This window comes from Ruegeria sp. YKSD179 (genome assembly GCF_059612885.1).
In genome coordinates, this window is record NZ_JBXWRL010000014.1 from 1 (window position 1) to 51,531 (window position 51,531).

Annotated in this window: 52 protein-coding genes; 24 read left to right on the plus strand and 28 right to left on the minus strand. The window is 53.8% G+C overall.

Annotated features, from left to right (window positions below; translation table 11 throughout):
• Window positions 1-213 precede the first annotated feature (213 nt).
• From AC2FNE_RS09830 to AC2FNE_RS09845, 4 genes are all read left to right on the plus strand, one after another.
• Window positions 214-558 carry a YbaB/EbfC family nucleoid-associated protein gene (locus tag AC2FNE_RS09830; RefSeq protein ID WP_170479128.1) on the plus strand — a complete coding sequence of 115 codons (345 nt, stop codon included), beginning with the start codon at window positions 214-216 and terminating at the stop codon, window positions 556-558.
• A gap of 55 nt (window positions 559-613) precedes the next feature.
• Window positions 614-1,207, plus strand: coding sequence for a recombination mediator RecR (recR, locus tag AC2FNE_RS09835; protein ID WP_170479130.1), 594 nt, complete (start codon window positions 614-616; stop codon window positions 1,205-1,207).
• Window positions 1,208-1,441: 234 nt separating this feature from the next.
• Window positions 1,442-1,837 carry a DUF805 domain-containing protein gene (locus AC2FNE_RS09840; protein WP_170479672.1) on the plus strand — a complete coding sequence of 132 codons (396 nt, stop codon included), beginning with the start codon at window positions 1,442-1,444 and terminating at the stop codon, window positions 1,835-1,837.
• 60 nt (window positions 1,838-1,897) lie between these two features.
• Window positions 1,898-2,386, plus strand: coding sequence for a hypothetical protein (locus AC2FNE_RS09845; RefSeq protein WP_496805293.1), 489 nt, complete (start codon window positions 1,898-1,900; stop codon window positions 2,384-2,386).
• Here AC2FNE_RS09845 and AC2FNE_RS09850 read toward each other — a convergent pair.
• Entirely contained in the window at window positions 2,383-3,012 is a 630-nt protein-coding gene (locus AC2FNE_RS09850) for a ribonuclease T2 family protein (protein WP_496805294.1), read from the minus strand. The genes AC2FNE_RS09845 and AC2FNE_RS09850 overlap by 4 nt on opposite strands.
• Before the next feature lie 130 nt (window positions 3,013-3,142).
• Here AC2FNE_RS09850 and AC2FNE_RS09855 point away from each other — a divergent pair, with 130 nt between their 5' ends.
• A complete protein-coding gene (locus tag AC2FNE_RS09855; RefSeq protein WP_170603315.1) occupies window positions 3,143-3,904 on the plus strand; it encodes a DUF1013 domain-containing protein in 762 nt (253 codons plus the stop codon).
• A 52-nt stretch (window positions 3,905-3,956) separates the two neighbouring features.
• Window positions 3,957-4,346 carry a hypothetical protein gene (locus tag AC2FNE_RS09860; RefSeq protein WP_170479138.1) on the plus strand — a complete coding sequence of 130 codons (390 nt, stop codon included), beginning with the start codon at window positions 3,957-3,959 and terminating at the stop codon, window positions 4,344-4,346.
• Between the two features lie 38 nt (window positions 4,347-4,384).
• Here the strand turns inward: AC2FNE_RS09860 and AC2FNE_RS09865 are convergent, their stop codons facing one another.
• Complete coding sequence (locus AC2FNE_RS09865) at window positions 4,385-5,416, minus strand: permease (RefSeq protein WP_496805295.1); 1,032 nt, start codon at window positions 5,414-5,416, stop codon at window positions 4,385-4,387.
• Entirely contained in the window at window positions 5,409-5,717 is a 309-nt protein-coding gene (locus AC2FNE_RS09870; RefSeq protein ID WP_170479142.1) for an ArsR/SmtB family transcription factor, read from the minus strand. The genes AC2FNE_RS09865 and AC2FNE_RS09870 overlap by 8 nt, the downstream gene beginning before the upstream one ends.
• Before the next feature lie 137 nt (window positions 5,718-5,854).
• On the opposite strand from AC2FNE_RS09870, the gene pdxR reads away from it, so the two are divergent.
• From pdxR to AC2FNE_RS09900, 6 genes are all read left to right on the plus strand, one after another.
• Window positions 5,855-7,315 (plus strand): MocR-like pyridoxine biosynthesis transcription factor PdxR, encoded by a 1,461-nt coding sequence (gene pdxR / locus AC2FNE_RS09875; protein WP_496805296.1) that lies wholly within the window; start codon window positions 5,855-5,857, stop codon window positions 7,313-7,315.
• 123 nt (window positions 7,316-7,438) lie between these two features.
• Window positions 7,439-9,214 carry a sulfoacetaldehyde acetyltransferase gene (xsc, locus tag AC2FNE_RS09880; protein ID WP_170603311.1) on the plus strand — a complete coding sequence of 592 codons (1,776 nt, stop codon included), beginning with the start codon at window positions 7,439-7,441 and terminating at the stop codon, window positions 9,212-9,214.
• Window positions 9,215-9,238: 24 nt separating this feature from the next.
• The gene (pta, locus tag AC2FNE_RS09885; RefSeq protein WP_496805297.1) at window positions 9,239-10,249 is read left to right on the plus strand and encodes a phosphate acetyltransferase; all 1,011 of its coding nucleotides are present in this window, start codon (window positions 9,239-9,241) and stop codon (window positions 10,247-10,249) included.
• Between the two features lie 87 nt (window positions 10,250-10,336).
• Entirely contained in the window at window positions 10,337-13,156 is a 2,820-nt protein-coding gene (locus AC2FNE_RS09890) for a molybdopterin oxidoreductase family protein (RefSeq protein WP_496805298.1), read from the plus strand.
• Window positions 13,153-13,902, plus strand: coding sequence for a 4Fe-4S dicluster domain-containing protein (locus tag AC2FNE_RS09895; RefSeq protein WP_170603305.1), 750 nt, complete (start codon window positions 13,153-13,155; stop codon window positions 13,900-13,902). The genes AC2FNE_RS09890 and AC2FNE_RS09895 overlap by 4 nt, the downstream gene beginning before the upstream one ends.
• The gene (locus AC2FNE_RS09900) at window positions 13,902-14,789 is read left to right on the plus strand and encodes a dimethyl sulfoxide reductase anchor subunit family protein (RefSeq protein ID WP_170603303.1); all 888 of its coding nucleotides are present in this window, start codon (window positions 13,902-13,904) and stop codon (window positions 14,787-14,789) included. Before AC2FNE_RS09895 ends, AC2FNE_RS09900 begins: the two co-directional genes overlap by 1 nt.
• Before the next feature lie 115 nt (window positions 14,790-14,904).
• Here AC2FNE_RS09900 and dapA read toward each other — a convergent pair whose 3' ends face one another.
• A complete protein-coding gene (gene dapA, locus AC2FNE_RS09905; protein WP_170479155.1) occupies window positions 14,905-15,777 on the minus strand; it encodes a 4-hydroxy-tetrahydrodipicolinate synthase in 873 nt (290 codons plus the stop codon).
• A 134-nt stretch (window positions 15,778-15,911) separates the two neighbouring features.
• Here dapA and AC2FNE_RS09910 point away from each other — a divergent pair, with 134 nt between their 5' ends.
• A complete protein-coding gene (locus AC2FNE_RS09910) occupies window positions 15,912-17,885 on the plus strand; it encodes a lytic transglycosylase domain-containing protein (RefSeq protein ID WP_170603301.1) in 1,974 nt (657 codons plus the stop codon).
• On the opposite strand, the gene AC2FNE_RS09915 is transcribed toward AC2FNE_RS09910, so the two are convergent.
• Window positions 17,850-18,728, minus strand: coding sequence for a DMT family transporter (locus AC2FNE_RS09915; protein WP_170603299.1), 879 nt, complete (start codon window positions 18,726-18,728; stop codon window positions 17,850-17,852). The two genes, AC2FNE_RS09910 and AC2FNE_RS09915, sit on opposite strands and share 36 nt — an antisense overlap.
• Window positions 18,725-19,390: a tRNA (5-methylaminomethyl-2-thiouridine)(34)-methyltransferase MnmC2 gene (gene mnmC2 / locus AC2FNE_RS09920; RefSeq protein WP_170603297.1), complete on the minus strand. Its 666-nt coding sequence runs from the start codon at window positions 19,388-19,390 to the stop codon at window positions 18,725-18,727. The genes AC2FNE_RS09915 and mnmC2 overlap by 4 nt, the downstream gene beginning before the upstream one ends.
• Before the next feature lie 55 nt (window positions 19,391-19,445).
• On the opposite strand from mnmC2, the gene AC2FNE_RS09925 reads away from it, so the two are divergent.
• A complete protein-coding gene (locus AC2FNE_RS09925; protein WP_496805299.1) occupies window positions 19,446-20,480 on the plus strand; it encodes an NAD(P)/FAD-dependent oxidoreductase in 1,035 nt (344 codons plus the stop codon).
• On the opposite strand, the gene AC2FNE_RS09930 is transcribed toward AC2FNE_RS09925, so the two are convergent.
• The 5 genes from AC2FNE_RS09930 to AC2FNE_RS09950 all read right to left on the minus strand — a co-directional run bounded on the left by AC2FNE_RS09930 (window position 20,472) and on the right by AC2FNE_RS09950 (window position 24,423).
• On the minus strand, window positions 20,472-21,284 hold the full coding sequence (locus AC2FNE_RS09930; protein WP_170603293.1) for an HTD2 family dehydratase: 813 nt from the start codon (window positions 21,282-21,284) through the stop codon (window positions 20,472-20,474). The genes AC2FNE_RS09925 and AC2FNE_RS09930 overlap by 9 nt on opposite strands.
• Before the next feature lie 43 nt (window positions 21,285-21,327).
• Window positions 21,328-21,870, minus strand: coding sequence for an NADPH-dependent FMN reductase (locus AC2FNE_RS09935; RefSeq protein ID WP_170603291.1), 543 nt, complete (start codon window positions 21,868-21,870; stop codon window positions 21,328-21,330).
• Window positions 21,871-21,992: 122 nt separating this feature from the next.
• Window positions 21,993-22,664: a YiaD family glycine zipper/OmpA-like lipoprotein gene (locus AC2FNE_RS09940; protein ID WP_170479168.1), complete on the minus strand. Its 672-nt coding sequence runs from the start codon at window positions 22,662-22,664 to the stop codon at window positions 21,993-21,995.
• A 118-nt stretch (window positions 22,665-22,782) separates the two neighbouring features.
• Entirely contained in the window at window positions 22,783-23,475 is a 693-nt protein-coding gene (locus AC2FNE_RS09945; RefSeq protein WP_170603290.1) for a helix-turn-helix transcriptional regulator, read from the minus strand.
• 300 nt (window positions 23,476-23,775) lie between these two features.
• Window positions 23,776-24,423, minus strand: coding sequence for an RluA family pseudouridine synthase (locus AC2FNE_RS09950; protein WP_170603288.1), 648 nt, complete (start codon window positions 24,421-24,423; stop codon window positions 23,776-23,778).
• A 97-nt stretch (window positions 24,424-24,520) separates the two neighbouring features.
• Here AC2FNE_RS09950 and AC2FNE_RS09955 point away from each other — a divergent pair, with 97 nt between their 5' ends.
• Both AC2FNE_RS09955 and AC2FNE_RS09960 read left to right on the plus strand, forming a co-directional pair.
• Entirely contained in the window at window positions 24,521-24,931 is a 411-nt protein-coding gene (locus AC2FNE_RS09955; RefSeq protein ID WP_170603286.1) for a nuclear transport factor 2 family protein, read from the plus strand.
• The gene (locus tag AC2FNE_RS09960) at window positions 24,928-25,644 is read left to right on the plus strand and encodes an SGNH/GDSL hydrolase family protein (RefSeq protein WP_254442512.1); all 717 of its coding nucleotides are present in this window, start codon (window positions 24,928-24,930) and stop codon (window positions 25,642-25,644) included. The genes AC2FNE_RS09955 and AC2FNE_RS09960 overlap by 4 nt, the downstream gene beginning before the upstream one ends.
• Here the strand turns inward: AC2FNE_RS09960 and rarD are convergent.
• From rarD to AC2FNE_RS10010, 10 genes are all read right to left on the minus strand, one after another.
• Window positions 25,635-26,540, minus strand: coding sequence for an EamA family transporter RarD (rarD, locus tag AC2FNE_RS09965; RefSeq protein ID WP_170479175.1), 906 nt, complete (start codon window positions 26,538-26,540; stop codon window positions 25,635-25,637). The genes AC2FNE_RS09960 and rarD overlap by 10 nt on opposite strands.
• Window positions 26,541-26,682: 142 nt before the next feature.
• Window positions 26,683-29,136 carry a GcvT family protein gene (locus AC2FNE_RS09970; protein ID WP_496805300.1) on the minus strand — a complete coding sequence of 818 codons (2,454 nt, stop codon included), beginning with the start codon at window positions 29,134-29,136 and terminating at the stop codon, window positions 26,683-26,685.
• A gap of 90 nt (window positions 29,137-29,226) precedes the next feature.
• Window positions 29,227-30,210: a GlxA family transcriptional regulator gene (locus AC2FNE_RS09975; RefSeq protein ID WP_170603280.1), complete on the minus strand. Its 984-nt coding sequence runs from the start codon at window positions 30,208-30,210 to the stop codon at window positions 29,227-29,229.
• Between the two features lie 10 nt (window positions 30,211-30,220).
• A complete protein-coding gene (locus AC2FNE_RS09980) occupies window positions 30,221-31,114 on the minus strand; it encodes a homocysteine S-methyltransferase family protein (protein ID WP_170603278.1) in 894 nt (297 codons plus the stop codon).
• Between the two features lie 12 nt (window positions 31,115-31,126).
• On the minus strand, window positions 31,127-32,179 hold the full coding sequence (locus AC2FNE_RS09985; RefSeq protein WP_217371819.1) for a zinc-binding dehydrogenase: 1,053 nt from the start codon (window positions 32,177-32,179) through the stop codon (window positions 31,127-31,129).
• Between the two features lie 10 nt (window positions 32,180-32,189).
• A complete protein-coding gene (locus AC2FNE_RS09990) occupies window positions 32,190-32,666 on the minus strand; it encodes a cupin domain-containing protein (RefSeq protein ID WP_170603276.1) in 477 nt (158 codons plus the stop codon).
• 18 nt (window positions 32,667-32,684) lie between these two features.
• The gene (locus AC2FNE_RS09995) at window positions 32,685-35,132 is read right to left on the minus strand and encodes a GcvT family protein (protein ID WP_496805301.1); all 2,448 of its coding nucleotides are present in this window, start codon (window positions 35,130-35,132) and stop codon (window positions 32,685-32,687) included.
• 15 nt (window positions 35,133-35,147) lie between these two features.
• A complete protein-coding gene (locus tag AC2FNE_RS10000) occupies window positions 35,148-35,528 on the minus strand; it encodes a GFA family protein (protein WP_170603272.1) in 381 nt (126 codons plus the stop codon).
• A gap of 4 nt (window positions 35,529-35,532) precedes the next feature.
• Window positions 35,533-36,156: a LysE family translocator gene (locus AC2FNE_RS10005; RefSeq protein ID WP_170479189.1), complete on the minus strand. Its 624-nt coding sequence runs from the start codon at window positions 36,154-36,156 to the stop codon at window positions 35,533-35,535.
• Window positions 36,156-36,743 carry a helix-turn-helix domain-containing protein gene (locus tag AC2FNE_RS10010; RefSeq protein WP_496805302.1) on the minus strand — a complete coding sequence of 196 codons (588 nt, stop codon included), beginning with the start codon at window positions 36,741-36,743 and terminating at the stop codon, window positions 36,156-36,158. The genes AC2FNE_RS10005 and AC2FNE_RS10010 overlap by 1 nt, the downstream gene beginning before the upstream one ends.
• Window positions 36,744-36,849: 106 nt before the next feature.
• Here AC2FNE_RS10010 and AC2FNE_RS10015 point away from each other — a divergent pair, with 106 nt between their 5' ends.
• Together AC2FNE_RS10015 and AC2FNE_RS10020 are read left to right on the plus strand one after the other, a co-directional pair.
• Window positions 36,850-37,122: a DUF1294 domain-containing protein gene (locus tag AC2FNE_RS10015; RefSeq protein WP_496805303.1), complete on the plus strand. Its 273-nt coding sequence runs from the start codon at window positions 36,850-36,852 to the stop codon at window positions 37,120-37,122.
• Window positions 37,123-37,219: 97 nt separating this feature from the next.
• On the plus strand, window positions 37,220-37,606 hold the full coding sequence (locus AC2FNE_RS10020; protein WP_170603264.1) for an SHOCT domain-containing protein: 387 nt from the start codon (window positions 37,220-37,222) through the stop codon (window positions 37,604-37,606).
• Window positions 37,607-37,644: 38 nt separating this feature from the next.
• On the opposite strand, the gene AC2FNE_RS10025 is transcribed toward AC2FNE_RS10020, so the two are convergent.
• Both AC2FNE_RS10025 and AC2FNE_RS10030 read right to left on the minus strand, forming a co-directional pair.
• Window positions 37,645-38,097: a GAF domain-containing protein gene (locus AC2FNE_RS10025; RefSeq protein ID WP_170603262.1), complete on the minus strand. Its 453-nt coding sequence runs from the start codon at window positions 38,095-38,097 to the stop codon at window positions 37,645-37,647.
• An 86-nt stretch (window positions 38,098-38,183) separates the two neighbouring features.
• On the minus strand, window positions 38,184-39,356 hold the full coding sequence (locus tag AC2FNE_RS10030; protein WP_496773285.1) for an acetyl-CoA C-acyltransferase: 1,173 nt from the start codon (window positions 39,354-39,356) through the stop codon (window positions 38,184-38,186).
• Window positions 39,357-39,456: 100 nt separating this feature from the next.
• Here AC2FNE_RS10030 and AC2FNE_RS10035 point away from each other — a divergent pair, with 100 nt between their 5' ends.
• From AC2FNE_RS10035 to AC2FNE_RS10045, 3 genes are all read left to right on the plus strand, one after another.
• Window positions 39,457-39,795: an STAS domain-containing protein gene (locus AC2FNE_RS10035; RefSeq protein ID WP_170479198.1), complete on the plus strand. Its 339-nt coding sequence runs from the start codon at window positions 39,457-39,459 to the stop codon at window positions 39,793-39,795.
• Between the two features lie 22 nt (window positions 39,796-39,817).
• A complete protein-coding gene (locus tag AC2FNE_RS10040) occupies window positions 39,818-40,267 on the plus strand; it encodes an ATP-binding protein (protein ID WP_367648126.1) in 450 nt (149 codons plus the stop codon).
• A 213-nt stretch (window positions 40,268-40,480) separates the two neighbouring features.
• Entirely contained in the window at window positions 40,481-42,058 is a 1,578-nt protein-coding gene (locus tag AC2FNE_RS10045) for a gamma-glutamyltransferase family protein (protein ID WP_170603256.1), read from the plus strand.
• A gap of 34 nt (window positions 42,059-42,092) precedes the next feature.
• On the opposite strand, the gene hspQ is transcribed toward AC2FNE_RS10045, so the two are convergent.
• Window positions 42,093-42,419, minus strand: coding sequence for a heat shock protein HspQ (gene hspQ, locus AC2FNE_RS10050; protein ID WP_170479681.1), 327 nt, complete (start codon window positions 42,417-42,419; stop codon window positions 42,093-42,095).
• 80 nt (window positions 42,420-42,499) lie between these two features.
• On the opposite strand from hspQ, the gene AC2FNE_RS10055 reads away from it, so the two are divergent.
• Together AC2FNE_RS10055 and AC2FNE_RS10060 are read left to right on the plus strand one after the other, a co-directional pair.
• Window positions 42,500-43,381, plus strand: a complete 882-nt coding sequence (locus tag AC2FNE_RS10055) for an AEC family transporter (protein WP_170603254.1) — start codon at window positions 42,500-42,502, stop codon at window positions 43,379-43,381.
• 60 nt (window positions 43,382-43,441) lie between these two features.
• On the plus strand, window positions 43,442-44,023 hold the full coding sequence (locus AC2FNE_RS10060) for a transglycosylase SLT domain-containing protein (protein ID WP_170479204.1): 582 nt from the start codon (window positions 43,442-43,444) through the stop codon (window positions 44,021-44,023).
• An 11-nt stretch (window positions 44,024-44,034) separates the two neighbouring features.
• On the opposite strand, the gene AC2FNE_RS10065 is transcribed toward AC2FNE_RS10060, so the two are convergent.
• The 4 genes from AC2FNE_RS10065 to AC2FNE_RS10080 all read right to left on the minus strand — a co-directional run bounded on the left by AC2FNE_RS10065 (window position 44,035) and on the right by AC2FNE_RS10080 (window position 50,193).
• Window positions 44,035-44,631, minus strand: coding sequence for a LolA family protein (locus AC2FNE_RS10065; protein ID WP_170603251.1), 597 nt, complete (start codon window positions 44,629-44,631; stop codon window positions 44,035-44,037).
• A gap of 40 nt (window positions 44,632-44,671) precedes the next feature.
• Complete coding sequence (locus AC2FNE_RS10070) at window positions 44,672-47,560, minus strand: DNA translocase FtsK (RefSeq protein ID WP_496773291.1); 2,889 nt, start codon at window positions 47,558-47,560, stop codon at window positions 44,672-44,674.
• Window positions 47,561-47,574: 14 nt separating this feature from the next.
• A complete protein-coding gene (locus AC2FNE_RS10075) occupies window positions 47,575-48,756 on the minus strand; it encodes an aminotransferase class I/II-fold pyridoxal phosphate-dependent enzyme (RefSeq protein WP_170603244.1) in 1,182 nt (393 codons plus the stop codon).
• 108 nt (window positions 48,757-48,864) lie between these two features.
• On the minus strand, window positions 48,865-50,193 hold the full coding sequence (locus AC2FNE_RS10080) for an amidase (RefSeq protein ID WP_170603242.1): 1,329 nt from the start codon (window positions 50,191-50,193) through the stop codon (window positions 48,865-48,867).
• A gap of 52 nt (window positions 50,194-50,245) precedes the next feature.
• Here AC2FNE_RS10080 and AC2FNE_RS10085 point away from each other — a divergent pair, with 52 nt between their 5' ends.
• A complete protein-coding gene (locus AC2FNE_RS10085; RefSeq protein WP_254442513.1) occupies window positions 50,246-51,508 on the plus strand; it encodes an FAD-dependent oxidoreductase in 1,263 nt (420 codons plus the stop codon).
• Window positions 51,509-51,531: the final 23 nt, after the last annotated feature.

Genomic DNA, 51,531 nt, shown 5'->3' on the forward strand with positions numbered 1-51,531 from the left:
TATTGCGCGCCTTTGAACGAGATCATGAGCTAGCTTTCGACTTGATATGACCAGTGGTCATTCACGCGCTAACTCTACCAACGTCAATGGTCAAAACTTTGCAACAGATCCCTTGACAATGATAGTGGCGCCCATCGCGTGTAACTGTCCCCCCTTGTACCACGCGTGCACCGCTCGTATTTAGGCGGGAAACCAATTTTCTGGAGAAGTGCAATGCTCAAAGGACTCGGCGGCTTGGGCGATATGGCCAAGATGATGAAATCCGCACAGGACCTGCAAACCAAAATGACTGAAATGCAGGACGAGTTGAATAACATAATTGTCGTAGGTGAGTCAGGTGCGGGACTTGTTAAAGCAACCGCATCAGCCAAGGGAGAGCTGAAAAGCCTGGATATCGATCCGTCGATCTTCAATGGCGACGACAAAGAAGTGGTCGAGGACCTGATCCTTGCCGCAATCAAGGACGCCCAATCAAAAGCTGCCCAGCGATCACAGGAAGAAATGGGCAAGTTAACAGAAAGCATGGGCCTTCCGAAAGACATCAAACTGCCCTTTTAATAACCGAACCCATCTACCCAACGAGGCGCATTTCTAAAGAAGTGCAGGACAGGCCGTGAGCTCAAATAGCGATATCGATAACTTGATCGACCTGATGGCTAAGCTTCCTGGTCTTGGCCCTCGCTCGGCCCGACGCGCCGTTCTGCACCTGATCCGCAAACGCGCCCTTTTACTGACGCCACTTTCGGATGCCATGCAACAGGTGGCCGCTACAGCGCGCGAATGTTTAAACTGCGGCAATGTCGGCACGACGGACGTCTGTGAAATTTGCGACAGTGAGGCCCGAGCAACCGGAGAACTTTGCGTGGTCGAGGATGTGGCCGACCTTTGGGCGATGGAACGCGCCGGAGTTTTTAAGGGCCGTTACCACGTTCTAGGCGGCACCTTGTCTGCATTGGACGGTGTCGGCCCAGACGAGCTGCGGATTCCGCGCCTTAAGGATCGCGTCATCGCGGAAGGGATTCGCGAGGTCATCCTGGCGCTTAATGCAACTGTCGATGGGCAAACAACTGCCCACTACATTGCCGATCAGTTGGAAGGCCAGGTACGCCTGACGTCATTGGCGCAAGGTGTGCCAATTGGCGGTGAACTTGATTATCTGGATGATGGCACGATTACCGCCGCTCTGCGGGCGCGAAAAGAAATTTGAAAAACTTAATCCCTTTAGGATTGTGGCCAGCAATTTTGATGGTCTCTATTGCCACGATCGAACAAGATTCTTTTTGATATTTGAATAAAAGACCTTAACCCAGATTCTGTGATATAGGGGATCACACCTGTAACTGGATACGAATGAAAGCTAATTTGAGTTCGGCCATTCAGACGGGCAGCTGCATTAGTTGCCGTCCGGAAACAAATTTAGGGAGATTAGGCAGTGGAAAATATGGTGTCGGCGGTCCAGAAGGTTTTTTCCAACTACGCGACATTTTCCGGACGCGCATCTAGGTCGGAATATTGGTGGTGGTTCCTTGCACTACTTATTTTCATGCTGATCCTGGGCGTACTGGACGCATTCGTCATAGCCCCTCTTTTAGGCTTTCAGGCGGGCGACGAAAACGCCGGGCAGCCGCTCTCACTTTTAGCGAGCCTTGCGGTACTGCTACCAAATTTGGCAGTCGGCGCACGTCGATTACATGATACGGATCGTTCAGGCTGGTGGTTGCTTATTGGCCTGATTCCTTTGATTGGGTTTCTCATCCTCATCTACTTTTTTGTTCAACCCAGCGACGCTGAGGCAAACAGGTTTGGAGAAGCGCCCTCGTGGCCGCCGTCGATATAATCATGAACAAAAGGTCAACTTAAACCGGTAAGTTTCGCCAGAACCGACCCAGGAGTTCCAATGAACCGCATTCTAGCCCTCACTTTCGCCGCCTTCACGGCAACCGCGGCCTTTTCACAAGAATTGATAGACAAAGGTTTTGTCCAAGGCTGGAACATCATGATGGATCCAGCCTTGGGCAATGGATGTCTGATCCAGACCGTATATCAGGATCTATCGGTCGTTCGTTTGGGTTATGATGCTCTGGGCAATCGTGGGTATTTCACCGTTTACAATAAGGCGTGGGGCGAAATCGAACCCGGTAAAAGCTATCCGATCCGGTTCGAGCTGGATGGCGAAAGTTTTGACGCCACTGCAATAGGTTTTAGGCAAGACCGCGTACCGGGTGCGACTGTGTTCTTCACTGACCGGAATTTTGTCAACGCTATCGCGCAAAACAAAACCATGACCGTCTATAACCCTTTAGGTGAGGTGGTGATGGCCATCGATCTGAACGGAACAGCCAAAGCGCTGGAATACGCGCGGGACTGCCAGAACCGTAAACTTTAGCGAATCGGATCAAACAAAGCGTCTTCCGCTGAGCAATCTCTGATCACATCGCGTCCGCAAGGCACTGGTTCAAGCGCGCGCGAAAGACACAGGCGAACTTCTTCGATGTAACCCTGCTTGCAAGTGATTGTGATCATGTCCTGCGACAGATCTGGGTTTGCTTCAACGAACGCGTCTTCAACAACCGAGGCGGGCAATCTGACAGACTTGTCAAGTTTTCGAAACACCTCGGGACGTTTCACGCTGTCGTAGGCCCGTCTTGAAAGAGCAAAGTAATCAGGCGCACTAAGGCCCGAGCACGTGCCATGTTTTTTCCATTGATGCCACGCCAGCCCGGAACTTCCCTGTATATCAGACATCGCACGGGTCATTCGGCGCGAAGGTTGTGCTTCGGTGGTACGGCAGAAAGAAGGCCAACCTTGATTATACTGCGGCCAGAGGCCGTGCAGAATCCACCCATAATCGTGCCGGACATCACATTGGTCTGATCCCCGCGCATCGCCTTCGCGTGCGCACCAATTCGGCAACCAGCTGAGTGATAGTACGTAGTAGTCAAACTCACCCGCTGTTTCACTATCGGCATACGCGGTCATTGCGCTGAACACCCAAAGAACCAACCAACGCATTCGCCTCTTCCCTTCTTGCCTTGCGGCGACTATATACAGCCCAAGTTCCCCGACAACGGAAACCTGCCCCAAGACCACGGGGCCGCCGAATTCCGGCGACGGGATAGATGTATGTATAGGAGATGGGCTGATGGCAAAACCCCTGATGGCCAAGGCAACAGCAGTATGGCTGGTGGATAATACCACGATCAGCTTCAAGCAGATCGCGGATTTCGTGGGCATGCACGAGTTAGAGGTGCAGGGTATCGCCGATGGTGACGTTGCAGCAGGTGTTAAAGGTTTCGATCCGATCGCCAACAACCAGCTCACACAGGATGAGATCGAAGCGGCGCAGAGTGATCCTTTGCATAAACTGAAACTCAAGTTTAATCCGGCCGCAACTGGCGAAGAAAAACGGCGCGGACCCCGCTATACGCCATTGTCCAAGCGGCAGGATCGTCCGAACTCGATTCTTTGGTTGGTCAAGTTTCACCCCGAACTTAGCGACGGACAAATCGCCAAGCTCGTGGGAACCACGAAACCGACGATCCAATCGATCCGCGAGCGGACGCACTGGAACATAACGAATATGCAGCCAATTGATCCCGTTGCACTGGGGCTATGTAAGCAGTCCGAGCTGGACGCAATCGTTCAAAAGGCCGCCGCCAAGAAGGCAGCCGAAGGCGGTGTAATGAGCGACGATGAGCGGCGCAAACTGGTTTCAACTGAACAGTCGCTCGAAATGGAAAATGCGCCCAAGATACCAACCGCGATCGAAGGTTTGGAGACCTTTTCGCTGTCTGAAGAGCCAGAAAGCAAGGAAGAAGAGGAACCCATTGTGGACGCGGACAGCTTCTTCAACCTTCCAAAAGGAAGTGGCGAAGAAGAAAATGAAGACGACTTGCGCCAATGATCTTAGTAGCCCCGACGCAGCATAGTCGGGGCGCTTGTTCCCGGGAAACACCATGCTGAATGCACTGTCCGCTATTTTTGGACCACACCGCGCAGTATCAATCTACGTATTTCTCAAGACAAAGGGTCTGGCCATTCTGGGCGGTTTGATCATGATCGCGCTGGTCACCAGTCTGTTTGTACTCGGTGACGATGGCGAACACGAGCACGACTCATTCCTGACGGTCGCGGTTCTGTCCGCAACCCCTATCAATGGCGATTTGAAAAACGGGGTAATCGCATCGGTTCGTTTGCCAGACGGTTCCGCGACTTCGATCACATCAACAGACGGGCTTATCTCGCAATCTGTCGGGACCAGTGCTTGTGTGGAAAAACGTGTCTTCGTGAAAAGTGGCGAGGCCCGCTATCGTTTGAAATTGCCACAGCTTTGCGAGGCAAGCTAACGGCAAACCGCCCGCTAATGTCAGCGGGCGGTTTTCTTTTACAACGTTTGGAACAAAATACCTGTTACGATCGCACCGGAAACGCCTAAGCCGAGATAGGTTGCGAATACCCGTGGTCTGACGAGCGACCAAACAGCCGCCATTGCTGGTATCGAGCTAACGGCACCAGCGACCATGAAGGACATCGCCGCGCCTGCGCTCATGCCTTGTTCCATCAGCCCGGCCAGTAGCGGCGGTGCGACGTACGAGTTCAGATATGCAGGCATTCCAACCAGTGCTGCGATCACGATGGGCACGACGCCTTCTCCACCTACAACACGCGCGATTAGGTCTGCTGGCACATAGCTGACAAGCAACGCCTCGAGTACATAGGCCAATGCCAACCATTTCAGCAAAAATACGCCATTGTGCACGAACTCGGAACGGAATCGGGCGCGGCGCTCGGGCTGCTGCCAGAAACGCCAAACCGGCCTATCATCCTGCTTGGGTCCGCAACCGCAGCAACCTGCTGGTTTGTATTCACGCAGTGGTTGGGCAAATGCGCCATTGCGCATCAGGAACCGAACGGTAAAGCCGCCGAACAAGCCAAGTGCCACCGCTGCAATTGCCTTTCCGATTGCGAAAGGCCAACCCAATGCACCAGCCGTGATTAATAATGTCGGCGGATCTATCAGCGGAGAGCTGAGCCAAAATGCCATCACGGCCGAGAGCGGTGCCCCAAGCGCTAGAAGGCCGGCGATGAAGGGGATTACTTCGCAAGAACAAAACGGAGCCAACCCACCGAACAATGCAGCCAGCAGGATCATCCGGGTTTCGCGCCCATCAAAAGCGCGCTCAACCATAACCTCGGCCCCGGTGGCCTTTAGGTAAGACAAGAGCAAAACGGCAAACAAAATGTATTGGCCCGTATGGGCCAGCGCCTTGGCGGCAAACGTGACCACGTCGACCCAGTTATCTGGGTCAAGTAGGGCGACTGCCATCAAAAGCGCAACGATCAACGCCCAAGGCGTTTTTATCATCTCAAGGATGGCTTTTGGTGCCATCTTTGGATTTTGAGTCAATTCAGCCATCGTTTGCAGCCTTCCCGATTTCGTCCGCACAACATTCGCTCAGGATAAATTGTGCCAGTTTTCTAAGTTCGTCGAAATTGGCGCGATTTATAGTACTCCGCCCTATTTTTTCTTGCTCGACAACACCGCCCGCGGACAGAAACCGCAGGTGATGTGCAAGGGTCGAAGGCGCAATATCAGTCCGGTTTTGGATTTCACCGACTGTCAACCCTGATTCCCCGGCACGAACCAGCGTTTTCAGAACCTTTAGCCGGGCTTCTGAACCCATTGCAGAAAACCCAGCTGCTGCCGCTTCCCACATATATTATCTCCATAAAACTAATTTACTAGTTATATGAACTTTTCAGAAGCATAGGTCAACCAAAAAATTAATAGACAAAGCTCGCGCTAACTTATGTCCAGATTGCCCCCTGGTTAAGTCCAGCTTATAACTTGGTAATGGCCATCTCAGTCGACACATTTTTTCTAGAACCGAACGGGCAGGGCACGTTGCAAGCCCGAATTCAACAAATGATTGCCGAAGGCATTCTGTCAGGTCGATTCCATGTGGGCGAAAAACTACCCTCATCGCGAAATCTGGCGTCTCATCTGGGTGTCAGTCGGATCACAGTGACATTGGCCTACACAGAATTACTGGCCAATGATTATCTGACAGCAAAAGACCGCTCGGGGTACTACGTGTCACAGAATGCGCCTGTACCTCCGCAATACACGCCTGTTCAACGCGGCGCTGAAACTGTTAACTGGAACGCCGCCCTTGCACGTCGATTTTCAGAGGGGGATTTCCTTCAGAAACCCAGTAACTGGCAGGAATATCTTTATCCATTCATCTACGGTCAAGCCGACAGAACTCTGTTCGATCACGCCAATTGGCGATTGTGCGCCGTACGTGCACTAGGGCACAAGGACTTTGACTCACTCACCGGAGATTATGTCGACCGGGACGACCCACTGCTGGTCGAATTTATTGCCCGGCACACATTGCCACGACGCGGGATTTCGGCACGACCAGAGGAAATTTTAATCACACTTGGCGCGCAGAATGCGTTGTGGCTCGCTTCACGCGTTCTTTTGAACCGCAATAGCAAAGCAGCTATCGAGGATCCATGTTATTACGCCCTTCGCGATCTCTTGAACCATGCCGAATGTGAATTGGCGCCGATAAGTGTGGATCAGCGAGGTTTGCCGCCCGATGCGATCCCCGAGGATACCGACGTCATCTTCACCACACCAAGCCATCAGTGCCCAACCACCGCGACTATGCCAATCGACAGACGCAACGCTTTGCTGGCACGGGCGCGCGAATTGGATGCCGTCATAGTAGAAGATGATTACGAGTTTGAAATGGCATTTTTGGGCGCGCCGTCTCCGGCATTGAAATCTATCGACCGGGAAGGGCGTGTGATATACGTAGGCAGCTTTTCGAAGTCCCTGTTTCCTGGATTGAGACTTGGATACATGGTCGGTTCCGAAGCTTTCATTCGTGAAGCACGGGCTCTGCGATCGTTAGTCCTAAGACATCCACCGGGGCATATTCAGCGAACCGCCGCGTATTTTCTGTCGCTGGGTCACTACGATGCCCAGATACGGAGGATGTCCAAAGCGTTACAGCAACGCCGTGAAGCGATTGAAGAGGCTATCGCCGAACATGGATTGAACGTCGCAGGGCGTGGTGTGTTCGGCGGATCCTCCATTTGGATGCATGCCCCCGAGGGCATAGATACCACGCAATTGGCCAAAACCCTTCAGGAAAAATCTGTCCACATCGAACCTGGAGAGTTGTTCTTTTCCGGCCCTAATCGACCGACCAACTACTATCGGCTTGGGTACTCGTCGATAGCACCTGAACGAATACGTGCCGGAATCCACCAGATCGCCGACACCATTCGCCAGTATTGAACAAAACTGGACCTACCCTGGCTTGTGTTTTGGCCCTAACGCGACAGACACCCATACGCCAAAACCAGATGGAAACGTCGGGGTGGAATACCCCGCTACTTCCTATCAGCCCGGAGAACTCACATGAAGATGACGACAGAAGAGGCGTTCGTTAAGACGCTACAGATGCATGGTATCAAGCATGCCTTTGGCATTATCGGTTCAGCAATGATGCCGATTTCGGATATCTTTCCAGCGGCTGGAATAACCTTCTGGGATTGTGCGCACGAGTGCTCTGGCGGGATGATGGCCGATGGCTACACCCGTGCTACGGGCGAGATGTCAATCATGATCGCCCAGAATGGTCCTGGTATCACTAACTTTGTGACTGCGGTTAAGACGGCATACTGGAACCATACACCGGTTCTGCTAATCACACCGCAGGCTGCCAACAAAACCATCGGCCAGGGCGGTTTTCAGGAAATGGAACAGATGAACCTGTTCGCCGATTGTGTGGCGTACCAGGAAGAGCTGCGTGACCCGACCCGTGTGGCCGAGGTTCTAAACCGCGTGATCATGCAAGCTAAACGCGCCTCGGCACCCGCGCAGATGAATATCCCCCGCGACATGTGGACCCAAGTTGTTGACATCGAGCTACCGAAAATTGTCGACTTTGAACGCCCTTCCGGCGGTGCAAATGCGGTTGCCGAGGCAGCGGCGCTTTTGTCGAAAGCCAAGAATCCGGTTATTCTGAACGGCGCAGGCGTTGTTCTGTCGAAGGGAGGCATCGAAGCTTCGCAGGCATTGGCTGAACGTTTGGATGCACCTGTATGTGTTGGCTATCAGCACAACGACGCTTTCCCGGGCAACCACCCTCTGTTTGCCGGTCCACTCGGATACAACGGTTCCAAAGCAGGGATGGAGTTGATCAACCAAGCTGACGTTGTTTTGTGCTTGGGCACACGTTTGAATCCGTTCTCGACGCTTCCTGGCTACGGCATCAACTATTGGCCGACAGACGCGAAAATCATACAGGTTGACATCAACCCCGATCGCATCGGCCTGACCAAAGACGTGACTGTAGGTATCGTGGGTGATGCGGCGCTGGTAGCCAACGGTATTATGGACCAACTAGCAGAAGATGCGGGCGATGCGGGACGAGACGAACGCAAAGCTAAAATAGCTCAAACAAAGTCCGCATGGGCACAAGAACTAAGCTCTATGACCCATGAAGACGACGATCCAGGTACCACCTGGAACGAGCGCGCACGCGCCGCCAAGCCCGAATGGATGAGCCCCCGCATGGCATGGCGCGCAATCCAGCAAGCGCTGCCGCGTGAGGCGATCATTTCGTCGGATATTGGTAATAACTGTGCGATTGGAAACGCCTACCCGTCATTCGACGAAGGCCGGAAATACCTAGCACCCGGGCTCTTTGGCCCTTGTGGTTACGGTCTTCCTGCGATCATTGGCGCCAAGATCGGTTGCCCTGACGTGCCCGTGGTAGGTTTTGCTGGCGACGGAGCATTCGGCATATCGGTTAACGAGTTGACCGCGATTGGCCGCGAAGAATGGCCCGCAATAACGCAAATCGTTTTCCGCAACTACCAGTGGGGCGCTGAGAAGCGGAACTCGACCCTTTGGTTTGACGACAACTTTGTCGGTACCGAATTGGACCAGGGCGTGTCTTATGCCGCAATCGCAAACGCCTGTGGCCTGAAGGGTGTACAGGCGCGCACTCAGGAAGAGCTGACCGCAGCGCTCAATCAGGCAATTATCGACCAGAAGAACGGCATTACAACGCTGATTGAGGCCTTGATCAACCAAGAGCTGGGCGAGCCGTTCCGCCGCGACGCGATGAAAAATCCTGTGCGTGTTGCTGGTATCAACGCTGCAGACATGGCTGAAACACAGGTGTAGGCCGCAAGACAGGGACCGGGGCGAATGACAAAGACACCCATCGAGCTGTTGCGCAACAGCGCCCCGGCAGCCCGTCCTGTAATTGCATTGAGCGAAGGCAGTGATCCCCGCGTCGTGGCGGGGGCGCTTGCCGCCCATAACTCGGGGTTGACCGATATCATTCTGGTCGGACCCGAGGACGAAGTCTCGTCGGCGCTTGCTGCTGAAGGCATATCCGTCGGCGGAGGCATAGAAATTCACGATCCGGCAACCTCGGAATTGACTGAAATGTTTGCCGCAGAGTTCCTTGCACTGCGCAAACACAAAGGTGTCGACGACGTAAAGGCGCGGGCGGCAGCTGAAACTCCGTTAATATATGCTGCAATGCTTGTGCGGATTGGTCACGCCACAGGCACCGTCGGCGGCGCCGTGCACACAACGGGCGATGTAGTGCGAAGCGCTATCCAAGTGATCGGTATGGCACCTGACGCTGGCATGATCTCGTCATTTTTCTTGATGTATCCACCCGACGACGCACCAGATAATGCGCGCGCCATGCTCTATTCAGATTGCGGGCTTGTGATTGATCCTTCAGCTTCTGAGCTTGCCAACATCGCGGAAACCTCAGCCGCTTCGGCGCGTTCTCTCCTGCAGGTCGAGCCAAAAATTGCTATGCTGAGTTTTTCCACAAAGGGAAGCGCACGCCATAAAGCCGTCGACAAGGTGATCGAAGCAACAAATACCATTCGCGCAAAGCGTCCCGATCTCGAAGTCGACGGAGAGCTTCAATTCGACGCCGCGTTTGTGCCGACTGTGGGTGAGCGAAAATCTCCGGGTTCATCCGTGGCCGGGCAAGCCAATGTTATGATCTTTCCCAATCTGGACGCGGGTAATATCGCCTACAAAATTACCCAGCGATTGGGTGGGTACGCAGCCATTGGCCCCGTTATGCAAGGCCTCGCCAAGCCTGCGAACGATTTATCCCGTGGATGCAGTGCGGATGATGTAACGCAGATCATCGCCGTTACCGTTTTACAGGCGCAAACTGCGCAATAGACTAAAACCTGCGGCCGGTGCCGCGGACTATCCCATTCCGGCCCGGCCGACCAAAGCCGTATCCGGATCAACTGACAGGACCCGCCAATGACTCATCAGCAGCCGATCCTTGACACCAGTCCCAAAGTCTCGGACGAGATTCGAAAAACCACCTGCTACATGTGTGCCTGCCGTTGCGGGATCAATGTTCACATGAAAGACGGCAAAGTGGCTTATATCGAGGGCAACCGCGACCACCCGGTAAACAAAGGTGTGCTTTGCGCCAAAGGCTCGGCAGGCATCATGCAGGTCAATGCCCCTTCGCGGTTGAAGGCGCCATTGAAACGAGTCGGTCCCCGCGGGTCAGGCGAATTTGAAGAAATCAGTTGGGACGAGGCGCTGGACATAGCCGTCGGCTGGCTCAAACCGATCCGTGAAGACAACCCGGAAAAACTGGCGTTTTTTACGGGTCGCGACCAGAGCCAGAGCTTTACAAGTTTTTGGGCGCAGAATTTCGGTACCTGCAACTATGCTGCCCACGGCGGCTTTTGCTCGGTCAACATGGCCGCGGGCGGCATTTATACCATGGGTGGCGCATTCTGGGAATTTGGACAACCTGATTGGGATCACACCAAACTGTTCATGCTATTTGGCGTGGCCGAGGATCACGACTCGAACCCAATCAAGATGGGCATCGGCAAAATCAAGGCACGCGGCGCACGTGTGATTGGCGTCAACCCGATCCGTTCGGGGTACAACGCAGTGGCAGATGACTGGGTCGGCATAACACCAGGGACCGACGGGCTATTCATCTTGTCCATGATTCACGTCCTAATGAAGGCAGGTATGATCGACCTGGACTATCTCAGCCGCTATACCAACGCGCCCGTTTTGATCGACGCGTCCGAAGGTCCCACCAAGGGCCTGTTCCTGCGAGATAAAAACGGCAAACCGTTGGTCGTCGACCGCGAAACAGGTAAGTTGACGGCTTTCGACAAGCCCGGTGTGCGTCCTGACCTTTCAGCGGTTTATGAAAGGGGCGGTGTTACTCATCGCCCGGTTTTCCACCTGATGGCTGAAAGGTATCTCAGCGATGAATACGCGCCGGAGAACGTCGCCGATCAGTGTGGTATCCCTGCCCAACGCATCCGCGCAATCGCAGGCGAACTGGCGCGCGTGGCCTTTGACGAAGCCTTTGAACTGCATCATGAATGGACCGACTTTCGCGGTGAGAAACACACCAAGATGATCGGTCGCCCGGTGGCGATGCACTCGATGCGCGGTGTTTCTGCCCACGCAAACGGTTTTCAAACCTGTCGGGCGTTACACGTCTTGCAAATTCTCCTTGGTACGGTGGAAGTGCCAGGCGGTTTTCGCTTCAAGCCGCCTTACCCCAAACCGGTCGAAGCGCATCCGACACCGCACTGCAAAGTGACGCCAAACTCACCATTGGACGGACCTCATCTGGGGTTTGTTCAGGGGCCCGAGCATCTTGCACTGAAAGCGGATGGCAGTCCTGCGCGGATCGACAAGGCATTCACATGGGAAAACCCGATGTCCAGCCACGGGCTGATGCATATGGTAATCTCTAACGCGCACGCGGGTGACCCCTATAAGATCGACACATTATTCATGTACATGGCCAATATGTCCTGGAACTCGACCATGAATACCAAGGGTGTCATGGATATGTTGACGGATATGGACGAAAACGGTGACTATGTGATCCCACATATCATTTATTCGGATGCCTACTCGTCCGAGATGGTGGCCTATGCCGACCTGATTTTGCCTGATACAACCTATCTTGAACGCCACGACTGTATCTCGTTGCTAGACCGCCCAATTTGCGAGGCAGAAGCGGCCGCCGATGCAATCCGGTGGCCAGTTATCGAGCCTGACCGCGACGTGCGCGGATTCCAGTCGGTTTTGATTGATCTTGCCAACAGGATGGGCTTGCCAGGTTTCACCAACAAGGACGGCAGCGCCAAGTGGGTTGATTACGCCGACTACATCGTGAACCACGAACGCAAACCGGGTATCGGCCCATTGGCTGGCTATCGTGGTGAAAACGGTGAAAAGGTAGGTCGCGGCGAAATCAACCCGGATCAGTTAAACCGTTATATTGAAAACGGCGGCTTCTTTGTGGCCCATATCCCTGAAGGCGCTGATTATTATAAACCCTGGAACAACGCCTATCAGGATTGGGCCGTTGGCATGGGAATTTATGACAGCCCGCAACCCTATTTGTTCCAGCTGTATTCTGAGCCTATGCGCAAGTTTCAATTGGCCGCCGAGGGTCATGGCGAGCGCCAGCCGCCCGAGTATCTGCGTGGGCGAATCAAAGCGACGATGGACCCGATGCCCGTTTGGTACGAAACAGATCAAACCGGCAATGAGGGCTTTACTGTCAATGCCCTGACCCAACGCCCGATGGCGATGTATCACAGTTGGGGCACCCAAAATGCCTGGCTGCGCCAATTGCATGGTCGTAACCCTTTGTATGTTCCTACCAAGCTGATGCGTGAGCATGGACTGCAAGACGGCGATTGGGCCAAGGTCACGTCACCCCATGGACAAATCATCGTTCCGGTTATGGAAATGGCGGCACTGAACGATAATACCGTTTGGACATGGAACGCCATAGGTAAGCGCAAAGGTGCATGGGCCCTGCATGATGACGCGCCCGAGGCCACTAAAGGCTTCTTGCTCAATCACCTGATCCATGAACTTTTACCACCGAAGGGTGACGGGCTGCGTTGGGCCAACTCGGACCCGATCACGGGACAAGCCGCGTGGTTCGACCTGAAAGTGAAGATTGAAAAGGCCGCAGCTCCAGACGACGCGCAAAGCCAGCCTGAATTCGAACCGATCAATTCACCGGTAGGCACCGGCCCAAAAGACCTCGCGTGGAAGGTAGGCAAATGACCCAACTCCCCCATTCAACAGAACGCAAGATGGGTTTGGTGATCGACCTCGACACATGTGTCGGATGCCATGCCTGTGTCATTTCGTGCAAAGGTTGGAACACTGAAAACTATGGCGCTCCGCTTTCTGATCAGGACGCTTATGGTGGCAATCCCTCGGGCACATTTCTAAACCGTGTTCATTCTTATGAAGTGCAGCCTCAAAACGGGCACGCGCAACTTGTTCACTTCCCCAAGTCTTGCCTGCATTGCGAAGATGCGCCCTGCGTTACTGTTTGCCCAACAGGTGCAAGCTACAAACGGGTCGAGGACGGCATCGTTTTGGTAAACGAAAGCGACTGCATCGGATGCGGCTTGTGCGCGTGGTCCTGCCCTTACGGAGCGCGCGAACTGGACGTCGCAGAAGGTGTAATGAAGAAATGTACGCTCTGCGTTGACCGTATCTATAATGAAAATCTGCCCGAAGTTGATCGTGTCCCCTCGTGCGTGCGTACTTGCCCCGCCGGAGCTCGCCATTTTGGCGATCTGGGCGATCCTGACAGCGATGTCAGTAAATTGGTCGCAGAACGTGGCGGCATAGATCTGATGCCTGAACAGGGTACAAAACCCGTGAACAAATACCTGCCGCCCCGTCCCAAAGATACAATCGAGGACCAGATCGATGTTCTGGCTCCTTTGCTTGCACCTATTGCCGAAGAGCCAAAAGGTTTCATGGGCTGGCTCGACAAAGCGCTGGAGAAACTCTGATGCATCCCGCACCTTCCGTTATCGTTTTTACCACGCTTTCTGGCTTGGGCTTCGGTCTGCTGTTCTTTTTGGGACTAGGCCTGCCAAATGTAACCGGCTGGGTTGCATTCACTTTCTTTGTTATTGGTTTTGGTCTGTCAGTCGCGGGACTGCTGGCTTCAACTTTCCATCTGGGTCGTCCTGAGCGCGCAATAAAAGCCTTTACTCAATGGCGGTCAAGTTGGCTCAGCCGCGAAGGATGGTGCGCAGTCGCCGCATTGATCCTCATGGGGCTATATGCCATCGGAGCAATTTTCTTTGACCAACGTTGGGGTCTGCTGGGCTTTGTTGGGGCGTTATTCTCGATCTTAACGGTCTTTACGACTTCAATGATCTACACACAGCTCAAATCGATCCCGCGCTGGAATATGAATCTAACCCCAGCAATGTTCCTCAGTTTTAGCTTGGCTGGCGGCGCACTGCTGGCCGGACAAACCGCGCTGGCGTTGATCTCATTGTTGATCGCCGCATTGGTTCAGATTCTGTACTGGAGGCAAGGTGATCAAGCTTTGGCCCGCTCAGGCACCAACATTGGCACTGCCACTGGTCTGGGTGATCGCGGTTCTGTTCGCGCTTTCGAACCTCCGCACACTGGCACGAATTATCTGTTGCGCGAATTTGTCCATGTGGTGGGCCGGAAGCACGCTGAGAAACTACGCATCATTGCGTTTTCGCTAGGCTTTTTCATCCCGGTCGTTCTGCTGATCATGCCGGTCAATTCTGTCGCCACTAAGCATTTCCTTGCCGCAGTCGCTGTACTTTCACATCTCGCTGGCGTAGCGACGTCGCGTTGGCTTTTCTTCGCGCAAGCTGAGCATGTCGTAGGTATCTACTACGGCAAAAGGTGAGCTGTATCGAGTCTGCCGAAACTACGGCAAACAGTCTTCAACCAAGATGAGTTTCGTACAAAAAAGGCGGTTCCCGGTTTACGAGCGCCGCCTTTTGCATTTCATGAAGTATGCCTTAAACTAATCCTGCATGCGCCATCGCAGCTTCAATCGATGATTTTGTACTGTCTTCTAAACTTGTCAACGGCGAGCGTACTTCGTCGCTGCAACGCCCCAGTTTGCTGAGTGCATACTTAGCGCCCACCAAACCCGGTTCGATGAAAATAGCCTCGTGAAGTGGCATCAATCGATCTTGATATTCCAAGGCCTTGGCGTAATCGCCGTTCAGTGTGGCTTGTTGGAATTCGGCGCACAACCGCGGCGCGACGTTTGCCGTGACCGAAATACATCCCACCCCACCATGAGCATTGAAACCCAGCGCAGTCGCATCTTCACCTGACAACTGACAGAAATCCGGGCCGCAACTTGCGCGTTGTTGACTAACGCGTGCCAGATCACCTGTAGCATCCTTTACGCCGACTATGCGCGGCAATTTTGCCAGTTCGCCCATGGTTTCGGGCGTCATGTCTATTACGGAACGCCCGGGGATATTGTAGATGATGATCGGAATATCTGCGCAGTCATGCAATGCGCGAAAATGGCTAATCAACCCTTTCTGAGTGGGTTTGTTATAATAAGGCGTCACGACAAGCGCAGCGTCAGCACCTACCCTTTCCGCGAATCGCACGAACCGGATCGCCTCAACCGTGTTGTTTGATCCTGCTCCCGCAATAACAGGCACGCGGCCTGCGGCGGTTTTGACAACCTCCGCCACGACGATCTCATGTTCCTCGTGGCTGAGTGTCGGGCTTTCACCTGTGGTGCCAACAGGCACCAACCCGGAAGAGCCTTCTTGAATTTGCCATTCCACCAATTGTTTGAGCGTGTCCAAGTCCAACTCGCCGTTGCGGAACGGGGTGACGAGGGCTGGCATAGAGCCTGTGAACATGGGTGCGCTCCTTAGGGTGCGAATTGCTGTTTTTGCGCCGCGGTCGCTCACCATCTTCGGTTTGTGAGTTGATCCCGGTGACGCAAGGTTTATCCTGAATGGCTCTATCCTTGGTTGGTTGGGAAATGCAAGGGATGACACGCTTTCTAACCGTTTTGATGACGGTGGTAATGATTTTCGCAGTCAACTCGCAGTCTGCGCGCGCAGACGCGGCGGCAGATTTGCAAGCCGGACTTGATGCGATGCGCAAAGGCGACTGGAACCAAGCACTGCAAGTATCCGGAGCGCGCGGTTCAGTGTCGCGCGATATCATTGTCTGGCACTGGCTGCGCGAAGGATTTGGCACTTCCGGAGATGTGCTTGTATTTTTGGGGCGCCGCCCGGATTGGCCCGGTCTTGCATGGTTGCGACGCAAAAGTGAACCCGCCTTCACGGGTGCCGATGCAGATCGGGTGGTGAATTTCTACGCCGAAACACCGCCGCAAACCGCAGAAGGCGCCTTAAACTACGCTGTGGCATTGATGGCAAAAGGCCGCAATGGCGAGGCCGAGGCAGATATCGTGACGGCATGGCGCACGATGCCTATGGGGTCGGGTCTGCAAAAGAATTATCTGGAAAACTTCGACAAGCTGCTGAAACCGCATCACGAAGCGCGGTTGGACCGAATGCTTTGGGACGGCCATCTTGTCAGCGCGAATCAAATGTTGCCGTTGGTCAGTGCAGATCAACGCAAGTTGGCCGAAGCCCGGATTGCCCTGCAGAAACGACAACCAGGGGTCGATGGCAAGGTCTCTGCCGTCCCGAAATCGCTGTCGGACTCGCCGGGTTTGGCCTTTGACCGATTTGTCTGGCGCGATCGAAAAGAGCTTGACGATAGCGCAATCGAATTGATGTTGGCGCGTTCGACAGGACCTGATGAATTAGGAGAACCGGATAAATGGGCTGAAGGGCGCCGCCGACTGGCGCGGCTGGTTATGCGACAGGGCAATATGTCACGCGCTTATGACATTGCGGCAAACCACCACATGACGCCTGAAATGGGCTATGGCTACGCAGATCTGGAATGGCTGTCCGGCTTTTTGGCGCTACGAAAACTGGACGACCCTGACACAGCCGTTCGCCATTTCCAGAATTTTTCAGATGCCGTGAGTTCGCCGATTTCCAAAGGGCGCGGCGGCTATTGGCTGGGCAGAGCCTATGCGGCACAAGGCAACGCAGAAAAGGCCTATGAAGCCTATGCGGCAGGCGCGGATTACCAAACCTCGTTTTATGGCCTTCTGGCAGCCGAGCAGATCGGGCGACCTTTCGACGAAGAATTGGCCAACCCAAGGCGTGCAGCGCATTGGAAACAGGCAGGGTTCGCCAACTCAAGCGTGCTGGAAGCCGGATTGTTATTGTTAACTGCGGACGAAGACAATCTTGCAGAACGGTATTTGACCCATTTGGTGGAAGGCCTTGACCCCATTCAGGCTGCACAGTTGGGGGATTTGGTTATCGAGTTGAAGGAACCTCATCTGGCCGTAATGATTGCCAAACGAGCAGCGACCACCGGGATCGTGCTGCCCGCAGCTTATTATCCGGTACACCCCGTAGCAGATATGGGCCTGCCGATGGCCAAGGAGATGACACTGGCAATTGCGCGGCGGGAAAGCGAGTTTGATCCCGTTGTCATCAGCGGTGCGGGCGCGCGCGGCTTGATGCAAGTTATGCCTGCGACGGCAAAATTGGTCGCCAAGGAATTGGGCATTCTAAGCGGCCACAAAACTGGACGCCTCACCACGGATTGGAAGTATAACGCCAAACTGGGTGCGAACTATCTGTCTGGGCTGGCTGCGGATTTCAATGGCAATGTGGTCATGATGGCCGCTGGCTACAACGCTGGACCACGGCGTCCCATATCCTGGATGGAACGGTTTGGCGATCCACGCCGTGGCGAGGTGGACGTAATCGATTGGATTGAGCTAATTCCGTTTTCCGAGACGCGAAACTATGTAATGCGCGTTGCTGAAAGCCTTCCAGTTTATCGTGCAAGGTTAGGTAAACCGCCCCTTCCAGTGCCGTTCTCTCAAGAACTAACCGGTTCGACTTTGGCGTCTTTCGCGCCATAGAGTGAAAAGACCCGCAGCGATCACCAAGGCTGCGCCCACAATCACCGCTGGGCGTAGCGTTTCACCAAAGATCGCAATACCCAAAATTGCACTCCACATCAGGTGGAAATAGGCGAAAGGCTGCACGGCGCTGGCCTCGGCCATCTCATAGCATTTGATCAACAACCAGTGACCAAGGACCCCGCTAAGACAAAGCAAACCCATCCAGAACCAGTCGTGTAAATGCATTGGTTCCCAAAACCAGATTCCAACAACCGTCATCGCGGTAGCACCCGCAATCCCCGTCCAAAAAAAGCTTGTCGCTGTGCTATCACGTCTGGCAGCATAGCGGGTCATCAGCCCGTAAATCGCGAACATGAACGCAGATATAAGGGGTATCACAGCCCATGGGTTAAATACTCCAATACCCGGTTGCAGAATAATCAGAACGCCTATGCACCCAACGCCGATGGCGGCCCAACGCCGCCATCCGACACTTTCCCCGAGAACCGGCCCGCTCAGCGCAGCAACCAACAAGGGATAGCAAATGAAAACCGCCTGGCTCTCGATCAGACCCAGAATTGTAAACGCGTAAACTGCTACGCAGACCTCCGCGGCCAATAGCACGCCCCTCGTGATCTGCAGCCCCAGCTGGTTCGTGCTGGCCGTCGCCCTGATTCCTCCCGAAGCGCGCATTGCCAAGGCGATCACAAAGGCTGCAAAGAACCAATAGCGGATCATTACCACCATGTAGGTGTTGTAGGCCCCGGCCAAGTGACGGGAAATACCGTCCTGCAAAGCAAAAACAACTGTCGCAGCAATCATAAGCGCAATACCTGCACGAGCATTGTTCTGCTGCGTCATCGCAAAATAGCCCGTGTCATATGCCGTTTGCGACCATATCCCGGCGTACGACTGACGGTGAACCCTGCATCTTGCAGTCCTCGGCGCACGAATCCTGCCGCTGTGTATGTCGCGGCTGTACCCCCCCGGGCAGTGTGATCAGCGACTTGCTGCATCAACTCCTGCCCCCAAAGCTCTGGGTTTTTTGCAGGTGAGAATCCGTCTAGAAACCAGGCATCTGCAATTCCTTTCCATTCGGGTAGAGTTTGCCGCGCATCGCCACTTATGACGTGCAATCGCAGCGTACCAAGATCACATTCCTTACCTTGCCAATTTGAAAGAAACCGACTGCTCCACTCAGCCAAGGCCGGGAATCCCTCCAAAGCGCGGGCCATATCGTCATGTGCCATCGGAAACGCTTCGAAACTGGTAAAAGTCAAAGCTGTTGTCTGGCCCGACTTTTCCCATTCGGACCATACTGTCAACATGTTCAGACCGGTACCGAAACCCAGTTCGGCAATATGAAAGCCGGGGGCAAATCGCGCAGGCAAGTCGTTCCCGCCCAGAAAGACATGGCGCGTTTCCTCTAACCCATTTTGCAACGAGAAATAGGGATCATTAAATTGATCCGATACTGGGACCCGATCCCCGGTCCATGTGAGTTTGGCATGCTGGTCTGCCATAGGATATTCCTGTAACTAGGCCGCGCGACACTGAACAAGGAAAGGCGGTTTGGCAATGGTCGATGTCACTGTGCGCGGAGCAGGAATTTTCGGCCTGTCCATCGCCTGGACTTGCGCAAGACGCGGAGCAAAGGTGCAGGTGGTCGACCCCTTTGGCGCCGGGTCCGGGTCCAGCGGTGGCTTGGTCGGCGCGCTTGCCCCACATGTGCCGGAGAATTGGAATTCGAAAAAGGCCTTTCAGTTCGAAAGCCTGATAATGGCCGAAGCTTTCTGGGCCCAAGTTGAAGCCACCGGAGGGGTATCGGCAGGATACAGTCGATCGGGACGAATTCAGCCCATCCAGGACAAGCGAACGCTTGAACTTGCGCGCGCGCGGCAAAACTCGGCAAAAGAGCTTTGGGGCGGTCACGCAGAATGGCAGGTGAAATTGGTCACCGAATTGGGTACTTGGTGCCCGTCCAGCCCAACCGGATATGTGATCCACGACAACCTTAGCGCACGCATCCACCCGCGCAACTCGTGCTCGGCACTAGTGGCCGCACTGGGCGTCATGGGTGTTGACATCGTGCCAGAAGCATCAGACGCGGGCCGAGTTGTTCACTCGACAGGTCTTGGTGGGCTAGAAGAACTCAGTCAAGTTTTTGGAAAAACGGTGGGCAATGGCGTTAAAGGACAGGCGGCTTTGTTGCGTTTCGATGCAGGCGATGCACCACAGCTTTTTGTCGACGCTATTCATATCGTGCCGCACGCCGACGGAACTTTGGCTGTCGGATCGACGTCGGAACGAGACTACGACGAATCAAACAGTACCAACGAACTTTTGGATGAGGTAATTGACCGCGCCATGGGCGCCGTTCCGGTTTTACACGGGGCCGAGGTTATCGAACGCTGGGCCGGTGTCCGTCCTCGAAGTAAGAGCCGGGCGCCGATGCTGGGAGCGCATCCATTGCAAAAGGGACAGTTCATTGCCAATGGCGGCTTCAAAATCGGGTTTGGGATGGCCCCCAAAGTGGCCGAGGTAATGGCAGATCTGATGCTGGAGAATAACGACGCAATCCCGGACGAATTCCGCCCGTCGGCATCACTCTGACCGGGGAACCGCCTCTGCTTGCATACATTGGCGCCCGTCAGGGCCACGCACCCATAGGTTCCTGTCGTTACGGCACAACGTTGCGGATTCAAAATGCATTAATGCAGACGTGGCTCGAAATGAGAACTCGACCAATGATCCCATCAGTTCCGTCGCGAACAGCATCAGAAGCTGGGCCAAAAGCGGGCCATGCACCACGAGACCGTCGTAACCTTCTACATTCTTGGCATAGTCCAAATCATAGTGAATTCGATGGCCGTTGAACGTGAGTGCAGAGTACCTGAACAATATCGTTGAGTCGAACGCAACATCCTTGCCATCTGTTTCATCAATTCTGGCTTTGGGCGGCGTCGGTTTGGTTTCTGAATCCGCAGAGTCGTTGCGGTATACAAGGTCTTGCCATTCGGTCACGCACAGCTTTCCGCCCTGCCGCAATTCATGCCTGAGCGTTACAATGCCAAGTGGTCCGGTTCGCCCGGTTTTTGATTGAACATTTTCCAAAACAGTATGGCGTTCCGCTTCGACCCCAGCGATTAAGGGCACATCAAACCGCAAACGGCCACCTGCCCACATTCGCCTTGGTAATCCCATATCGGGGATCAAGCCGCCCCCAACCTTGGGATGCCCATCCCGACCCAATTCAGAAGGGGGGCTTGGTAACCAAAAATAGGCTTGATGAAAGAACGGCGGCAAAGGTGAACCGGACGCAATCGTTTCTTCTGCCGACAGCGTTGCTTGAAGCGCCGCTGCGCGTGCCGGGTCCAATATGTCGGTTCGAGTTTGTGTCTTCAGCTCCTTGGTCATACCGACACCCTAGGCAGCGTCACATGAGGGAACAAGCGTCTGTTCAGAAGCCAGCTTCAGCCCTAAGTTTTTCCATTAGGGTTCGAAGGCTTGCTTCGTAACGTGGGCTGCTCAATTTGCCATCTTCATCGAATTCGTTGGAACTGCTGGCCAAATGAATCTCCGGCCCTTGCAGAATGCGTGGCTGAAATGGAACCATGTATGCCCGTAGGATCATCTGGGCGCGCTCGCCCCCCGCACGACCGGCAGCGGCAGACATTACTGCCACCGGCTTATTCGCCCAAGGTTTGCCATCGGTTCTGCTGACCCAATCCAATGCATTTTTCAAAACGCCGGACGGGCCTTTATTGTATTCTGGCGTCGAAATTATCACGGCATGTGCATGGGAAATCTGGTCTGCAAGAGTTTGAACAGCAGCTGGGATTCCCTCGCCGTCTTCCAAATCACCGTCATAGAGAGGCAGGTTCAATTCTGCCTCGATAAATTGACCGGGTTGAAACAACCGGGCAGCCTCACGCAGCAACTTGCGGTTAGTAGCGTCCTGACGTAGCGATCCTGACAGGCCAAGTAGAATAGGTTCAGGCATAGGGTAGGCTCCGGCTTGGTATCAGCGGAAACTTAGTTCGAGTTTGGCCATTGCCAAACTCAAACCCACACATTCTCATAGGAAATGTCAAAACTGAACCTTACTGCTGCGTCCAACTCAAGTCAGGCGTTGCCGCTTGGCACAATAACAATTTCTACCCTACGATTCTGAGCCTTGCCTTCGGGTGTTAGGTTCGACGCGATCGGATTATTCTCACCCTGACCAATCGTAGTGATCCGGGAAAAGTTTACACCATTCGCTTGCAGAACGTCTGCCACCGCATTTGCACGGCGAACCGACAAATCCTGATTATAGGACGCTTCGCCATCGCTATCGGTATGGCCGACAATTTGAACGTTCGAATTTGGGTAGTTTACCAAATTCTGCCCGACCCTTGCCAGATCATCACGCAGCGCCGGGCGCACTGTCGAGCTGTCGGTGTCAAAAGTAATGTCGTTTGGAACAGTTACAATCAGACGGTCGCCAGCATTAACGATGGTTATCCCATCATTAGCTAATTGCTGCCTCAACTCTGCTGCTTGTTTATCCAACTGGTTGCCAATCAAAGCGCCCCCTGCTGCGCCTATGGCCCCTCCGGCCGCCGCGCCCAACAGAGGATTTGAATTGTTGGCGATTGCACCTACCCCAGCACCGACTATTCCGCCCAGAATCGCGCCTTGTTTGGTGTTTTGATTAGGGTCGCTGGGCAAACTGAGTGTGCCCGGATCCGTGCAGGCACCAAGTGCCATCGCTGAACACAGCCCTAGCGAAAGGACAAATTTGGAAATGGTCATGAAATCACCTTCTGCTCCGATACCCGTTCGTCGGGTTTGTTTCGTTGACCGCACTATAACATCGCAGCCGCATTAGGTCTCAAGCAACATATCGGTGAAATAGGCAAATACCCGCCAACTATGCAGCGTCAGAAGAATTCGTCGTTTGATTCTGTTCCTGCCAAATCGCGCGCAACGGCTCACCCTGTCCAAAAAAGTGATCTTCCAAAAGATCGCAAGACCAAATGCGGTCCGTTCGGAAATGGCGGAACCCATTTCTCAACTCACACCAGCCCGCAAGGATGGTGCACTCGATATGGTAAATAAGAGCCACAGGCCGAACGACCCGGTCCGTTCGAATTTCATCGGAGTTCTGATATGAGATTCGAATTTTTCGCTCTTTCCGAATAGCTTCACGATAGTTGGCCACCGGGACGCACCCATTTGCAGGATCGTCAATTGGCGTACCCCAAGGCGCAACCTGCAACCAATCTGACGGGGCACGCAGCGCTTCGATCTTGCGACAAACCCGGTCTGCGGCTTTTTGCAGAGTGCTGTCACCGGTGCGCGCCAGCATCGAAAGACCCACCCATAACGCTTCAACTTCTTCTGGATCGAAATTCAGCGGCGGCAGGTCATACCCGCGGCGCATCATGTAACCAACGCCTGCTTCGCCCTCGATTGGTGTGCGTTGGGCCTGCAGCGCGGCGATGTCGCGATAGACTGTGCGGACCGATATTTCCAGCTTTGCCGCCAGTTCTTCCGCTGTCACCGGGCCTTTTGATACGCGCAGAATTTGAATGATTTCAAACAAACGGGTCGAACGACGCATCTCAGTCTCCTTGCGATCTCCTGACACTTTAGCACAACCCCCTGACAGCGGGGTGTCAGGAGGGTTACGGCAGGTTCCAATTGACGTCAGATCAAGGAGGACCACAATGCCAAGCCGCGACAACCATGTAATGATGAAACTAAAACTTGGCCGTTGGTCGCAACATCGCGCACCGCGAGGTTTTGAAATTGAAAGCGAGATTGCTTCTGTCCGGCATTGCGAAAACACTCAACCCAAGAGGCGGAAGCGGCTCTTTTCCCTGAGAAATTTCAAGGCAATTTGGCCAGGTCGGGCCTTAGGTCAAAAATCGGCAGTTGCCCGAAACCTCATTGCGATTCCGCCTTCGGGGTTTTTGAGACGTAATTCTTCGGAATGAAGCATAAGGCGCGGGAAATTTCGCGCCGCTCCTTCTGCATAGAATGGATCACCGAGTATCGGGTGCCCGACAGCTTGCATGTGAACACGCAACTGGTGAGATCTGCCGGTTTGAGGAAAGAGCCGAATACGGGTGGTGCCATCCTCGTATCGAACAACACGCCAATCGGTGACAGCTGGTTTGCCGGTGTCATGGCAGACCTTCTGAAGCGGGCGGTTCGGCCAATCGACGATCAGTGGCAAGTCCACTGTACCTGTCCTTTCGGCGACACGGCCCCAAACCCGTGCGATATAGGTCTTTCGAGTTTGACGTTTCTCGAACTGTAACCCCAGATGGCGCTGCGCATGAGGCGTCTGAGCAAAAACCATAACGCCTGACGTGTCCCGATCCAGCCTATGAACAAGCAGTGCCTGGGGAAAAGCGGCCTGCACTCTTGTCAGCAAGCAATCAGCCAAATGTTCTCCCCGCCCTGGAACCGACAACAGACCAGAGGGTTTGTTGACCACTAACAGTTGCGAATCCTCATGCAGAACGTCCAGGGGCTTATTCGGGGGATCGTATGTTTCGCTCATGCTTGTCTGCCTATCGCAGGCACCAACCTCCCGCAACGTCGTCCTTGCCTGCGCAATGGGCATAGGCAACTCTGGCACCAAAATTTTCGGAGACGAGATGCACCCTACGATCGAACAAATGCAAATGGTGGTCGCAAAAGGCGATGAAAGCCAAATTGCAGATTTATTGGCGGAAGATGTGCGATTTTTACCGCCAACATATTACAAAACCTGGACAGGACGCGTGCCAGTTGCTGCTGTGCTTAGCCATGTCGGTCAGGTATTCTCCGGCTTTCAGTATCGCCGGATTATGGGCGGTGGCAAAGACTGGGCGCTCGAGTTCCAATGCAAGGTTGGCGAACTGAATGCAGTCGGGGTCGATCTTATCACACTCAACGATGATGGCCTGATTCAAACGTTCGAAGTCGTCATGCGCCCATACAAAACTGTCGGCGCGTTGCGTGAAGCCATTATGGCGCGTGTGATGCAAGACCCCAGATTTTTAGATTTCAAAGATGCTCTAAGTTGAAAGTTCCCGGCCTCATGGATGCCGACCGGATTTTGCGGATTCCGCTGCTGCCAGTTTTGGCTGTTCAGGCTTTGCATGTCAGACGCAATGCACAACGACTTCCCGAGCCGATTGGACCACGCAAAGGGCGCGAAGGTCATGGGCCGCGATTAAGGTTGCTCATCGCTGGGGACAGTTCGGCCGCAGGGGTTGGGGTCGATTATCAAAGTCAGGCGCTTTCTGGTCAACTGGTCTCCAGGTTAGCCCGCCAATACTGTGTCGAGTGGAGGCTTGAGGCTACGACAGGACATACGACACAGGACACACTGAACAGGCTACAGAATTTGGACGCTACCTTTGATGTCGTGGTGACGGCTTTGGGTGTAAACGATGTGACGCGGCTTGTTTCCCAGCGAAAGTTTGCAAATCTACAGACCCGCTTGCTGAACCATTTATCAAAAAAATTAGGTGCGCGTCACGTCGTTGTCACCGCGGTACCACGGATGGAGCGATTTCCAGCCCTACCTCAGCCACTGGCTTGGGTTCTTGGACGACAGTCGTCGCGGCTTGATCAAAGTCTACAATGTCTTATAAAGGATTTTCCGGGCGCACTTCACTTACCGTTGGATTTTCCAGATGACCCGACACTGGCTGCAGCTGACGGGTATCACCCCAGCCCAAAGGCTTATCAACTATGGGCGGAAGCAGTTGCTAATCTGCTCCGTCAAGCCTGATTCCGCAGCTTTCGGATCATAGGAAGCGTGTAAACGACCAAGGCCGCCCAGATCAAAGGGAATGCAATCATCCTGCCGCGGTCGATTTGTTCGCCAAACACGAAGACAGCAGTAACAAAAATCATTGTTGGCGCAATGTATTGCAAAATTCCCATGGTCGATAACCTGACCATTTTTGCTCCGTTAGCATAAATTAACAACGGCACAGCTGTGACAACCCCGGCACCCACCAAAAGCATAGTGTCAGAAGCCACAGGGCCGAAATGGCCTTCTCCCTTTGCGCCAAGCCATGTGACATATAGCAACGCTGGGATCAGGAGGATCAGAACTTCCAGAAGAAATCCCTGATTGGGACCTATCGGAAGGGAGCGTTTAAAGAAGGCGTAAAAGCCCCAACTGAACATCATACCTAGTGCAGCCCATGGAATATTACCGGCTTCAAGTATCAAAACCAACACGCCCGTCGCTGCCAATCCGACGGCCACCAATTGCGTGCGATTAAGTGGCTCGCGCAGAAGAAGCGCCCCTAGCGCAATACTAAATAGCGGGTTGATATAATAACCCAGTGCAGCATCCACAGCATTTCCTGTTGCAACCGCCCAAACGAATATGGCCCAATTTATGGAAATCAGCGTTGCTGTAAGGCAAGCCATTCCCAACATACGCGGGCTTCGTAAAGCAGCTTTCAAATCTTTTGTCCGCCCAAGAGCCACAAGCAAAAGCCCGGCCAAAGGAACTGACCAAATGACCCGATGCGCCACGACTTCAACCGGTCCAATGTGATCCATTGCCTTCATGTACAATGGAAGGAAACCCCACAGAAAGTAAGCCGTCACCGCAAGAGCAAGCCCCTTTGGTGTATCCGTATTTTGGGGGCTTGTCGTGATGTCCGCCATAATGGGTCTCCGGCTTATACCGGATGTCTTTACGTCAGTTCAGGCAGGTTATTAAACCACCAAAAGCGTGAAGAAACCCATCAAATATTTTGATGGGCCTGAAGAAAAGGGCGAAATAGCGCTATTCCTCTAGGTACTTAGATTATATCTTTACACGCTCAGATTTCGGATCGTACATCGGCTTGAGAGAAGCTTCGGCTTTAACTTTGACACCACACACATCGATTTCGTATGTGGATGCCAAAACGTCCGCAGGCTTCTCGCCTTCGCATGGTACATAGCCAAGACCAACGGCTCCGCCTAACGTGTGACCATAATTTCCCGAGCTTAGATAACCAACGTACTCTCCGTCTCGGATGATAGGTTCGTTGTGGAAGAGCAAAGGTTCAGGATCGGTCAGTTTGAATTGCACAAGGCGGTTTTTGGGCCCGCTATCCTTTCTGGAAATCACTGCTTCGCGCCCGATGAAGTCACTGCCCTTGTCCACCTTGACGGCAAAGCCGAGACCTGCATCGACGACATGATCCTCGCAGGTAATATCATGGCCGAAATGGCGGAACCCCTTTTCGATGCGGCAACTGTCCATCATGTGCATACCGCAAAGCTTGAGCCCAAAATCTTGCCCAGCCTGGTGCAAAGTCTCGAAAACGTGGCCCGCCATATCGGCGGAGACATAGATTTCCCAGCCAAGTTCACCCACGTAAGTCACGCGATGTGCACGAGCCAACCCCATGCCGATTTCGATTTCCTGCGCCGTGCCGAACGGGTTTGTCGCATTGGAGAAATCGTTTGGTGAAACTTTTTCCAACAGTTTCCGGGCATTTGGGCCCATAACGGCCAATACTCCTTCGCCTGCGGTAACATCAGTGACAACCACATTGAAATCCCCAATATGGCGCATCATCCAAGTCTGATCAGCCAGCCGAGTCGCGGCGGGTGTGACAACCAGATAGGCGTTTTCAGATAGGCGGGTCACGGTCACATCCGCCTCAATACCGCCCGCGCGGTTGAGAAACTGGGTATAGACGATCCTGCCATTCGGCACCGAATAATCGCCGCCACCGACATAGTTCATGAACGCTTCGGCATCGGGACCGTCAACGCGGATCTTGCCAAACGATGACATGTCGTACATGCCCACATTTTCGCGCACGGATTTGTGTTCCGCAGCCGAGTTCTCGAACCAATTCTGGCGTTTCCAGCTGTACTGGTATTCCGGCTTCTGCCCCTTGCTCGCAAACCAGTTGGCGCGTTCCCAACCCGCCAGTTCACCCATGACCGCCCCATGTTCTAGCAAGTGGTGGTGGAACGGTGTCCGGCGCACACCGCGCGCCGTTACCTTCTGGCGGTAAGGAAAGTGATCAGCATAGAGAAGACCCAATGTCTCTTTCGAGCGTTCGAACAGATACTGTTTGTTACCTTGGAACGGTTGCATCCGGCTGATATCCACGTCACCCAGATCAAATGGCTTTGCGCCCGTATCCATCCACTCGGCCAGAGCCATTCCTGCGCCACCTGCGGACTGGATACCAATCGAGTTAAAACCTGCCGCGACCCAAAAATTATCCATCTCTGGCGCAAGCCCCAAGTGATATGCATCATCTGGAGTAAAGCTTTCGGGGCCATTAAAAAAAGTGTGAATACCAGCCTCTGCAAGCATAGGCATACGGTTACATGCAGCTTCGAGTATCGGTTCGAAATGATCGAAATCTTCGGGTAGCTGATCGAATTCAAACGTTTCCGGGATACCTTTCATTGCCCACGGCTTGGCATTGGGCTCAAATGCACCCAACAGAATTTTACCGGCGTCTTCTTTGTAATAGGCGCATTCATCGGGGACGCGAAGTACCGGCAATTGCGTAAGACCGTCAATGCTCTCGGTTACGATGTAAAAATGTTCGCAGGCATGAAGCGGGACATTGACCCCCGCCATCCGGCCGACCTCATGACCCCACATACCAGCGCAGTTCACCACCATGTCGCATTCAATGTGGCCTGATGCGCTGCCATCGTCCGCTACCCAGTCCACACCCGTAACTTTGCGGCCCTGCTTAACAATATCGGTGACCTTGACGCGTTCCTTAACGATCCCACCTCGTTGACGCGCACCTTTGGCCAGTGCCAGCGCAATGTTCGCTGGGTCGCCCTGGCCGTCCAAGGTCAGGTAGACGGCACCCTTGACACCATCAAGGTTCAAATGCGGGTACAACTCTTGTACGCGATCGTTGGAAATCTCCTCGACTTCAACTCCAAACGCACGCGCCATGGCAGCCTGACGGTAAATCTCTTCCTTACGCTCTTCGGTCAGGGCAACAGTGATCGAACCGCATCGCTTGAACCCGGTTGCGACGCCAGTTTCTTCTTCAAGCGAGCCATAAAGTTCCTGACTGTATTTCGCCAGTTTAGTCATGTTCGCAGTTGCGCGGAGTTGCGCAATCAGACCTGCCGCATGCCACGTGGTGCCACTAGTTAACTGCTTGCGTTCCAACAGAACTACATCATCCCAGCCCTTTTTGGTCAGATGATAGGCTACCGAGCATCCGATCACACCGCCACCGATGATGACCACCCGGGCCTTTTGAGGAAGTTCAGCCATTGTTGATGACTCCGATTTTTCAGGTTTTGCCCAAACTGACATGAAAGACCGACAAACGATGTACAGAAAGCGTCACAAAAGTCGCGAAAATCACCTTGGCGATGACCGTCGCTTTTCGCGCCTCAAGGCAAAAGGTGTCACGCCAAAAAAGCTTTTGTAAACAGACGAAAACCCGTTCGGAAACCCGCATGCCAAGCCGATTTCACGAACGCTCATTGTTGTGTTCAAAAGCAAGTTGTTGGCTTTTGCCAGTCGCATTTCGCGGTAGAACCCGTTCGGAGTGGTTCCAAAGAAGGATTTGAACTTTCGTTCCAGCGACCGATTTGACAGGTTTAGCATGTCAACGATCTCGTTTATTGCCAATGGATCTTCGATATTCGCCTGCATCAGCTTTATGCATTCATCCAGTTTTGCATCCCCAGTGGCAGTGTTTTTAAAGCCCGAAAAAGGTTGGAGGGAAGAAAAATCCCGGATGCTCTCGTGCAGCATAATATCGGCCACTGTCATTTTGGCAGGGCCCGAGATGTGGCGGCCAATAACGGCCAAAGCGACATCGGTTGTCGCTTCCATTCCAGCACATGTAACAACGGGGCCAAGTTCAGTGGCGATCGACAGTTTAGCCTCAAACCTGGCGCCTCGCTCGCGAAGAAAAGAGGCGTTCTCCCAATGGGTTGCCATTTCAGCAGTGCCGTGTTCATCGATGTACCGGCTGGCGGCTTCGGCCAGCAAAAACACCTGTGCCCCGCTATAAGTGTAATTCGAAACTATTCGCCCCAAAGACAACTCTGGCTGATCCGGATCTGAATTGCCTATCACAAACAAGTAACTTGCGTTCGGCCTGTTCGAAATCGGCTCGGTCGGAACGGTTGCGTTACTGCTGCTTCCAACTGGCCCCCCCTTATGCGATCGATAGGTATAGCTGAAAGGCGGATGTGGACAGACGCGATTGCCAAGGCGAAGAACCTCAACCAGCGACGCGAACTCCAACAAAACGAACCCCTGCGCGACCATAATGTCAAAGTGAATTTGTCCACCGGGTCCTTGCTGGTTGTCGGATGTCGCGTTGGATTGCATTCCGGTCCTTTCAGACGATCCTGTGACCGGTTTCTTGCAAACGTTTCGCTATTGCTTCGATATGGTCTGGTCCCACCTCGCAGCAACCGCCAACAATTGTTGCCCCCTGATCGACCCATTTCATTGCATGCTCTGCGTATGTTTCCGGACCAAGGTCGACACGTCGTTCCAATGCGTCAACGGTCGGGGCGTCCTGAAGAAATTCTTGAGAAATACCGGTGAACCCGTTCGCATAGGCACCATATGGCAATTTCATAGAGGCCAGAATATCCAATGCCGTGGGGATCGCTTCGGGACGAGAACAATTTATCAAAAGCGCCTGTGGTGCGTATTGTTCTACCAAAGGTGCAATGTCGGCAAGTGGTTCACCAGATCGCAGCAGTGCGCCATCATCATCCATAACTGACAAGGCTAGCCAAACAGGTTTGCCGCAACGTGCTGTACCTCGCAATGTTCCTTCGCCTTCAAGCAAAGAGGACACGGTTTCGATGAGGAACAGATCGACACGATCCACCATCAGTCGAACCAGTTCTGAAAATTTGTCCGCTGCCTCATCAGGATCGGGCTTCAGATCTGGCCGATATGTTGCCAGCAATGGGCCAAGTGAACCCGCAATTCGGGCCTTCGCACCCTTACGCGCGTGCTCGGCCTGCAAAAGCGCTGCATCAACCAACGCAGAAAGTTGATCTTCCAGCCCGACCCGTTCCAATCGCGAACGATGCACTGCGTAAGTATTGGTTGTCGCAATCGTCGCGCCTCGGCGAAAGTATTCCTCGTGTACTTCCCGCACCAACTCCGGGTGGTCCATCATCACACGCGTGGACCAGAGCGGTGTTGGCTTGTCCCCGCTGCGTTTAACCAATTCCTGCCCAATCGAGCCGTCCAGAAGCGTGATGTCTGCCATTTATCCGTCTCCTCAGGGAACCAAAACCAATTTTCCCGGCAAGGTCTTTGATTGGAAATCCACTTGAGCAAGCGCGATATCGCGAAGTGGATAGGTTTTTGAAATCAGAGGCTTTACCCGTCCGGAATTCATCAATTCAACCAAGCGGCCGAATACATCAAACTCTTGATGCGTACAGCCGTGAATCGTGATGTCCCGCAGATATATATCGCGTAAGTCAGCCTGTATTATCGGACCTGCGATTGCTCCGGAAACGGCATAGTGCCCACCGGGTCGAAGCGCTTGGATCAGGCCAGGCCAGGCTGGACCTCCCACGACATCTATCACGACATCAAAAGCATCAGCTGGCAGAGACGCGTCGCGGTCATAGGTGTCAATGGCCCCCTGTTGCTTGACCACATTCGCTTTGGTCGAACTCGTAACCCCTGAAACCGTTGCTCCCCGTAGCGTCGCCAACTGAACCGCGGCAAGACCGACACCCCCGGACGCACCAGTAATTAGGACGTTGTGCCCTGCAGTAACTCTGGCACGCGTAAGCAAATTCTCGGCGGTACCAAACGCACACGGTATTGCCGCGATTTCAATATCCGAAAGAGGGGAACTACTGACGTCATACAAATCATTGGCCTCGACCAGGCAATATTGGGCAAACGCGCCGTCCATCTCGGACCCGAGCGCGATAAATCCGGTAGGATTGCCGGGACGCGAACGTGGCAAGTTGATCGGGCACGTAACTCGCTGGCCGGGTTCGAACCCTGTCTCTGGTCCGGCTATTTCAACTATTCCGCAAAGATCGCCTCCCTGAATTCGCGGAAAGTTCAGGGAACCGCCCCAACCGCCGGCCTCGACGTCCTGTTCCACATCTTCGGTCGCGCCAGTTACCTCCGAAGAATACCATCCAATCCGCGTGTTGATATCGGTGTTGTTCACTCCGGCCGCAGCAACTCGAACCAGCACTTGCCCCTTGTCCGGTGTCGGTACTGGAATGTCGTCGCGCCATTCCAAAGCTTCTGGACCACCGTGGCGGGTCAGGAACACACCTGACATGGTTTTTGGAATTGCCATTGTTACACCTTTAGTCTTGATCGTCGGGGTGAGGCGGAACCGGTCCCATTGGTACGATGTCATAGCGTGCGTTCAGCGCCGCCACTTTAGCCTCGTCAGCAAAATCGGTCTCGGTCATAGTCGCCAGCTCGGCAAGAAATCCATCGAAACCAGAAGGTTGAAATATCATCAACATCCTTGCCGGTGCCCCTCCAGCTACGCGGCACGCGTGTGGGACACCAGGTGGAACATGGATGGTTGTACCCGTCGTGCATCGATGCCAGTCGCCATCAACATAAAAATCCACCTCACCCTCCAAAAAATAGAAGGTTTCTGCATGGCTGTCATGGCGATGAAGGCCCAGCGCAAAGCTGGCCTTCAAGTTATCCTCCATGAGCGTATATACACCATCGGTATCCTGACCCGACACCTTTACAAATGTGTGGTCGTTTTCCCAATCATAATTGGGACCCTCTCCGGGTCCCAATTTCGCATATCTTTTACTCATGGCCTTCTCCGAGAGAGGTTACGCTCGCAACCGCTCGTTTTCAGGATCCCAAAGCGGTTGATCCTGCTCTACCACAGCGCGGTGCTTTTCGCCGTAGATTTCTACCTCAAGCTCGGTGCCCGGGTTTGCAAGCTCGGACTTGATCATGCCAAGTGCGATTGACTTTCCGACACGATAGCCCCATGCGCCAGACGTTGTTTCGCCCACGATTTCACCATTTTGCCAGATGCACGACATGTAAGGTGCGTCGCAATCACCCGCGTCTACCGTCAAAGTAACGAATGCCTTTTTCACACCCTGCTGCTTTTCGTTCAGGATCGCGGCCTTGCCTGGGAAGTTTTGCGGCTTATCCAGCTTTACGAACCTTTCCAGCCCGCCTTCCAACAAAGAATAATCTGTGCTCAGGTCGCCTTTCCACGCGCGGTAGCCTTTTTCGATACGCAACGAGTTCAATGCATACATTCCAAAAGGCTTGGCTCCCGCATTGATGATTTCGTTGTAGATTTCCGGCATATGCTCGTTAAGAGCGTGCACTTCCCAACCCAATTCACCCGCAAAAGAAACGCGGATCAGATAAGCCGGCTGGCCAGCCACCGTTGCCGACTGGTGCGTCAACCATCCAGAGGTCAAATCGGCATCTGTCATTTCCGATAGTATTTCGCGGGACTTGGGCCCCGTGACAATCAAAGTGTCCCGGGTTGTGGTTACATCCTCAATCGATACGCCCTGAGGCATTGCACCGGTAAGGATATCGCGATCATGCCACTGAGCGGTTGCAGCGGTGATCATGACAAACTCATCTTCGCCAAGTCGAATGCAAGACATCTCTGTCAGGATACGGCCCCGTTCATCAGCGATATAAATCAGGTTCATACGGCCAATTTTAGGCAATCCCCCCGTTGCCAGAGATCGAAGAGCCTCCGCCGCACCCTCACCCTTGACAATGAACCGTGAGAAACCCGGCAGATCCAAAACTCCGCAGTGATCGCGGACGGCTTCACACTCCTCCTTGATGCGCTGTTCCCACGGCCCTGAACGACCCCAGGTATGCGTCACATCAAGCGAAGTATCGTCGCCCGGTTTCGCGAACCAGTTGGCGCGTTCCCAGCCATTATATGCGCCCATTACGCCACCAAGCTCTTTGACTTTGTCATGAACGGGCGAAAGTTTCTTGTCGCGGGCTGCAGGCCATTCATGATGGGGGAAGTGCATGGCGTATTCGTTGCCATAAACCTCCATGCCTTTTTTGTTGCAGTAGTCCTGATCCGTATAGTCGGTGTAGCGGCGCGGATCGACCGCCCACATGTCCCATTCTGTCGCGCCATCGACGATCCACTCGGCCAGTACCTTTCCTGCACCACCGCCCTGCGCGATCCCAAAAGTAAAGGTGTGCGCTTCGAACGCGTTCTTCACACCCGGCATCGGGCCAATCAGCGGAAGGCCATCCGGCGCATATGGGATCGGGCCGTTGATCACCCGCCCGACGCCCGAAGTCGCCATAAGCGGCACTCTTTCCATCGCGTCAGTGACTATGTCCTCGATGCGGTCCAGATCGTCGTTCCACAGTTGGAAGCTGAAATCGTCGGGCATTGGATCATCGTCGGTCATCCAATGGCCTTTGCAATTGGGCTCATAAGGGCCAAGGTTGAAGCCGTTCTTCTCTTGCCGCAGGTAATACGAGATATCCACGTCGCGCAGAAGAGGCAGCTTGCCGCCATTTTCCTTTGACCACGCCTCGACTTCCGGGATTTCATCGGTAAGCAGGTACTGGTGACTCATGACCATCGCGGGCACGGTGCGACCGCCAAATGGCTTGAACCATTCTCCGACGCGCTGGGCGTAGTAACCAGCTGCATTCACCACATAGTCACAATCAATGTCACCCTTGTCCGTGTGAACAGTCCATGTGCCATCGTCATGCTGCGTCACGCCAGTCGCCGGGCAAAAGCGAATAATTTTCTGGCCTAAATCCCTCGCACCCTTGGCAAGTGCCTGGGTCAACTGCGCGGGGTCGATGTCACCGTCGGTGGGATCGTACAATACGCCCTCAAGGTCGTGAGTTTCAAGAAACGGATAACGCTCCTTGGCCTCTTCCGGCGTCCACATCTCCATTGGGATTCCCTGATAACGGCCCATGGACATGGCGCGCTCGAATTCTTGCATCCGTTCTTTACTGTGCGCCAGTCGGATCGAACCCGAAACGTGGTAGTTCATAGGGTAATCGACCTCTTCAGCCAAACGTGAATACAGCTCGGTCGAATACCGCTGCATGTTCATGATCGCCCATGAGGTCGAGAAAGTCGGCACATTGCCAGCCGCGTGCCAGGTTGAGCCTGCGGTCAACTCATTCTTTTCCAGCAGAACGCAATCTGTCCAACCCTTCTTGGCCAGATGGTACAGCGAAGAAGTCCCCACTACTCCGCCACCTATGATAACCACGCGGGCTTTTGTCGGAAAATCACTCATTGCTTTTGATCCCTGTTAATGTGCCCGTTGGGGCAAGTCGTCCGTGATGTCGTAATAATCGCCCTTATCGGCGACAAAGATGTGCTTTGAGAGCATTAGGCCCGTAGGCGCGCTAAGCGCGCCCATGGAAATTGAAATCGTGTCCTCGTCATTGTGCTGCCAAAACAGGAACGAGCCACAAGCGTTGCAAAAACCGCGTCTAGCGCTGTCTGATGCGCAAAACCACTGCAGCGTGTCATTGGCGGTAAAGTTCAGGTTGTTTTGATCAGTCCAGGTCGAGGCCCAGACATGACCAGATTGCTTGCGGCATTGACCACAATGGCAAACTGACGGTGGCGATAGATTTCCGTCAATCGTGAACGCAACCGCGCCGCACAGGCAAGATCCATTGTGCATGAAGCTACCCCCTTGTTGCTGGCGCGGAACTGGCACCCAGCAACACGCCGTATAAAATAAAGCAGGCCGCCATTATCCGGCGGACCCAGACGTTGAACACCGCTCCTAGTGCTGCCTTGCCCATCAAAGCGCCCAGCAAAGTAAACCCCGTGTAGCTGAGCGTTGTAATGACCAGAGCGGTGGGCATGATCACCACCATCTGCTGCCAGATTGGGACGTCCGGCTGCACAAACTGCGAAAAGGCGGCAAGATATCCTGCAACGCTTTTGGGGTTTATCGTCGCCACCGCCAACGCGTGCAGATAGACATGCCGTGCGGGTCGTTCGCTGGCTGGTGCGGGCTTAGTCGCGTTCATCCAACCGCGTATGCCGACCCAGATCAAAAATCCCGCTCCAACAAGTTTGGCGATAAAAAAACCAGTTGGGGAGGCCGCAATCAGGGCGGTAATACCCACCGCCGACAGGACCAAAAACGCGCTAGCCTGTGTCAGGATCGCCAGTACCCCAAGCATGGCCTTTGAAAAGGGCAAGCTCATCCCATTCGATATACAATTTACTGCATTCGGCCCGGGGGTCGTAACAAATACCACCCAGAACAGCGCAAATATCGTCCAGGCATCAAAACTCATTAATACACCGGGGGCGCGATAACCCAGACTGCGACAGCGGGCTCATCATAAGGGTTTTCCCATCGATAAGGTTCATTTTTTATTCGAAAACTGTCGCCGCTCCCAACGGTGAAGCGATGCTGTCCGATAGTCAAATCAAGACGGCCGGACACCATGTATCCCATTTCCTGCGTCGGCCTGTCAGCCGGGGTCTGCATTCTGGAATGTGGCTCAAAGGTAGAATGCACCATTTCAAAATCGTCAGTTAGGTCCGGAGAGAGCAATTCTTCGATTAGTCCTTCTTTTCCCGAACCCATTGGCCGACGCGTACCTGACCGAACGACATAACCCTGCTCGTTTGCTGGCGCAGCCGAATGGGCAAAAAGCATCGACATTGGGACATCTAGGCATTCCGCGATCTGGCGCAGATCCGAAATCGAAGGATCTGACAAATCTCGTTCTACTTGACTGAACCAACCAACCGACCGTTCCAAGCGCGTCGAAATCTCGGTCAGCGTCAAACCACGCGCCTTTCGCAGGGCGCGGATGTCAGCCCCGAGTGTCGCTTTTTGAGGCGCTTGACTATTCACCGGCTTTCCGAATCTCATGAAAAAACTGTGCTTAATTTCACGATGGCGCGAAATGCTGAAAAATCCAAGCTTTTTTTCATTTGCAGTCGCGGGTTGCCGCAGCTAAGCGTCGCGTATGTGGATTATGATAACCTATCTGTGGGCGATCAACTGCCTGACATTATTAGCTTTCGGCTTTGATAAATTACGTGCCCTTCGCCGCAAACGGCGAGTTTCCGAAAAACGTTTGTTATTGTTGGCAGCCCTCGGAGGAAGTTTGGCCGCTTTGTTGGGAAGTTGGATTTTCTCCCACAAAACACGAAAACGCGGATTCTCCGCGATTCTGTTAATGATAGTTGTCCTTCAAGGCGCGGCGGTCTTCCTACTAATTACTCAGGGCGTGCCCCAAATCAGTTGATTGCCGTATTTTTCCCCATCGCGCGCAGCGGCTGTTACAATGGCGTGATCTCTGTGTTTTCATGGATTTCAATGCTCAATAGAGGGGTGGATGAAAAATGGACAATGGTATCGGGTTTTTTGACATAGTTTGGTCGATCTTCTGGCTGTTCCTGATGGTCGCTTGGTTCTGGGTAATGATAAGCGTGGTCGCGGATGTGTTTCGCTCCAAAGACCTTAGTGGATTTGCCAAGGCCGTCTGGATCGCTTTTGTGATTCTGATCCCGTGGCTCGGTGTCCTGGCGTACCTGATCGTACGCGGCGACAAGATGCATGAACACAATGTGCAAGCAATGAATGACATCGAACAGGCGCAAAAGGATTACATCCGCTCTGTGGCTTCAGTTTCAGCGGCCGACGAACTTGAACGCCTTTCGGCGTTAAAGGAAAAGGGCGTCCTGACCGAAGAAGAGTTCGCCTCTCAAAAAGCCAAAATTTTGGGATAAACAAACGAAAACCGGCAGGGCAATTGCGCTGCCGGATTTCACCTTGCGAAGACATCTTTGAGAATCAAATCCAGTGACCGGGCATCCTGCTCAGTGAAAGCATCTGGTTGGTCGCTGTCTATGTCGAACACGGCGATGATGTCCCCTTCTGAATTCTGCACAGGTATAACCAACTCGGATCGCGTCGACGATGCACATGCGATGTGTCCCGGAAAGGCCTCTACGTCCGCTACAAGTTGCACCTTTCCAGTTCGTGCCGCCGCACCACAGACACCCCGATCAAACGGTATTACCAAACATCCATGCCCACCCTGATAAGGGCCGATTTTCAGCAGTTCCGGTTCAGTGACGCGATAGAACCCAGTCCAGTCGAAACGGTCATCAGAGTGATGCACTTCGCATGAGATCGTTGCCATCAAGGCGATCTGGTCGGACTCACCATCCGTCAGAGCGGCTATGGTCTTAGCCAAAGTGTCGTAGTCAACTATCATATTGCACTCAGTTTCAAAAATCCGGGACGCAGTGCTCCGATTGTGCTGCGCCAATCGTACCGCATTATTTTGTATCCCCTAACGCGTCAAACGCGTTCGATTGCAATTGCTGTGCCCTCTCCTCCACCGATGCAGATGGCGGCAACGCCTCGCTTGAGGTTGTGCGACTCCAAGGCATTCAGCAGGGTTACCATAATCCGGGCTCCGGACGCTCCGATCGGGTGACCCAGTGCACAAGCACCTCCGTTCACATTAACTATGTCACGAGGCAGGCCCATTTCGTGCATAAAGGCCATTGGGACGACAGCGAAGGCTTCGTTGACTTCCCATAGATCCACGTCCTCTTTGTCCCAGCCAATGCGATCCAGAAGTTTTTTTGCTGCCGGAACTGGTGCCGTGGTGAATAGACCTGGTGCCTGCGCATGGCTGGCATGTCCAAGAACACGTGCGCGAACACTTAGCCCACTGGTTTCTGCCGTCTCCGCCGAGGTTAGAACCAACGCTGCGGCACCATCAGAGATTGACGAGGAATTGGCCGCCGTCACCGTTCCGTCTTTGCGAAAAGCCGGCTTCAGCGTGGGAATTTTCTCAGGCCGTGCTGATTTGGGTTGTTCGTCCGAATCTATCGTGACGTCACCCTTTCTTGAGCGTACGGTCACTGGGGAAATTTCACGGTCGAAGGCACCACTTTCTTGCGCGGCCAATGCGTTTGAAAGGGAACGTAAGGCATATTCATCCTGCGCCTCGCGCGTGAACTGATAGGACTCGGCACAGTCTTCGGCAAAGGTTCCCATCAACCGGCCCTTGTCATATGCATCTTCCAGTCCGTCAAGAAACATGTGGTCAACGACCTGACCATGACCGATCCTCGCACCGCCGCGCATTTTGGGCAGGAGGTAGGGTGCATTCGTCATGCTTTCCATTCCGCCGGCGACAATCGTTTTGACCTGTCCCAGCGCGATCTGGTCAAACGCGATCATGGCCGCCTTCATTCCTGAACCACACATTTTATTCAGTGTCGTCGCGGGGACTTCTTCCGTCAGACCAGCTGCAAACCCAGCCTGACGAGCTGGGGCTTGACCTTGCCCGGCAGGCAGAACACAACCCATCAGAACTTCGTCAACGACCTGTGCGCCAGCATCGTCCAGCGCTGCGCGGATCGCAGTCCCGCCCAGTTCAGCCGCAGGGACACCTTCGAACATGCCCTGAAACCCACCCATTGGTGTTCGCGCGGCTCCTGCAATCACTACGTCTTTCATTTGATGCCTCCCTCCGATTTTCACTTCTTGGATACCGAATGGTAAGAATTGCCGTCTAGCGTATTTCTACGATCCGCTACCAACAAAAGGGCAGGTATCCATGGGGCTCAGCAGCAGAACGACTGAAGGCACGCAGATCATCACTGTCCAATGCGACCGCATCGATGCCGCCATGGCCATCCAGTTCAAAGAAGACATGCGCGCGGAAACCGAAAATGACACCCGACGCGTTATTTTGGACTTATCCAATGTGGAATTTATTGATTCCAGCGGACTCGGGGCCATCGTAGCGTCGATGAAGCAATTGGGTGACGAACGTCGGCTTGATCTGGCAGGCCTGCACCCTGTTGTTGAAAAAGTCTTCAGATTGACCCGCATGGATACCGTGTTCAAACTCTTTAATTCTTTGGACGAAGCTCTGTCGGCAGGTTCAAACTGACCTCTGTCAGGAGTGGGGAGTCGTGAAGCATAACTGCGAACAAGACAGCATGGAACTAAGCTTCCCGGCGACCGAGGTCGAAGCCAGTGTTGGCATCGCAAAGCTACGTAACCAACTGACGGCACATGGATTGCCTGCGGCGCGCGCCGACGATGTCAAAATCGCTCTGGCAGAGGCAATTAACAACGTAGTGGAACATGCCTATGCCGGCATGCCACCAGAAACAGTACATATTAATTGCATGATGTGCCGGGAAACGCTGGAGGTTCGTATCGAGGACACTGGTCATCCGATGCCAGGACTGAAACCACCTGACGGAAAACCACCTGTGATTGGGAACATTCGGCAGGATTTGCCTGAAGGTGGGTTCGGTTGGTTCCTGATTCACCAGCTGGCCAGTAAAATCAAATACGAAAGGCATAAAGGATACAATCGGCTGAGCCTTTGGTTCGACTTCCCAAAATCAGCCTGAATGGCCTCAAATGGTCACAATAACGCCCAGATCGCACCATTGTCGCGCCGCAAACGAACGCGATTAATAAGGTGTAGCTCAGATAGCTTCCCTCGGCGCCAAGCGTCACAGCCCCCACCCAGTGAACGGCGCCGAGGACCTCTCTCCCCCGACATCATTGGAAAATCCTCTTCGCGGTCTTAGTGTGTGCCCGATACGAAAGGGAATGACTTCATGCGTGACTTGCATTTGCCGGGCCGATCCTCAGTTCTGGCGACTGAGGGGATGTGTGCCACATCGCATCCGTTGGCGGCCAAAGTGGCATTGGACATTCTGGCTCGTGGCGGGAATGCGATGGACGCCGCAATCGCCGGCGCCGTTTTGTTGGGCATCTGTGAACCGCAGATGACTGGCCTAGGTGGGGATTGCTTTGTTCTGTTCAACCGTGCAGGCGAAAACACGGTACGCGGGTTAAATGGTTCAGGCCGGGCACCTGCGGGTGCAAATGCTGAGACTTTGCGGGTTAGCGGAATGACTTCGGTTCCTTTGTCCAAACCCGATGCCGTAACTATCCCCGGAGCTGTGGATGCATTTTGCCACCTATCCAAGACCGAAGGGCGGCTTGGCTTGGATGAAATCCTTCAACCAGCCATTCACTACGCCGAAACAGGCGTGCCCGTAGCCCCACGCGTCGCCTTCGATTGGACCCAAGCCGAAACAACTTTGCAGGGCGTCGCTCGCAAATACTATCTTCTGGACGGCGTCGTTCCAAAGGTTGGTCAGTTATTTCGTGCACCAAAGCAGGCAGAGGTTTTGCGCCGAATCGCCCGCGATGGGCGCGATGCGTTTTATTCCGGAGAAGTTGCCGAGGATATGGTTGACGCGCTAGTCGCGCGAGGTGGCAAACACCAGGTCCAAGACTTTGTCTCTGTTCAATGCGATGAAACTGTACCGGTCAGCACCGAATATGGTGGGTTCGAACTGTTAGAACATCCCCCGAATGGTCAAGGAGCCACAGCGCTTTTGCTGTTGAACATTCTGAGCCACTTCGATGTGTCAATGATGGACCCATGGGGCACAGAACGCCTGCACCTGGAGGCTGAAGCCACCAAACTTGCCTTTGATGCACGTAATCGATTTATCGCCGATCCCGACTATTCAGCGAGAATCGAGCATTTTTTGGCCCCTGAAACTGCAGCGCGACTGGCAGCACTAATCGATCCCAAACGTGCCATGCCGGCCCCGGCCCTGCTGACCGAGGCGATACATAAAGATACAGTCTATATCACCGTGGTCGACCGGGACCGCATGGCGGTGTCGCTGATCTATTCAATCTACCACAGTTTTGGCTCGGGGATCGCATCCGAGAAATTCGGTATCTTATTTCAGAACCGAGGCGCAGGGTTTACTCTGACACCCGGACACCCAAACGAACTTAGCGGTGGAAAGCGACCGATGCATACGATCATTCCCGGTATGGTGCGCAACGACGACAAGGTTTTGATGCCCTTTGGTGTTATGGGAGGCGCTTACCAGCCAACGGGTCATGCGCGCTTTCTATCGAACCTCACCGATTTTGACTTTGACGTTCAGCACAGCGTGGACGCACCGCGTGCCTTTGCCGATGGAAACATTCTGAAAGTCGAGCGAGGCTACCCTGACAGTGTTCGGCTACAATTGACGGACATGGGCCACAATGTTGAAGTTCCCAAAACACCGCTTGGGGGCGCCCAGGCGATACGAATTCGCGACGACGGGGTTCTGGAAGGCGCAAGCGACCCGCGAAAGGACGGTTGCGCCCTTGGATTTTGACAGCTTAGGCCCTTCGGCCATTAAAGCTCAAAGATCAATTTAATTGAAAGTGCAGCGGATAAGATCCGTCCTGAAAAGGGCCAAACATATTTGGAATATCGGGGTGGTCCACAGGTTCACCGGACTGGTCTTCGATCAAATTTTGTTCTGAAACATAAGCAACATAGAAGGATTGATCGTTTTCCGCCAGCAAGTGGTAGAACGGCTGATCTTTCACAGGCCTGCTGTCCTCGGGGATGGCCTCATACCATTCCTCCGAGTTCGCGAATTCCGGATCTACGTCAAAAATCACCCCTCTAAAAGGATGTCTGCGATGTCGAACCACCTGGCCCAGGCGGTACTTAGCTTGTGTCTTTAACATTGTTTCAGCCCCCAAAGTATTTACTACATCTTTCCGAACTGAAATGCCAATCCTTGATCACATTTTCCGGGAAACAGTCTGTGAACCTCTTAACTACAGTCTTCGAAATTGTGGCCCCTGTCTTCTTGTTGGCGGGGATCGGATTTGCGTGGGTCAAACTGGGATTCGAATATCGTCTGGAGTTTGTAACGCGCTTGGGAATTACGCTTGCGCTACCAAGTCTTGTCTTTGTCGCATTGATGCAGACAAACATCCCCAGCGGGGATCTGACCGTGTTTACGCTCGCTTCAATCGCCATACATGTAGCATTAGCTGCTGTGTTTTGGGTTTTTGTAAGGATAAGTGGTCTTGAAAAACGCACTTACCTCGCCCCCCTGATTTTTGGGAACACCGGAAACCTTGGGCTGCCCTTGTGCATATTTGCATTCGGTCAAGCCGGTCTGGGGTACGCGGTTATTTTTCTGGCAGTTACCGTTTTGCTTTCCTTCACATACGGAATTTATCTGGTGGCGGGACAAGGTGCCTTTGGCAAAGCGGTGCGCGAGCCGATGGTTTGGGCCACACTGCTTGGTGCTGTGTTTCTCTGGCGCGACTGGGAAACACCGTTGTTTCTGACGAACACGCTTGATCTGCTGGGGCAAATGGCGATCCCACTAATGCTTATTACCTTAGGCGTAGCTGTGGCACGCCTGACAACGAAGAAGTTGCGACAAGCAATCTGGATTTCGGGTTTGAAGCTGATGGTTTGTTTTGTCCTCGGCTGGGTTCTGGCCGAAGTTTTCAATTTGGAACCGATTGCGTTCGGTGTTTTGGTTTTACAAGCCTCCACCCCAGTTGCCGTGACATCGTATCTTCTCGCCGAACGGTTTAAGGCGGACGCAGACGCCGTCGCCGGGCTGGTCATGGTATCGACAGCCCTGTCCGTCGCGGCATTGCCTATTATTCTGGCGGTTATTCTGTAACGATTGTGATTTCCTCGGCCTTCAATCTTTGCTAGAATAAAGAAAAAAGGCACGAGGCACATGAGCAGAATTCTTTTCGTACTCTTTGGGGTGCTTTTTTTGGCATCCTGTGGGGGCGGGTCGAACAAGCCGCCCAGCAGATTGAACGACGCGTGCAGTATTGCACGTGAGCGGCCGGACTATATCAAAGCATTTGAAAAAACGGAACGCAAATGGGGCGTGCCCGTTCACGTTCAGATGGCGACGATCTATCAGGAAAGCCGCTACAAACACGATGCGCGAACACCGCATAAATACGTACTGGGCGTCATACCAATGGGACGTCAAAGCAGTGCCTATGGTTTCAGTCAGGCCCTGGACGGCACTTGGGATGAATACAGGCAAGAAACTGGCAAGCGCCGCGCAAAACGTGACCGTATTCGCGATGCTTCAGATTTCATCGGCTGGTACATGAACAAAAGCTATGAGCGGAACGGTATCCACCCCAGCGACACGCGTAACCAATACTTAGCATACCACGAAGGCCACAACGGATTTTCACGCGGCAGCTACAATCAGAAGTCCTGGTTGTTGAACGTGGCAAGTGACGTGGACGCGCGTGCGCAGCTCTATCAGTCGCAACTAGCAGGTTGCCGCTACTGAATTCGCGCGGATCAGCGATCGTCTGATCCGCGTTTTTTGTTGTCAGAAAACAGGCTTTGATCCAGTCTGCCACCTTCTGTAAGCGGACCCAATAGAACTGTGGTTTGGGTACCGGCATTGTCGTGTATCACCCATTTGCGCAGCTCAATCGGATCACTCGTAAACATCAGTTCGATTCGACCGTTTTCCGGGTTTTTGGGGTCTTGCGCTGTCACCACGGTGGCTGTCCCATCGAATTCATGACCGACCACCATGTTTGCTTGTCCTAGGTTAACGTTCCTTGCCAAAACTAAGGACAAAGGAGTGCGCCGCAGCGGATATTGCTCCGGCGGCTGGTTGGACTTTGCATCATAAATTAAAACCGATCCGGAACGTGCCAGAACAACCGCATCGTTCGGCGCATCATACTCGAATCTCATCTTACCTGGCCGCTGCAGCCACAGCTTTCCGGTACTCAGCGTTCCGTCGTCATTCACCTGAGTAAAAGTCGTCTGAACGGTATTCAGACTGTTCAGGTAATTGGATATCTGCGACAGCGGCAGCTTATCAGCAGCCCAGGCTGTCGGTGCGGCCAGCGTCAAAGCTAAGGCAAAGGCTATCTGTTTCATGCTCTATCAGATAGGCGCTCTACCCTTGATATGGAATATCTTATTGCTCGGGTACGAGGATTTCGCGTTTACCGACATGATTTGCCGAGGAAACAACACCTTCGTCTTCCATTTGCTCTACTAGCCGCGCTGCCTTGTTGTAACCAATGGCGAGTTTTCGCTGAATGTAAGAGGTCGAGCATTTGCGATCCTTGATCACAATGGCCACCGCTTGATCATAAAGGGCATCTTCTCCACCCGTATTTCCACCTGTATTCAGCCCAAGAACGGCGTCAATGTTGTCGGCCTTTTCTTCCGTCGGACCATCCACGACTCCACCGACGTAATCCGGCGGACCGTATTGTTTTAGGTGGTTGACGATTTCCTCGACTTCTTCGTCCGAGACAAACGGGCCGTGGCAACGGGTGATCTTGGCACCACCGGCCATGTATAACATGTCACCCTGACCCAATAGTTGTTCGGCACCCATTTCGCCAAGGATGGTGCGGCTATCGACCTTTGAGGTCACCTGAAATGAAATCCGGGTCGGGAAGTTTGCCTTGATCGTACCGGTGATTACATCAACCGACGGGCGCTGCGTCGCCATAATCAGGTGAATACCAGAGGCCCGCGCCATCTGCGCCAGACGCTGGATGCAAGCTTCGATTTCCTTGCCAGCAACCATCATAAGGTCGGCCATTTCGTCCACAATTACGACGATATAAGGCATCGCCTCAGGCGCGAATTCTTCGGTTTCGAAAACTGGCTCACCGGTTTCGTCATCGAACCCGGTTTGAACAGTCCGGCTGAACAACTCACCTTTTGCCAGCGCGTCCTTAACCCGACCGTTGTAACCGGCAATGTTGCGAACACCCATCTTGGACATCTTGCGGTAACGGTCTTCCATTTCTCCTACCACCCACTTTAGAGCTACGACCGCTTTCTTAGGGTCGGTCACCACGGGTGACAGAAGATGCGGAATACCATCGTAAACTGACAGTTCCAGCATTTTGGGATCAATCATTATCAGGCGACACTCGTCCGGAGTCAGCTTGTACAGCAATGACAGGATCATGGTGTTGATAGCGACTGATTTACCGGAACCAGTGGTACCTGCAATCAAGAGGTGGGGCATTTTAGCGAGATTTGCCACCACGGCCTCGCCACCAATGTCCTTGCCCAGCGCCAACGGCAGGGCTTGGTTCCCGTCACCAAAGTCGCGGCTTGAGAGGATTTCACGGAGCACAACCATCTCTCGGTTCTCATTGGGCAGTTCGATACCAATAACCGATCGTCCGGGTAGGGTCGAAACACGCGCAGACAAGGCCGACATCGAACGGGCGATATCGTCCGCCAAGCCGATCACACGACTGGCCTTCAAACCAGGGGCGGGTTCGAGTTCATACATCGTAACCACGGGTCCCGGACGAACGCTGACAATCTCACCTTTGACGCCATAATCATCCAAGACGTTTTCCAGCATCCGAGCATTTTCCTCCAATGCCTCATCACTCAGATGGTGACGCAGAATGTTGGCAGGGTTGGACAACAAACCCAGGGGCGGAAGCTCAAAATCAGAGTGCTTTTCTTCAAACGACAAAGCCGGTTGTGCCTCGGCCTGCGCACGGCGCGACGGCATGGGTGTGCGGCGGACCGGTTGCGCCACCACGGGCTTGCGCGGTTCGGCAACGGGGATTTTCATAGACTGACGTGGTGAAGGGTTCGCCGCAGAATCATCTTCAAAAACTGAATCGTCTTCATCGTGCCCAAATTCATCACCGTGCGGGTCTTGCCAGTCGTCTTGAGTGTAACCAGTCATCGGCGGCTCAGGAGGCAGCCCAGTTGATGTCAATGAAGGTTCTGGCGGCAAGTCCCCTGCGCGCTCAGCATTCAGGATCAAAGGGTCAGGTCCCCGACCGCGCCCTTTTGTCAAAGGCAAACTCGGATCTGGCTCCGGCCTCATTTCTCCTGCTGCCACTTTGCGGCTACGCACTGCGGCCGAAATTTTGGACCTGATCCGGTCCTCCCCTGGCATATCTTCGTAACCTTGCACTGGTTCTTGGGCCAGAAGTTCTGGCTCTGGCATCGGATCCGGGCGGCGGATCAATGCGGGCATACGGGCCAGTAATCCAGTTTTCCGCGTGGGTTCCAATGTTTCAGGCATGGGTTCATCAAAACTCGGATCCGCATAAGCAAGATCATCTTCGAAATCGGCCAGTGCTGGTTCCACCCGATCGGTCTTGCGTTCAGCCCATTGAGCTCTGCGGTCGCGAGCCGCCTGTGCCGTAGCCGATGCCCCACGACCCAGCATGTTCATCAAAAGGTCGTAGGACATAACCAGACCCAGCAAAAAGGCACGGAAACCGCGTTTGACATCGGCTTTGGTGAAACCCAACACGAATACGCCCAACGCCAGCATTCCGATAGCCATTGCCAAGGACATCATTTTGACCATTAGCTGAGACGATATCGGCAAAAGTGTCAGCAATGCGCCCATGACGGTGTCACCAAACAACCCGCCCAACCCATAGCTATGCGTTGCACGCCAAGCATCGCCGGGTACAAGCGTTGCCGCATAGACCGAAACGATTGCGATCCAAATCGGCGCAAATATCAGCCGGGCAATCGCGCGTTCTTCGGAAAAATGACCGGTGAAGCGAACCCCCCATCCAATCAACACCAACGCAATACCCCAGCTGCCCCATCCGACGATCATGAACAATGGCGCGGCGATAGAAGCACCAATGCGGCCCATCCAATTTTGCACCGGCGCATCGGTGGACACCATCCAATTTGGGTCATCAGGCGTATAGGACCAGATCATCGCGGCCGCGGCCATGCCCAGCAAGACCAAGGCAATCCCGATCAACTCCTTGCTACGCCGTTCGATCGCAGCCTGCGTGGTGCTGTCCAATAAGGGGTCGCGATTGCGCGCGTTCAATGATGCCATTTTGCCCTCGTACCTCACGTATAGATGCAGTCGCGTAATGTGGTCAGCCCGCGCTGCAACTCTGCTTTTGGGGCCACCAATGCGACCCGAATAAAGGACTCGCCCGGGTTTTGCCCCGGATCACCTTGTGAAAGGTATGCGCCAGGTAAAACCCGGACCCCAGTTTCCTTCCACACCTTCAAAGCGGTTTCTTCTCCGCTATCGACCGGAAGCCATAGGAAGAAGCCGGCTTTGGGAGACATATAGCCTTGCACACCTGCAAATATTTCATCCGCGATCGCGTACTTTTCCTGGTACTGAGCCCGGTTTTCCCTGACGTGTTCCTCATCCGCCCACACCTTTGCGGCGGCAGCCTGAAGGGGTAAGGGCAAAGGCGCACCGGCATAAGTGCGCAATTTTTTTACGTGCTTAATCGTTTCTGCGCCGCCAGCGATCAATCCAGACCGCAAACCAGCCAAATTTGACCTTTTTGACAACGAGTTGAACAGTGTGATCCGTTCCGGGTCTGCGTCCAGCTCTTGCGCGACAGTCAGAATCCCGACTGGTGCCTTGTCACGGTAGATTTCAGAATAACATTCGTCTGCAAAAATGCGAAAATCGTATTTCTCGGCCAGGCTGATCAGAGTAGCCCAATAATCACGCGACGCGACCGCACCCTGAGGGTTTGCGGGAGAACAAATATAGGCCACAGCGGTTCGATTCAGCACATCTTCAGGCAGGCTGGCATAGTCAGGCAAATGACCCGTCGCAGCCGTTGCAGAAACGAAATATGGTTGAGCACCCACCGAGATCGAAGCCACCATATAGACTTGGTAAAATGGGTTGGGGCACAAAATGATAGGTTGCTGACCGTTTTTTTGTTCAGGACACAAGGCCATAGCAGCGTTGTACAAGCCCTCTCGGGTGCCGTTCAAAGCCATCACATTGGCCTCGGGATCCATCGTCACCCCATAGCGGCGACCGATCCAGTCAGCGATGGATTCGCGCAACTCAGGCGATCCCTCGTTCGGCGGATATCCCTGAAAACCAGCCGCGTTTTTCATCACGACATCGGTAACCCAAGATGGAAAATCATGGGTGGGAGCACCGATTGTCATATGAATTATCTCACCGCCCGGCTGATGATGATCCAACAGAGCGCGAAGACGCGGAAATGCATATGCCGGTAGGTTCGAAAACCGCTCGGGGAAATTCATGCCAAGTGCCTCAATGCCGGGGTCATTTTCGCCCCGTTTTCTAGCAGGTTACAGATCGAACCGGCCCTCGTCCAGACAAAGAGGTTCCGAATCAGGGGATTGTGGCATTCAAGCCAGTACCAATTCCGCAGCCGCGCCAAGCCTCAACAGGGCCTCCTCGGAACCCGGATAACCCAACAGCATAAGCCCACAGCTGGCCGTTCCAGTAGGCAACGTAAGGGCCGCCAACCCCATTAGATTTCCGATCCGAGCGTTTCTCAGTGCCAGAAGATTCTCGGTAACGTAATATTCGTGATCATTCATCAACCGTTCCAGATTCGGCGGCAAAATCGGCGCCGTCGGCGCAAGCACGGCGTCAAAACTGGCTGTCGCCGAATCCCAAGCACTGCGACATGCTTTCAGCTTTGACCAAGCCGCAATGTAATCAGGTCCTGAAAAAGAGGCCCCTGTTCGAAACCGTTCCAGAATTTCGGGATACATGGCGTCGGGATTCGCCTCGATGACGTCGCGCCACAAGCCGTAGGCTTGCGTCGTATACAAAACGCCAGCTAGACCCATTGCTTCCTCTAATTCGGGCACTTCCAAGGGCACGATTTCAGCACCGGTAGATTTTATCTTGTCCAAGGCTTCCGCGTATGCTCGGCTTGGAGCCTCACGTACATCATCCTGAGCAACCGTCTGAAGATCTGCAAATCGGCGACCCTTCAGTGACGCGCCGCGCAGGTCAGTCGGATTGATGCCTTCCATCAGGGCCAGCATTTGCGCGGCATCCTCGACGGATCTGCTCAGCGGGCCTACGGTGTCGAACCGAAGACACAAAGGTACAACTCCTTCGAGACTTAACCGTCCCGAAGTTGTTTTTAGACCAACCAAATCATTCCAGGCCGCTGGAACACGCACGGACCCGCCCGTGTCGGACCCGATTCCAATTGCCGCCAAGCCCCACGCGACCGAAGCCGCCGCCCCAGATGATGATCCGCCGGGAACAGCATCTTCGTCGTGGACGCAGGGTGGCGTTCCCGTAATCGGGTTTAATCCGAGTCCCGAAAAGGCCAGCTCGCTCATATGGGTTTTCCCCAGACAGACCGTGCCCATGGCCGTTGCGTTGCGCACAACTTGCGCGTCTGCTTCAGGAACCCGTCCTTTCAAGAGGGCCGAACCGGCTTCGGTTTCAGTCCCGGCCGTATCGAACAGATCTTTCCAGCTGATCGGCACACCATCCAAAAGTGATCGCCGCAACCCGGATTTGACGCGTTCTTTTGCAGCCTTAGCTTCGGCCCTTGCCCGATCATGGGTCACCCGCGCATAGATCGCATCTCGGTGTGGGTGATCGTCAATCGCAGCCAGATAGGTTTCAGTCAGGTCCCGTGGATCAATCTGCCCCATACCAATTCCGCGACCCAGATCACATGCCGTCATGGTTAACCAGTCTTGCATCCTGCAACTCCCAAAATCACGCTTTCTCGGGACGGTAGCGACAGGACCGCACATGGACAATCCCGAAAGGGCACGCATATTGCGGATCATGACAGAGGCATCAGATATCTTAATCGTAGGTGGTGGACTGAACGGCGCTGCCCTGGCTCTCGCGTTGGCTCAAACCGGACACTCGGTCACCATCATAGACTCTTTAGCCGAGACAACTCGCAAGAATGCCGCCTTTGATGGCCGGTCCTACGCGTTGGCCTTGGCATCGCAACGACTTTTGGCAGCCATAGGTGTTTGGGAAGAAGTCGTCGCGAATGCCCAACCGATGCTTGAGATCAAAGTGACAGATGGGCAAGCAGGTTTCGGCCCGTCGCCATTCTTTATGCATTTTGATCATGCCGAGATCGAAGAGGGCCCGATGGGTTTTATGATCGAGGACCGGCATCTGCGACGCGCCTTTTTGGAGTCCATGCAAGGGTTCGCGGCAATCACCCGGATAAGCGGCAGGTCTGTCACCGCTCAAGGCCATTCAGATGCCGGCGTGGCCATAACATTGGATGATGATGCAGTTATCCAAGGTAAATTATTGATTGGCTGCGATGGTCGCAATAGCGGAACAGCGTCTCGGGCGGGCATTAAGAGAACGGGTTGGGGTTATGATCAAACTGCGTTGGTATGTGCCATAGAGCATGAGTTGCCCCACTACGGCATCGCTCATCAATTTTTTATGCCGCCCGGACCTTTGGCCATATTACCGCTGACTGGGAACCGCAGTTCGATTGTGTGGAGCGAGCGCACGGAAACCGCCAAACGAATTAACGATTTACCTAAAGCTGAGTACCTCCAGGTGTTGCGCCCGCGATTTGGCGATTTTCTTGGCGATATCCGCCTGCAAGGTGATCGTTTCACCTATCCGCTCAACTTGTCTGTCGCCAACTCATTTATTGACGAAAAATTGGCACTTGTAGGCGACGCTGCCCACGGTCTGCATCCGATTGCCGGTCAGGGTTTGAACGCGGGTCTGCGCGATGTTGGCGCTTTGGCCGAGGTGCTGACTTTGGCAGGGCGGCGCGGTGAAGACATCGGTTCAGCCTTGGTGTTGGAACGCTATCAGGAATGGCGGAGGTTCGATACAACCACATTGGCAATGGCGACTGACGCATTCAACAGGCTGTTTTCCAACGATAACTCGTTACTTCGAATTGGACGCGACATCGGCATGGGTATCGTGGGATCGTTGCCGGGATTGCGCCGTGGTTTTGTGCGGGAAGCTGCTGGATTGACCGGGGATCTTCCTAAACTGTTACAGGGCCGGGCAATTTAATCCAGCTCACGCGCTTCGTCGAC

What these genes read in the sequence shown, in the direction of transcription:
- AC2FNE_RS09830 (WP_170479128.1), top strand. Translation starts at nt 214, where the DNA reads ATGCTCAAAGGACTCGGCGGCTTGGGCGATATGGCCAAGATGATGAAA.
- AC2FNE_RS09840 (WP_170479672.1), top strand. Translation starts at nt 1,442, where the DNA reads ATGGTGTCGGCGGTCCAGAAGGTTTTTTCCAACTACGCGACATTTTCC.
- AC2FNE_RS09845 (WP_496805293.1), top strand. Translation starts at nt 1,898, where the DNA reads ATGAACCGCATTCTAGCCCTCACTTTCGCCGCCTTCACGGCAACCGCG.
- AC2FNE_RS09850 (WP_496805294.1), bottom strand. Translation starts at nt 3,012, where the DNA reads ATGCGTTGGTTGGTTCTTTGGGTGTTCAGCGCAATGACCGCGTATGCC.
- AC2FNE_RS09855 (WP_170603315.1), top strand. Translation starts at nt 3,143, where the DNA reads ATGGCAAAACCCCTGATGGCCAAGGCAACAGCAGTATGGCTGGTGGAT.
- AC2FNE_RS09860 (WP_170479138.1), top strand. Translation starts at nt 3,957, where the DNA reads ATGCTGAATGCACTGTCCGCTATTTTTGGACCACACCGCGCAGTATCA.
- AC2FNE_RS09865 (WP_496805295.1), bottom strand. Translation starts at nt 5,416, where the DNA reads ATGGCTGAATTGACTCAAAATCCAAAGATGGCACCAAAAGCCATCCTT.
- AC2FNE_RS09870 (WP_170479142.1), bottom strand. Translation starts at nt 5,717, where the DNA reads ATGTGGGAAGCGGCAGCAGCTGGGTTTTCTGCAATGGGTTCAGAAGCC.
- pdxR (WP_496805296.1), top strand. Translation starts at nt 5,855, where the DNA reads ATGGCCATCTCAGTCGACACATTTTTTCTAGAACCGAACGGGCAGGGC.
- xsc (WP_170603311.1), top strand. Translation starts at nt 7,439, where the DNA reads ATGAAGATGACGACAGAAGAGGCGTTCGTTAAGACGCTACAGATGCAT.
- pta (WP_496805297.1), top strand. Translation starts at nt 9,239, where the DNA reads ATGACAAAGACACCCATCGAGCTGTTGCGCAACAGCGCCCCGGCAGCC.
- AC2FNE_RS09890 (WP_496805298.1), top strand. Translation starts at nt 10,337, where the DNA reads ATGACTCATCAGCAGCCGATCCTTGACACCAGTCCCAAAGTCTCGGAC.
- AC2FNE_RS09895 (WP_170603305.1), top strand. Translation starts at nt 13,153, where the DNA reads ATGACCCAACTCCCCCATTCAACAGAACGCAAGATGGGTTTGGTGATC.
- AC2FNE_RS09900 (WP_170603303.1), top strand. Translation starts at nt 13,902, where the DNA reads ATGCATCCCGCACCTTCCGTTATCGTTTTTACCACGCTTTCTGGCTTG.
- dapA (WP_170479155.1), bottom strand. Translation starts at nt 15,777, where the DNA reads ATGTTCACAGGCTCTATGCCAGCCCTCGTCACCCCGTTCCGCAACGGC.
- AC2FNE_RS09910 (WP_170603301.1), top strand. Translation starts at nt 15,912, where the DNA reads ATGACACGCTTTCTAACCGTTTTGATGACGGTGGTAATGATTTTCGCA.
- AC2FNE_RS09915 (WP_170603299.1), bottom strand. Translation starts at nt 18,728, where the DNA reads ATGACGCAGCAGAACAATGCTCGTGCAGGTATTGCGCTTATGATTGCT.
- mnmC2 (WP_170603297.1), bottom strand. Translation starts at nt 19,390, where the DNA reads ATGGCAGACCAGCATGCCAAACTCACATGGACCGGGGATCGGGTCCCA.
- AC2FNE_RS09925 (WP_496805299.1), top strand. Translation starts at nt 19,446, where the DNA reads ATGGTCGATGTCACTGTGCGCGGAGCAGGAATTTTCGGCCTGTCCATC.
- AC2FNE_RS09930 (WP_170603293.1), bottom strand. Translation starts at nt 21,284, where the DNA reads ATGACCAAGGAGCTGAAGACACAAACTCGAACCGACATATTGGACCCG.
- AC2FNE_RS09935 (WP_170603291.1), bottom strand. Translation starts at nt 21,870, where the DNA reads ATGCCTGAACCTATTCTACTTGGCCTGTCAGGATCGCTACGTCAGGAC.
- AC2FNE_RS09940 (WP_170479168.1), bottom strand. Translation starts at nt 22,664, where the DNA reads ATGACCATTTCCAAATTTGTCCTTTCGCTAGGGCTGTGTTCAGCGATG.
- AC2FNE_RS09945 (WP_170603290.1), bottom strand. Translation starts at nt 23,475, where the DNA reads ATGCGTCGTTCGACCCGTTTGTTTGAAATCATTCAAATTCTGCGCGTA.
- AC2FNE_RS09950 (WP_170603288.1), bottom strand. Translation starts at nt 24,423, where the DNA reads ATGAGCGAAACATACGATCCCCCGAATAAGCCCCTGGACGTTCTGCAT.
- AC2FNE_RS09955 (WP_170603286.1), top strand. Translation starts at nt 24,521, where the DNA reads ATGCACCCTACGATCGAACAAATGCAAATGGTGGTCGCAAAAGGCGAT.
- rarD (WP_170479175.1), bottom strand. Translation starts at nt 26,540, where the DNA reads ATGGCGGACATCACGACAAGCCCCCAAAATACGGATACACCAAAGGGG.
- AC2FNE_RS09970 (WP_496805300.1), bottom strand. Translation starts at nt 29,136, where the DNA reads ATGGCTGAACTTCCTCAAAAGGCCCGGGTGGTCATCATCGGTGGCGGT.
- AC2FNE_RS09975 (WP_170603280.1), bottom strand. Translation starts at nt 30,210, where the DNA reads ATGCAATCCAACGCGACATCCGACAACCAGCAAGGACCCGGTGGACAA.
- AC2FNE_RS09980 (WP_170603278.1), bottom strand. Translation starts at nt 31,114, where the DNA reads ATGGCAGACATCACGCTTCTGGACGGCTCGATTGGGCAGGAATTGGTT.
- AC2FNE_RS09985 (WP_217371819.1), bottom strand. Translation starts at nt 32,179, where the DNA reads ATGGCAATTCCAAAAACCATGTCAGGTGTGTTCCTGACCCGCCACGGT.
- AC2FNE_RS09990 (WP_170603276.1), bottom strand. Translation starts at nt 32,666, where the DNA reads ATGAGTAAAAGATATGCGAAATTGGGACCCGGAGAGGGTCCCAATTAT.
- AC2FNE_RS09995 (WP_496805301.1), bottom strand. Translation starts at nt 35,132, where the DNA reads ATGAGTGATTTTCCGACAAAAGCCCGCGTGGTTATCATAGGTGGCGGA.
- AC2FNE_RS10000 (WP_170603272.1), bottom strand. Translation starts at nt 35,528, where the DNA reads ATGCACAATGGATCTTGCCTGTGCGGCGCGGTTGCGTTCACGATTGAC.
- AC2FNE_RS10005 (WP_170479189.1), bottom strand. Translation starts at nt 36,156, where the DNA reads ATGAGTTTTGATGCCTGGACGATATTTGCGCTGTTCTGGGTGGTATTT.
- AC2FNE_RS10010 (WP_496805302.1), bottom strand. Translation starts at nt 36,743, where the DNA reads ATGAGATTCGGAAAGCCGGTGAATAGTCAAGCGCCTCAAAAAGCGACA.
- AC2FNE_RS10015 (WP_496805303.1), top strand. Translation starts at nt 36,850, where the DNA reads ATGATAACCTATCTGTGGGCGATCAACTGCCTGACATTATTAGCTTTC.
- AC2FNE_RS10020 (WP_170603264.1), top strand. Translation starts at nt 37,220, where the DNA reads ATGGACAATGGTATCGGGTTTTTTGACATAGTTTGGTCGATCTTCTGG.
- AC2FNE_RS10025 (WP_170603262.1), bottom strand. Translation starts at nt 38,097, where the DNA reads ATGATAGTTGACTACGACACTTTGGCTAAGACCATAGCCGCTCTGACG.
- AC2FNE_RS10030 (WP_496773285.1), bottom strand. Translation starts at nt 39,356, where the DNA reads ATGAAAGACGTAGTGATTGCAGGAGCCGCGCGAACACCAATGGGTGGG.
- AC2FNE_RS10035 (WP_170479198.1), top strand. Translation starts at nt 39,457, where the DNA reads ATGGGGCTCAGCAGCAGAACGACTGAAGGCACGCAGATCATCACTGTC.
- AC2FNE_RS10045 (WP_170603256.1), top strand. Translation starts at nt 40,481, where the DNA reads ATGCGTGACTTGCATTTGCCGGGCCGATCCTCAGTTCTGGCGACTGAG.
- hspQ (WP_170479681.1), bottom strand. Translation starts at nt 42,419, where the DNA reads ATGTTAAAGACACAAGCTAAGTACCGCCTGGGCCAGGTGGTTCGACAT.
- AC2FNE_RS10060 (WP_170479204.1), top strand. Translation starts at nt 43,442, where the DNA reads ATGAGCAGAATTCTTTTCGTACTCTTTGGGGTGCTTTTTTTGGCATCC.
- AC2FNE_RS10065 (WP_170603251.1), bottom strand. Translation starts at nt 44,631, where the DNA reads ATGAAACAGATAGCCTTTGCCTTAGCTTTGACGCTGGCCGCACCGACA.
- AC2FNE_RS10070 (WP_496773291.1), bottom strand. Translation starts at nt 47,560, where the DNA reads ATGGCATCATTGAACGCGCGCAATCGCGACCCCTTATTGGACAGCACC.
- AC2FNE_RS10075 (WP_170603244.1), bottom strand. Translation starts at nt 48,756, where the DNA reads ATGAATTTCCCCGAGCGGTTTTCGAACCTACCGGCATATGCATTTCCG.
- AC2FNE_RS10080 (WP_170603242.1), bottom strand. Translation starts at nt 50,193, where the DNA reads ATGCAAGACTGGTTAACCATGACGGCATGTGATCTGGGTCGCGGAATT.
- AC2FNE_RS10085 (WP_254442513.1), top strand. Translation starts at nt 50,246, where the DNA reads ATGGACAATCCCGAAAGGGCACGCATATTGCGGATCATGACAGAGGCA.